Annotated in this window: 56 protein-coding genes and 5 pseudogenes (2 of these 61 cut by a window edge); 27 read left to right on the top strand and 34 right to left on the bottom strand. The window is 63.4% G+C overall.

Annotation, left to right across the window (positions count from 1 at the left end):
- On the top strand, positions 1-613 hold the 3' portion of the coding sequence (locus tag P3T23_RS12115; RefSeq protein WP_429316400.1) for an alpha/beta fold hydrolase. It extends 203 nt beyond the left edge of the window; the window shows 613 of its 816 coding nt (coding positions 204-816); the start codon falls outside the window, past its left edge; the stop codon is at positions 611-613.
- 253 nt (positions 614-866) lie between these two features.
- Positions 867-1,643 carry an enoyl-CoA hydratase/isomerase family protein gene (locus tag P3T23_RS12110; protein ID WP_429316399.1) on the top strand — a complete coding sequence of 259 codons (777 nt, stop codon included), beginning with the start codon at positions 867-869 and terminating at the stop codon, positions 1,641-1,643.
- A gap of 187 nt (positions 1,644-1,830) precedes the next feature.
- Here P3T23_RS12110 and P3T23_RS12105 read toward each other — a convergent pair.
- A pseudogene (locus P3T23_RS12105) lies at positions 1,831-2,388 on the bottom strand (MMPL family transporter); the annotation flags it as partial.
- On the opposite strand from P3T23_RS12105, the gene P3T23_RS12100 reads away from it, so the two are divergent.
- Positions 2,367-2,690 (top strand): hypothetical protein, encoded by a 324-nt coding sequence (locus P3T23_RS12100; RefSeq protein WP_429316398.1) that lies wholly within the window; start codon positions 2,367-2,369, stop codon positions 2,688-2,690. The pseudogene P3T23_RS12105 and the gene P3T23_RS12100 sit on opposite strands and share 22 nt — an antisense overlap.
- Before the next feature lie 174 nt (positions 2,691-2,864).
- Here P3T23_RS12100 and P3T23_RS12095 read toward each other — a convergent pair.
- From P3T23_RS12095 to P3T23_RS12060, 8 genes and pseudogenes are all read right to left on the bottom strand, one after another.
- Positions 2,865-3,110: pseudogene (locus tag P3T23_RS12095) on the bottom strand (ABC transporter permease); the annotation flags it as partial.
- Positions 3,111-3,115: 5 nt separating this feature from the next.
- Complete coding sequence (locus tag P3T23_RS12090; RefSeq protein ID WP_429316397.1) at positions 3,116-3,475, bottom strand: BON domain-containing protein; 360 nt, start codon at positions 3,473-3,475, stop codon at positions 3,116-3,118.
- 67 nt (positions 3,476-3,542) lie between these two features.
- Entirely contained in the window at positions 3,543-4,286 is a 744-nt protein-coding gene (locus P3T23_RS12085) for an SDR family NAD(P)-dependent oxidoreductase (protein ID WP_429316396.1), read from the bottom strand.
- A gap of 21 nt (positions 4,287-4,307) precedes the next feature.
- Entirely contained in the window at positions 4,308-4,805 is a 498-nt protein-coding gene (locus tag P3T23_RS12080; protein WP_429316395.1) for a bacteriohemerythrin, read from the bottom strand.
- 39 nt (positions 4,806-4,844) lie between these two features.
- On the bottom strand, positions 4,845-5,378 hold the full coding sequence (locus P3T23_RS12075) for a cupin domain-containing protein (RefSeq protein WP_429316394.1): 534 nt from the start codon (positions 5,376-5,378) through the stop codon (positions 4,845-4,847).
- Between the two features lie 28 nt (positions 5,379-5,406).
- Positions 5,407-6,522, bottom strand: a complete 1,116-nt coding sequence (locus P3T23_RS12070) for an alcohol dehydrogenase catalytic domain-containing protein (RefSeq protein ID WP_429316393.1) — start codon at positions 6,520-6,522, stop codon at positions 5,407-5,409.
- Positions 6,523-6,635: 113 nt separating this feature from the next.
- On the bottom strand, positions 6,636-7,709 hold the full coding sequence (locus P3T23_RS12065) for a porin (protein ID WP_429316392.1): 1,074 nt from the start codon (positions 7,707-7,709) through the stop codon (positions 6,636-6,638).
- A gap of 107 nt (positions 7,710-7,816) precedes the next feature.
- Positions 7,817-9,175 (bottom strand): purine-cytosine permease family protein, encoded by a 1,359-nt coding sequence (locus P3T23_RS12060; protein ID WP_429316391.1) that lies wholly within the window; start codon positions 9,173-9,175, stop codon positions 7,817-7,819.
- A gap of 460 nt (positions 9,176-9,635) precedes the next feature.
- Between P3T23_RS12060 and P3T23_RS12055 the strand changes: the two genes are divergently transcribed.
- From P3T23_RS12055 to P3T23_RS12040, 4 genes are read left to right on the top strand one after another with little or no spacing between them, the layout of a single operon-like run.
- Entirely contained in the window at positions 9,636-10,985 is a 1,350-nt protein-coding gene (locus P3T23_RS12055; RefSeq protein ID WP_429316390.1) for a Rieske 2Fe-2S domain-containing protein, read from the top strand.
- A 24-nt stretch (positions 10,986-11,009) separates the two neighbouring features.
- Positions 11,010-12,032, top strand: coding sequence for an FAD-binding oxidoreductase (locus P3T23_RS12050; RefSeq protein ID WP_429316389.1), 1,023 nt, complete (start codon positions 11,010-11,012; stop codon positions 12,030-12,032).
- A 30-nt stretch (positions 12,033-12,062) separates the two neighbouring features.
- Positions 12,063-13,388 carry a M20 family metallopeptidase gene (locus P3T23_RS12045; protein WP_429316388.1) on the top strand — a complete coding sequence of 442 codons (1,326 nt, stop codon included), beginning with the start codon at positions 12,063-12,065 and terminating at the stop codon, positions 13,386-13,388.
- A 30-nt stretch (positions 13,389-13,418) separates the two neighbouring features.
- Complete coding sequence (locus tag P3T23_RS12040) at positions 13,419-14,816, top strand: amidase (protein ID WP_429316387.1); 1,398 nt, start codon at positions 13,419-13,421, stop codon at positions 14,814-14,816.
- Between the two features lie 50 nt (positions 14,817-14,866).
- Here the strand turns inward: P3T23_RS12040 and P3T23_RS12035 are convergent, their stop codons facing one another.
- A complete protein-coding gene (locus P3T23_RS12035; protein ID WP_429316386.1) occupies positions 14,867-15,454 on the bottom strand; it encodes a winged helix DNA-binding protein in 588 nt (195 codons plus the stop codon).
- Positions 15,455-16,656: 1,202 nt separating this feature from the next.
- Between P3T23_RS12035 and P3T23_RS12030 the strand changes: the two genes are divergently transcribed.
- Positions 16,657-16,977, top strand: coding sequence for a DUF4148 domain-containing protein (locus P3T23_RS12030; RefSeq protein ID WP_429316385.1), 321 nt, complete (start codon positions 16,657-16,659; stop codon positions 16,975-16,977).
- Positions 16,978-17,166: 189 nt separating this feature from the next.
- The gene (locus P3T23_RS12025; RefSeq protein WP_429316384.1) at positions 17,167-17,442 is read left to right on the top strand and encodes a hypothetical protein; all 276 of its coding nucleotides are present in this window, start codon (positions 17,167-17,169) and stop codon (positions 17,440-17,442) included.
- A gap of 246 nt (positions 17,443-17,688) precedes the next feature.
- On the opposite strand, the gene P3T23_RS12020 is transcribed toward P3T23_RS12025, so the two are convergent.
- The gene (locus P3T23_RS12020; protein WP_429316383.1) at positions 17,689-18,084 is read right to left on the bottom strand and encodes a winged helix-turn-helix transcriptional regulator; all 396 of its coding nucleotides are present in this window, start codon (positions 18,082-18,084) and stop codon (positions 17,689-17,691) included.
- Positions 18,085-18,201: 117 nt separating this feature from the next.
- Between P3T23_RS12020 and P3T23_RS12015 the strand changes: the two genes are divergently transcribed.
- Both P3T23_RS12015 and P3T23_RS12010 read left to right on the top strand, forming a co-directional pair.
- Positions 18,202-18,624 (top strand): nuclear transport factor 2 family protein, encoded by a 423-nt coding sequence (locus P3T23_RS12015; protein ID WP_429316382.1) that lies wholly within the window; start codon positions 18,202-18,204, stop codon positions 18,622-18,624.
- An 11-nt stretch (positions 18,625-18,635) separates the two neighbouring features.
- A complete protein-coding gene (locus tag P3T23_RS12010; RefSeq protein ID WP_429316381.1) occupies positions 18,636-19,244 on the top strand; it encodes an FMN-dependent NADH-azoreductase in 609 nt (202 codons plus the stop codon).
- A gap of 327 nt (positions 19,245-19,571) precedes the next feature.
- Here P3T23_RS12010 and P3T23_RS12005 read toward each other — a convergent pair whose 3' ends face one another.
- Together P3T23_RS12005 and P3T23_RS12000 are read right to left on the bottom strand one after the other, a co-directional pair.
- Positions 19,572-20,090: a DUF1697 domain-containing protein gene (locus tag P3T23_RS12005; protein ID WP_429316380.1), complete on the bottom strand. Its 519-nt coding sequence runs from the start codon at positions 20,088-20,090 to the stop codon at positions 19,572-19,574.
- Positions 20,091-20,278: 188 nt separating this feature from the next.
- A pseudogene (locus P3T23_RS12000) lies at positions 20,279-20,580 on the bottom strand (integrase); the annotation flags it as partial.
- A gap of 276 nt (positions 20,581-20,856) precedes the next feature.
- Between P3T23_RS12000 and P3T23_RS11995 the strand changes: the two are divergent.
- Positions 20,857-21,501 (top strand): DUF1326 domain-containing protein, encoded by a 645-nt coding sequence (locus tag P3T23_RS11995; protein WP_429316379.1) that lies wholly within the window; start codon positions 20,857-20,859, stop codon positions 21,499-21,501.
- Complete coding sequence (locus tag P3T23_RS11990; protein WP_429316378.1) at positions 21,498-22,289, top strand: DUF2182 domain-containing protein; 792 nt, start codon at positions 21,498-21,500, stop codon at positions 22,287-22,289. The genes P3T23_RS11995 and P3T23_RS11990 overlap by 4 nt, the downstream gene beginning before the upstream one ends.
- Before the next feature lie 135 nt (positions 22,290-22,424).
- Here P3T23_RS11990 and P3T23_RS11985 read toward each other — a convergent pair whose 3' ends face one another.
- From P3T23_RS11985 to P3T23_RS11930, 12 genes are all read right to left on the bottom strand, one after another.
- Positions 22,425-22,856, bottom strand: a complete 432-nt coding sequence (locus P3T23_RS11985) for a PaaI family thioesterase (protein WP_429316377.1) — start codon at positions 22,854-22,856, stop codon at positions 22,425-22,427.
- A 70-nt stretch (positions 22,857-22,926) separates the two neighbouring features.
- Entirely contained in the window at positions 22,927-23,706 is a 780-nt protein-coding gene (locus P3T23_RS11980; RefSeq protein WP_429316376.1) for an enoyl-CoA hydratase/isomerase family protein, read from the bottom strand.
- A 7-nt stretch (positions 23,707-23,713) separates the two neighbouring features.
- A complete protein-coding gene (locus P3T23_RS11975; protein WP_429316375.1) occupies positions 23,714-24,376 on the bottom strand; it encodes a 4-carboxy-4-hydroxy-2-oxoadipate aldolase/oxaloacetate decarboxylase in 663 nt (220 codons plus the stop codon).
- Positions 24,373-25,041 carry an RraA family protein gene (locus tag P3T23_RS11970; protein WP_429316374.1) on the bottom strand — a complete coding sequence of 223 codons (669 nt, stop codon included), beginning with the start codon at positions 25,039-25,041 and terminating at the stop codon, positions 24,373-24,375. The genes P3T23_RS11975 and P3T23_RS11970 overlap by 4 nt, the downstream gene beginning before the upstream one ends.
- A gap of 28 nt (positions 25,042-25,069) precedes the next feature.
- Entirely contained in the window at positions 25,070-25,723 is a 654-nt protein-coding gene (locus P3T23_RS11965; protein WP_429316373.1) for an RraA family protein, read from the bottom strand.
- Between the two features lie 42 nt (positions 25,724-25,765).
- A complete protein-coding gene (locus tag P3T23_RS11960) occupies positions 25,766-26,764 on the bottom strand; it encodes a protocatechuate 3,4-dioxygenase (RefSeq protein WP_429316372.1) in 999 nt (332 codons plus the stop codon).
- Between the two features lie 37 nt (positions 26,765-26,801).
- Positions 26,802-28,031, bottom strand: a complete 1,230-nt coding sequence (locus P3T23_RS11955) for a CaiB/BaiF CoA transferase family protein (protein ID WP_429316371.1) — start codon at positions 28,029-28,031, stop codon at positions 26,802-26,804.
- Positions 28,032-28,043: 12 nt separating this feature from the next.
- Positions 28,044-28,481: a Zn-ribbon domain-containing OB-fold protein gene (locus P3T23_RS11950; RefSeq protein WP_429316370.1), complete on the bottom strand. Its 438-nt coding sequence runs from the start codon at positions 28,479-28,481 to the stop codon at positions 28,044-28,046.
- Positions 28,482-28,483: 2 nt separating this feature from the next.
- Positions 28,484-29,647 carry a thiolase domain-containing protein gene (locus P3T23_RS11945; protein ID WP_429316369.1) on the bottom strand — a complete coding sequence of 388 codons (1,164 nt, stop codon included), beginning with the start codon at positions 29,645-29,647 and terminating at the stop codon, positions 28,484-28,486.
- Positions 29,644-30,789: an acyl-CoA dehydrogenase family protein gene (locus P3T23_RS11940; protein ID WP_429316368.1), complete on the bottom strand. Its 1,146-nt coding sequence runs from the start codon at positions 30,787-30,789 to the stop codon at positions 29,644-29,646. Before P3T23_RS11940 ends, P3T23_RS11945 begins: the two co-directional genes overlap by 4 nt.
- Positions 30,790-30,803: 14 nt before the next feature.
- On the bottom strand, positions 30,804-31,985 hold the full coding sequence (locus P3T23_RS11935) for an acyl-CoA dehydrogenase family protein (protein ID WP_429316367.1): 1,182 nt from the start codon (positions 31,983-31,985) through the stop codon (positions 30,804-30,806).
- 19 nt (positions 31,986-32,004) lie between these two features.
- Positions 32,005-34,152: an acetate--CoA ligase family protein gene (locus P3T23_RS11930; RefSeq protein WP_429316366.1), complete on the bottom strand. Its 2,148-nt coding sequence runs from the start codon at positions 34,150-34,152 to the stop codon at positions 32,005-32,007.
- A gap of 379 nt (positions 34,153-34,531) precedes the next feature.
- Here P3T23_RS11930 and P3T23_RS11925 point away from each other — a divergent pair, with 379 nt between their 5' ends.
- The 7 genes from P3T23_RS11925 to P3T23_RS11895 are packed head-to-tail and all read left to right on the top strand — an operon-like array spanning position 34,532 to position 41,114.
- Complete coding sequence (locus P3T23_RS11925) at positions 34,532-35,203, top strand: GntR family transcriptional regulator (RefSeq protein WP_429316365.1); 672 nt, start codon at positions 34,532-34,534, stop codon at positions 35,201-35,203.
- Positions 35,204-35,240: 37 nt separating this feature from the next.
- Positions 35,241-35,618 carry a RidA family protein gene (locus P3T23_RS11920; protein ID WP_429316364.1) on the top strand — a complete coding sequence of 126 codons (378 nt, stop codon included), beginning with the start codon at positions 35,241-35,243 and terminating at the stop codon, positions 35,616-35,618.
- Positions 35,619-35,673: 55 nt separating this feature from the next.
- On the top strand, positions 35,674-36,678 hold the full coding sequence (locus tag P3T23_RS11915; RefSeq protein WP_429316363.1) for an amidohydrolase family protein: 1,005 nt from the start codon (positions 35,674-35,676) through the stop codon (positions 36,676-36,678).
- 2 nt (positions 36,679-36,680) lie between these two features.
- On the top strand, positions 36,681-37,919 hold the full coding sequence (locus P3T23_RS11910) for a Rieske 2Fe-2S domain-containing protein (RefSeq protein ID WP_429316362.1): 1,239 nt from the start codon (positions 36,681-36,683) through the stop codon (positions 37,917-37,919).
- A gap of 27 nt (positions 37,920-37,946) precedes the next feature.
- Complete coding sequence (locus P3T23_RS11905; protein WP_429316361.1) at positions 37,947-38,921, top strand: PDR/VanB family oxidoreductase; 975 nt, start codon at positions 37,947-37,949, stop codon at positions 38,919-38,921.
- A gap of 41 nt (positions 38,922-38,962) precedes the next feature.
- Entirely contained in the window at positions 38,963-39,766 is an 804-nt protein-coding gene (locus P3T23_RS11900; RefSeq protein WP_429316360.1) for a crotonase/enoyl-CoA hydratase family protein, read from the top strand.
- Positions 39,767-39,779: 13 nt separating this feature from the next.
- Positions 39,780-41,114, top strand: coding sequence for a 3-hydroxyacyl-CoA dehydrogenase NAD-binding domain-containing protein (locus P3T23_RS11895; RefSeq protein WP_429316359.1), 1,335 nt, complete (start codon positions 39,780-39,782; stop codon positions 41,112-41,114).
- A gap of 160 nt (positions 41,115-41,274) precedes the next feature.
- Here the strand turns inward: P3T23_RS11895 and P3T23_RS11890 are convergent, their stop codons facing one another.
- From P3T23_RS11890 to P3T23_RS11865, 6 genes and pseudogenes are all read right to left on the bottom strand, one after another.
- Complete coding sequence (locus P3T23_RS11890; protein ID WP_429316358.1) at positions 41,275-42,021, bottom strand: GntR family transcriptional regulator; 747 nt, start codon at positions 42,019-42,021, stop codon at positions 41,275-41,277.
- Positions 42,022-42,225: 204 nt separating this feature from the next.
- The gene (locus P3T23_RS11885) at positions 42,226-43,368 is read right to left on the bottom strand and encodes a porin (protein WP_429316357.1); all 1,143 of its coding nucleotides are present in this window, start codon (positions 43,366-43,368) and stop codon (positions 42,226-42,228) included.
- Positions 43,369-43,436: 68 nt separating this feature from the next.
- Positions 43,437-44,831, bottom strand: coding sequence for a spinster family MFS transporter (locus tag P3T23_RS11880; RefSeq protein WP_429316356.1), 1,395 nt, complete (start codon positions 44,829-44,831; stop codon positions 43,437-43,439).
- Positions 44,832-46,146: 1,315 nt separating this feature from the next.
- Positions 46,147-46,398, bottom strand: coding sequence for a hypothetical protein (locus tag P3T23_RS11875; protein WP_429316355.1), 252 nt, complete (start codon positions 46,396-46,398; stop codon positions 46,147-46,149).
- A 95-nt stretch (positions 46,399-46,493) separates the two neighbouring features.
- Positions 46,494-46,916 carry a universal stress protein gene (locus tag P3T23_RS11870; protein ID WP_429316354.1) on the bottom strand — a complete coding sequence of 141 codons (423 nt, stop codon included), beginning with the start codon at positions 46,914-46,916 and terminating at the stop codon, positions 46,494-46,496.
- Positions 46,917-47,171: 255 nt separating this feature from the next.
- A pseudogene (locus P3T23_RS11865) lies at positions 47,172-47,285 on the bottom strand (IS6 family transposase); the annotation flags it as partial.
- Between the two features lie 350 nt (positions 47,286-47,635).
- On the opposite strand from P3T23_RS11865, the gene P3T23_RS11860 reads away from it, so the two are divergent.
- Positions 47,636-48,235, top strand: a complete 600-nt coding sequence (locus P3T23_RS11860; protein WP_429316668.1) for an isochorismatase family cysteine hydrolase — start codon at positions 47,636-47,638, stop codon at positions 48,233-48,235.
- 2 nt (positions 48,236-48,237) lie between these two features.
- Here the strand turns inward: P3T23_RS11860 and P3T23_RS11855 are convergent.
- The 3 genes and pseudogenes from P3T23_RS11855 to P3T23_RS11845 all read right to left on the bottom strand — a co-directional run.
- Positions 48,238-48,459, bottom strand: a pseudogene (locus P3T23_RS11855) (hypothetical protein); the annotation flags it as partial.
- 128 nt (positions 48,460-48,587) lie between these two features.
- Complete coding sequence (locus tag P3T23_RS11850) at positions 48,588-49,376, bottom strand: enoyl-CoA hydratase/isomerase family protein (RefSeq protein WP_429316353.1); 789 nt, start codon at positions 49,374-49,376, stop codon at positions 48,588-48,590.
- 101 nt (positions 49,377-49,477) lie between these two features.
- Positions 49,478-50,632, bottom strand: coding sequence for a porin (locus tag P3T23_RS11845; protein ID WP_429316352.1), 1,155 nt, complete (start codon positions 50,630-50,632; stop codon positions 49,478-49,480).
- 287 nt (positions 50,633-50,919) lie between these two features.
- Here P3T23_RS11845 and P3T23_RS11840 point away from each other — a divergent pair, with 287 nt between their 5' ends.
- The 6 genes in view from P3T23_RS11840 to P3T23_RS11815 are tightly spaced (at most 45 nt apart) and all read left to right on the top strand, a layout consistent with a single transcriptional unit that may run on beyond the window.
- Positions 50,920-51,366 (top strand): bacteriohemerythrin, encoded by a 447-nt coding sequence (locus P3T23_RS11840; RefSeq protein WP_429316351.1) that lies wholly within the window; start codon positions 50,920-50,922, stop codon positions 51,364-51,366.
- A gap of 40 nt (positions 51,367-51,406) precedes the next feature.
- Complete coding sequence (locus tag P3T23_RS11835; RefSeq protein ID WP_429316350.1) at positions 51,407-52,387, top strand: PDR/VanB family oxidoreductase; 981 nt, start codon at positions 51,407-51,409, stop codon at positions 52,385-52,387.
- A 45-nt stretch (positions 52,388-52,432) separates the two neighbouring features.
- Complete coding sequence (locus P3T23_RS11830; RefSeq protein WP_429316349.1) at positions 52,433-53,734, top strand: Rieske 2Fe-2S domain-containing protein; 1,302 nt, start codon at positions 52,433-52,435, stop codon at positions 53,732-53,734.
- Between the two features lie 25 nt (positions 53,735-53,759).
- A complete protein-coding gene (locus P3T23_RS11825) occupies positions 53,760-55,028 on the top strand; it encodes a Rieske 2Fe-2S domain-containing protein (protein WP_429316348.1) in 1,269 nt (422 codons plus the stop codon).
- Between the two features lie 11 nt (positions 55,029-55,039).
- Positions 55,040-55,867 carry an SDR family NAD(P)-dependent oxidoreductase gene (locus tag P3T23_RS11820; RefSeq protein WP_429316347.1) on the top strand — a complete coding sequence of 276 codons (828 nt, stop codon included), beginning with the start codon at positions 55,040-55,042 and terminating at the stop codon, positions 55,865-55,867.
- An 8-nt stretch (positions 55,868-55,875) separates the two neighbouring features.
- Positions 55,876-56,613, top strand: partial view of an alpha/beta hydrolase fold domain-containing protein gene (locus tag P3T23_RS11815; RefSeq protein WP_429316346.1) — the 5' portion only. The gene runs 207 nt beyond the window's last position; 738 of the gene's 945 nt are visible here — the first part of the coding sequence; it begins with the start codon at positions 55,876-55,878; its stop codon lies beyond the right edge, outside the window.

Below are 56,613 nucleotides of genomic sequence, written 5' to 3'. Positions count from 1 at the left end.
CATTGCGGATGCCTCGATTCCCGCTTTGGCGGCCTGGCTGCCGCAGTTTCTCGATGCGCTCGGTATCGCGGGACCGGTGGGCGTTGCAGGACATGACATTGGCGGGGGCATTGCGCAGCAGGTGCTCGTCGATGGGAAGATAGAGGTCAGCAAGCTCGCGCTCGTCAATGCAGTGATGTTCGATTCGTGGCCGGTGCCCGGCGTTGCCCGGTTCCGCGATCCGGCGGTGGCCGCTGCGACGACGACGGAGGATATCCTTGCTGCCCGTCGCAAGTCAGTCCTCATGGCACTGGCGAGGCCAGCAACGGAAAGCGAAGTGGCCGAGTATCTCGAACCCTGGACGGACCCGCGCGTTGCACGGTCGTGGCTCGCCTTAGCCGGTGCGGCGGACAATCGTTACACGATGGAGTTGTTGCCGCGCCTTCGCGCGTCGCAGACGCCAAAGCTGCTCGTCTGGGGCGAAGACGACAGCTTCCAGCTCGTCGAGCACGCGGAGCGCTTCGCCAAAGAGATCCCGAACACGCAGCTTGTCCGGATTCCCAAGGCGGGCCACATTCCTATGGAAAATGACGCTGTCGCAGTGGCTCGTGCGTTGGCCGGGTTCTTCATCTGACGCAAAGTAACAGGCAGGAACGGTTGTCGCTCGCCGGTCCTTTTGCAGCTCGCGGATGGGGCTCATGCAAGGTTCGGCAAGGTACTTGCCAGCTCGGCGTCTGGTCAATTGCGTGCGTGCTTCGAAAGCGAGCCTGCGAGCCCTCGTGTTACTCCAGGGGGCTTAGTGAGAAGCCCTTCCATAGTATCTAATGAAATCGGCCTGCTGCAGACTGGCGAGGCCAATGCAGTACGTTCGGACATAGGAGAACATCATGCAAACGACTCTGGACAACTATTTCACTGCCTACCGCAGCCTGAAGATGACACGGGATGTGGACGGCGTGCTGGTCGTGCAATTCCATAGCGATGGAGGCCCGCTCACTTTCACGGCGGAGGCCCACACGGACGTTGTCGATGCCTTCTACCGGATTTCTCAGGATCGGGCGAACAAGATCGTCATCCTCACGGGTGCAGGTGGGGACTTCATGACCGGGGTTGACTGGGCGTCTTTCAAGGACGTCTCCGATCCCGACGTCTGGAGCCAGATCCATGACGAAGGCGTTCAGGTCCTGGAAAACATCGCCAATATACGCGTGCCAGTCATCGCGGCCATCGAGGGGCGTGCCCATATCCACTCGGAGTATGTTCTGCTGGCCAACGTCATCGTGGCGGCAGAAGGCGCATCCTTTCACGACATGGGCCACTATGCTGCGGGTGTCGTGCCTGGCGACGGTATCTTTACCACCTGGAGCTATCGCGCGGGAGCGGGGCGGGCGGAAGCTTTCCTGCTCAACGCGCAGCCGATTACGGCGGCTGTCGCACGCGAGTGGGGAGTGGTTGCAGAGGTCGTGCCAGACGGCCAGGCGCTTGGCCGCGCACAGGAATTGGCGAGGCAGTATTTGAAAGCGTCCGAAGTGGCACGCCGCAACACGCGCATACACTTTATTTGGCCCTTGAAGCAACGCATCGTGCAGGAAGTTGGCTATGGGTTGTCGCTCGAAGGCGCCTCCGCAGCCGCACTTGTGAAAGCAATGCAGGCGAAGAGCTGACCGCTACGAGTGGCTCTTCCCGATTTGCGGAAATCCGGAAGAGCGAGTGCGTCGTCGGGCATCGTTGCGGCGCACATGCTCAGGCCCGGGATCGTTTTGAACGGCAAAGCCTCGCCGGATAAGGATGTGATCCAACGACGGTACGGCGGCAACCGCCCGCGCAGGCCAAACATTAACGGGCACCGCCTTATCGCGACAAGCTGCCTCGTTTTCCAGGCGTCCCTTCCAGGGCCTTCGTTGCTCGATCCGCGCGGGGTCTGCCCATCAATACGGGCTGGAACACCACAGCGCTGGTCAACGTGCAGACGAGCGACAGCGCGAGCAGCCGTCCCATGCTCGACGTGCCCGGATGGTGCGACAGCCAAAGGCTCCCGAACGCGGTGGCGGTGGTGGCTGCGCTGAACATCACGGCATGTGTGAGGCTCGACTCCAGCAGTCTTGTCTGCCCGCGGCGCCAGGCCATCACGAAGTAGATCTTGAACGCGACGCCGACGCCAAGCATCAGTGGCAGCGCAATGATGTTGGCGAAATTGAGCGGCATGTTAAGCACGACACTTAGCTCCAGCGTCACAATTGCCGACACCAGCAGCGGAATCACCGTGCGCATCACGTCGCCGAGCCGCCGCAGCGCAAGCCACAACAGGATCGTGATCGACAGCACGGCCCAGCCAGCCGCCTGCAGGAACGCCTTGATGATCGTGTCCGCCGAATGCAGGATCGATATTGGACCGCCTATGGCGCCCGGATGCCTTCAGCCGCCTGGAATGCGGCGACCTGCGTGCGTCGTTGAACATGTTGCAGTTGCATAAAGGCATGAGCCGGCTCACTGCATCGACCCAGGCCGCCGTCGGCAAGACGCTTGCTACCATTGCCGCCTATGCCGAAGATGAAGTGTCATCCGCCCATACCGTGGGAACCCTCGACGAGGCGGTATTGTCGATCGTCAGGTCGACAGACTCCGGCGATCACGAAGCCGCGATCGACCTCGTTGGGATACGCCTTGCCCTGTTTCCCGACGCGCCGCCGCCAGAGGACCGACGGGCTTAGATACTATGCAAGGGCGGCGAAAGCAAGCCCCCTGGAGTAAAACGAGGATTCGCAGACTCGTTTCTCGGGCTCTGTCACGTTGAATTGTTGATGGCGCAAAAGCCCAAACGACGCGGCTTTGCTTAGAAAGCGGACGGATTTTGGGCAAGCTCTGGACTGGCCGCGCCGCGCATGTCAGGCCATCTGGCTGAGCGTCTTGCGAAAGCGCATCAGCGAGAACGCGAACAGCACGCTGCCGATTACCGCGAGCCACAGGAGCGGCCGCCACACGACGCCGATGCCCGCGCCGCGATACAGGATCGCCTGGCCCAGTTCGACGAAGTGCGTGGTCGGCGCGGCGAGCATGATGTTCTGCACGAACAGCGGCATGCTTTCGCGCGGCGTGCTGCCGCCCGAAAGCATCTGCAACGGCAGCAGCACATGTTTCACTGCCCAACCGGCCGCACCATCAGTTGGTTGTTCACCGACGTCACGCCCGGCACGTCCTGCGCCGTGCGCAGCGCAAGGGCCACCTGCGACTGCTCCGGCACCCATCCCTGCAGCGTGACTACGCCATCGCGCGCGCGCACGGCAATCCCCGAGGCTGCCAGACCTTTCGTGCGGGTGAGCGCGCGCCGCACATTCTTTTGCAGTTGCCGGTTCGCGGCCCGCGCCGCGCTCGCGCCCGGAGCAGCGCTCGCGATCGGGGTCGAAGCCGCTTCGCTGCCGCCCTGTGCATGCGCATTAAGTGCCATCAGCGTGACGAGTGCGATACCGATATACCGTGCTACCTGAATCGATTGCATGTTTCCTTCTCCTCTTGTCTCTTGAAACAAATGTCAACCAGTTGCCGCCAGGCTCCGACGCGACGGGTCACGTCGTCATACCGCCATCGACAGACAGTGTGGTGCCCGTCACATACGCCGCCTTCCCGGAAAGCAGCCAGACCACCGCGTCGGCCACCTCGTGTGGCTGGCCGATCCGGCGCATCGGAATCAGGTCGTCGAGCAAATGGACGTCGCCGTTGGTCGATCTCATGTAGTTCGGCGTCTCGGTCGCGCCTGGACACACCGCGTTGATGCGGATGTTGCGGTCGGCGTACTCCTTCGCGACGGCGCGGGTCAGCCCGACCACCGCGTGCTTGCTCGCAACGTAGTGGGCGATCCCGTTCATGCCGCGCAATCCGAAGATCGACGCGTTGTTGACGATCGCGCCGCCCCCGTTGCGCAGCATCGCCTCCACCTGATACTTGACAGCGTAATAGACACCCTTGAAGTTCAGGTCGATAACCCACTCCGATTCTTCGACGGATGTCTGGTCGATCGGCTTGAAGTCGGCATGGCCGCCAGCGTTGTTGAACGCGAAATCGAACCGGCCGAAGCGCGACTCGATGAAGGCCACGAGCGCCTGGTTGTCCTCGCGACGCGATACGTCCGCGGGCCGGATCTCGGCCCGGCCACCCGCGCGCACAATTTCCTCGCGCACGGCGAGGAGCTTGTCCTCGCCCCTGCCAGCGAGCACGACAAGCGCGCCCTCGCGCGCCAGCGCAAGCGCCGCTGCGCGCCCCATGCCGGAGCCGCCCCCCGTCACTAGCCCCACCTTGTCTTTCATCATCATGTTTTGCTCCTCGAAAATCCGCTAGACCGCCGCTTCCACGTGCAGATCGCGCCGCAACACCACCGGCGCGCCGCCGTGCATCTTCTTGTTGATCCAGGCCGACAACGCGGAGTCCATGTAGTCGGCGTGGCCAGGAAACCAGTCGGCCAACGCCTGCGCGAGACGCTTCACATCCTGCAGGCCGACTTCGCCCACCGCCGCGAGTGCGTTCACCTTCTGCACTGCGTCGATCACTCGCTGATGCTCATCGAGATGACAATCCGCGGCCGGAAAGTCCGTCTTCTCCATCCATTCGCGCTCAATCGCGAAGTGGGACAGCAGATGCGCCTCCACGGCCTGCAGGCAACCGAGCGCCGTATGCTGCGTGCAGTTGGCGAGCACCGATACCACTTCGACAAACTCCTCATGCGCTGCGTCGATTGGCGCATGGCCAAGCAACATCGCGTCGCTCCATTCCAGCGTTTCGGCGCGTCGTGCCGCGGGCGGTCCGTCCTGCGGACGATCCGGATGCTGACTCATTGTTTGCTCTCCCACTTCGGTTTGCTCACACTGACCGCCTTATTCCGCGGCACCTATCAACACCGCCACCATGACCGCCGGCACGGTGCCGCGATTGCGCCACGCATGTCGTGTTCCGTTCTGCACTACAATGTCGCCCGCTTTCAGATGGCGAATCTCGCCATCGTCGAGTTCGAGCCACAACTCGCCCGACACAACGATGTCGTAGTCGACTGTCGTCGTGCGATGCATGCCCGAGCCGTCCGGTTCGAATGCCTGCGCGAGACCAGGCAGATGGGCCTCGTACTCCCGCCCGGCGGCAACCGGGTCGAACTCTGCGGAGTCGAGCGCGCTATCGGGCGGGAACTGCACGACCAGCAGGCGCGTGCCATGCGGATCGGGGACAACCGACTGGATGTGGACTACCGGGTCGCTGCCATCATGCGGCAGCGGCGCGACGCCTCGCAGCGTCGCCCATGCCAGCGTGGTCTGAAAGCCGGGTACCTCCGCATAGTTGTGGGTGTTGTCGACCGGGCCGTCGGAGAGAAATACCGATTTCCCGTTTTTTTCGCCTGTCACGACGCGTCTTACCATGATGTTCTCCTGAATGACTCGTGGTTATTCACTGGACGACGACGACGTTGACGAAGCCGCCAGCCCGTTTTTCCGCATCTGCGAGCGCCTCGTTGGCCTCTTCGAGCGCATAACGGCGATGTTCGAATATGCCCAGGTCGAGCGTGCCGGCCGCAGCCATCGCGGCGAGATCCTGGCCCTCGGCGACCGAGAACCAGAGCGACCCGACGATGCTCACCTGCGCGCACATCATCTCGTGCAGGTTGAGCGGCAACGGATCGGTCATGGCGCCGATCTCGACGAGCCTTCCGCCGCGCCGCAGCGCCGCGATGCTGTCGAGCGTCACCTGATGCGGCGCCCCCGGCGCGATCGCGTCGACGACCGCATCCACGCCCACGCCGCCGGTTTGCTCGCGCGCCCAGTCGGCGAGCGAACCCTTGCCGTACGCAAACGTGCTGATGCGCTGCGGATCGAGCGCACGCACACGAGCGAGCAATGCTTCATTGCGGGCGACGCAGAGAATGCGCGTCGCCCCCATCGCGCGGGCGATCTGCACGGCACCGAGGCCCAGCGTGCCGCTTGCGCCAACGATCAGCACGGTCCTGCCCGCACCGACGCCGGCCTTGCGTAGACCCGAGTAGGCGGTGCCGAGGTAGCCGAAACGCGACGCCTGCTCGAAGCTCACCTGCTCCGGCAGCTTGACGAGTCCGTCGGCGGGTGCCGTTGCGAATTCGCTGAAGCCGCCGTACGGGTATTGCCGATACACCTGCTTCGATTGCGGGCCAAAGCCGAAGTAACCCTGGAACGTAAACGCGACGCAGTTGATCGGCTCGCCGATCCGGCAAGCGTGACACGATCCGCACGAACGGCCCGGATTGATGTAGACCCGGTCGCCCGGGGCGATGCCGGTCACAGCGCTACCCACGTCCGTGACCACGCCGGCGGCGTCGAGCCCGTAGATTGCGGGTAGGTCCGGCACCGTGAGGTACGCGCGTTCGCCGTAATTGCTCATCACGTTGCGCAGGTTCGGCACGACGCCGGAGGCCTTCACGTCGACGAGCACATCGGTTGATCGCATGAGTTCGGGGCGCGGAATCGTGTCCGGCACGAAGCGGCCACCCGGCTCGTGAACGCGCATCGCGCGCATGGTGTGGGTCGTGTTCATCGTTGTGTCTCCTGTACAGATTGGTGAGTCATGACTGGCACGCGCCAGTGGCGAAACGAGGTGCGGCCATTCCCGGCAGGCCAGACGCAACACCTGCACGGTTCGTCGTGTCGTTAAAACACGTGGAGAATGCCGAGGTCCACCGCAGTCTGGCGGCCGCCCGATGCCGCTCCGGGAACGAGCGATATCCATGCAGGTCCGCCGGAGGCCTGCTGGAACGCGAGTCCCGAATAGATGCTTGTGCGTTTGGACAGCGAATAGGTCAGCGACAGCGTTTCCTGATTCGCCTTTTGGCCCTTCAGGACGTCGTTGCCCTTCATGAACTGGTACGCGAGATTCGCGTGCATGAACTGCGAAAACGTCCAGGTCACGTCGGTCTCGTACACTGAGACACGCGCCCCGTTCTCCGTGTTTTGCGTGTTCGTGTACATCGCGGCCAGCTCGGCTGGGCCCACGACCCACGAAGCGGCTAGCCCCATGTTCCGGATGCCGTCATTGCCGTTGTTCAGCTCGGGATATTTGACGTAGGTGTACGCACCGTTCAGTGCTACTGTGCCAATGTGATAGTTGATCCCGAAGCTCTGCGCGCTATTCTGGCCGAACGAGCCGGCCTGCCCGCCAAAGCTGTACTGGGCTCCGACCGACAAGCCGGCAATGGTGGGGCTCATGTACTTGACGGAGTTCTCGATCGGCGCGCCAAGCGTGCGGTCGAAGTCGAAGGAGTTATTGCCAGGCGGCCCAGGAATATTCAGCCCTGAAAACGAGCCCTGTCGCAGGCTCATCGAATTGACGAAGGGAAACGCGGGGCCCCAGTGATCGACGACGAGCGAATAGAACATGAAGTCGATCTGATTGCCTGCCGTCAGCGTGCCCCAGCGCTCGTCACGGAGACCCACGTAAGCCTCGTGGCCAAATAGCCCGTTGACGGATTCGCCGTTGTTCAGGCTGAACATACCCTCCAGCTTGAATATCGCCTTCAACCCGCCGCCCAGATCTTCCGTTCCGCGCAGGCCAAACAGGTCTGGTGCAGCGGTATCCGGGTCGGCCAGCCAGTTGCTGTGGCCGCCCACATTCGATACGTACATCACCCCGGTGTCGATAATTCCATAGAGTTCCACGCTGCTTTGCGCATGTGCCACCCCCGACATCAACAGTGTACTTAGTACTGCAAATTTCACTCTGCTCACCAAACTCTCCTCATGTCCACTTCTTTTGATCAATGAATTTGCTCTATTCGACGTGGTGTTCCCGACCTGCTCCCGACACCCCATCGCTACCTTGATCGGTGCGCGTCCTATACGCGTGCGGCCGCAAGCGCGCGTCTCGCATAGGTGGACAGAACCAGATATGTCAAGGCCGACACCACAAACGTCAGCGGCGCCGAAAAGGACTGGACTGTCGCCGAAGCGCCCATCGCGGCGATGCCGGCGGCCACGCCAGCGAACCATGCGAGCAGTCCGCCCACATTGAACGTCGGCACATTGGCAAGCGCGGAATCGACCGCCTCGTCGGCCCGTTCATACGACCGGCTCGACAGAATATGCGCCAGCGCCACGGCTACCCAAGCGACGACGAATACGCCCTGATAAGCCAGCGCCTGCAGCAATTTCGAAAACAGGCCGGACAGCATCAGCGAATAGACCACGGCTGCGACGACCAGGGTCCAGACGAATTTCGGGAAGTTCAATCCGAGCGTTCGCTGGAAGAACGCATGCGTGTTGATCGTCGCAAGATAGTAGTTAGCGGTATTGATCCGGGTCTGGGTCACCAGCAGGAATCCGAATCCCCAAATGCCCATCAGCTTGAGCAGCGCGAGCACGACAGATACCTCCGAGGGCGCGCCGCTGCCGGGGATCGTGCTGACCAGATAAATGCCGATCACGCCATTGACGATGAACGTCATCGTCCAGAACGGCAGGCCAAAGTTAACTACTCCGTGATAGCGCGCGTCTTTCTCCTTGCCGAATCGTGCGAAGTCGAAGGCGGCCATCATGAAGACCCACACACCCATGTAGTAGACGAAACAGTTCCACCATCCGCCAGGCGAAACCGCCCCGGTCGGCGGGCCGAAATGGAGCCAGGCGTCGCTGTACCCATATGTCCGGGTCGTCATTACCACGGCTGCAATCAGGCCGGCGACGTAGAACGGCAGCAGCACGCCGTTCAACTTGTCGAGCCAGTTCTGCACGCTGCCGAAAACCAGCGGCGCGCTGAACAGGACAACCAGAAGCGCCGCCACCGGATAGGAGATGACCGGAAACAGGTGATTGATGGCAACGGCGATCACCGAACTCTCGAACACGGCGTAGTAGATGACGGTTGCAGCGAGGATTAACGTCGCCAGTGCCGCCCCAGCGTCGCCGAAAAGCATGCGCGAGAAGAGGGACACCGAAAGGCCGGTCTTGATCGCATGGCGCGTCAGGACGAAGTTCACCACCGCATAGACGACCACGGAGAGGACCATGCCGATGATGGCATTGCCGGTTCCATAGTAGAGCGCAAGCGTCGCGCCGATGATCAGGTACACCATTGCACTGCAAAGGCCCCACCACGCCATCGTCAGGGCGAACTTCGGCATGCGCGCATCCTTGCCGATGCGCGCCGTCGATAGATCTACACCCTCCGTTACTGCTGTTTCCATCGCTCCTGGCATGACACTCTCCTTACGGTTGATTGAATTTTCCCGAAACCCGGATGCACAGCCTGTCTGACTCATTCACCTGCCGCTGCGGTTAGTTCTACTCTCGTCTGCGTGCCTCGCCGCCTCCTGCATAGCCGCGCATGGCTCGATCGAACCTCGCGCAGCGGCTCGGTAAAAACCCTGATCAACTCCCTCCCGCCACCCAACATTGCCGAGCCGTCTACGGCCGCCCAGCGCCTTCTGGCGCGATTGACCCGTCTATTTACATATCAATCATCAATCAATATCTAATCGATAGACGCGCAAAGATTGATTGAAAATAAATTGACTGTCAATTAAAGGTTTCGTAGTCTTCGCTCACAGCGTCGGATCAGACTTGCCCATCCGGTCGAGGGCGATCCGGCTGTACAGAACAAGCGCTCGTGAGGGCTCACGAAGCGCGTACCAGGTCGCCTAACCCAGGAGATACCCTATGAGCGATACGCCAATCGTCCGCCGACGCAGCAGCGGCTCCCGACTGAACGAAATCAGCGACGCGCGCGTCAACGACGCGAAGGTTCAAAGTCAGTACCAGCCGTACAAGGATGCGGCGTGGGGTTTCGTCAACCACTGGTACCCCGCCCTGTTCAGCAACGAACTGCCGGAAGACGCCGTCGAGGGCATCCAGATCTGCGGGATTCCCATCGTGCTCCGTCGGGTCGACGGCAAGGTCTACGCGCTCAAGGATCAGTGCGTTCACCGTGGGGTGCGCATGTCGGCCAAGCCGATGTGTCTCACCAAGGACACCATCAGTTGCTGGTATCACGGCTTCACGTTCGAGCTGGAAACCGGCAAGCTGGCCACCATCGCGGGTAACCCCGATGACAAGCTCATCGGCACGACCGGCGTAACGACCTATCCGGTCGAGGAAGTCGCCGGCATGATCTTCGTCTTCGTGCGCGAAGACGACTTCCCGGACGAAGACGTGCCGCCGCTCGCCCACGATCTGCCGATCCGTTTCCCGGAAAACGACGAGCGCTTTCCGCATCCGCTGTGGCCTTCGGCGCCGAGCCTGCTCGACAAGGACATCGTGGCCCGCGGAATGCACCGCACCGGCTATGCCAACTGGCGCATCGCCTGCGAAAACGGCTTCGACAACGCGCACATCCTCGTCCACAAGGACAACGCGATCATTCATGCCAAGGACTGGGTACTGCCGCTCGGCATCGTGCCGACGTCGGACGACTGCATCGCCGCGGTCGAAGACGAGAACGGGCCGAAGGGACTCGTGCAATGGCTGTTCACCGAGAAGTGGAATCCGATCCTCGAGAACGCCAAGGTCGACCTCAAGGTCGAGAACGTGAACGCGCGCCCCTATCGAACGTCGGTGTTCATGCCGGGCGTGCTCATGGTCGAGAACTGGCCGGAAGAGCATGTCGTCCAGTTCGAGTGGTACGTGCCGATCACCGACGACACCTACGAGTACTGGGAGATCCTTGCGCGCGTGTGCCCGACCGAGAAGGAGCGCAAGGAATTCAATTACCGCTACGAGCATCTGTTCAAGCCTTTGTGTCTCCACGGCTTCAACAACTGCGACCTGTATGCGCGCGAAGCGATGCAGGACTTCTACGCCGACGGCACGGGATGGGATAACGAGCAGCTGATGGCAACCGACGTCTCGCCCATCACGTGGCGCAAGATCGCGTCGCGCTGGAATCGGGGCATCGCCAGGCCCGGGCGCGGCGTGGATGGCGCAATCAAGGCTTCGAGCCTTCGCATGAAGAAGACCGCTGAAGGCAAGCAGCCCGCCTACTTCGTCGACAAGATCGAAGAAGATCACTAATCAATGCAGTACTGAGGTATCCGTATGTCTTCCGTTAGAAATGTCACGTTTAAGTTCCGCGACGGGAAAGCGACATCGGTTGCCGTGCAGCAGAGCGAGAGCGTGCTCGATGCCGCTCTCGCGGCCGGTATCCCGGTCCTCCACCAGTGCCGTTCGGGCTCGTGCTCGAGTTGCACGGCGCGCCTGGTGGAGGGTCGGGCCGGCATGCGCGCCGGCTCCAGTTCGACGCTGCTGCGCAGTGAATTCGAAGCCGGCGACCGCCTGTTGTGCCTGACCGAACCCGAAACCGATTGCACGTTCGCGCTCAATTACGAAAGCGACGCCGCATCTGTCAGCGCAGTCAAGGCACACGCGTTCGTCGATAGCGTGGAAAAAGTCGCGCCGAATGTGATGCGCGTCACCCTCGAACTGGCCGAAGGCGCATGGCTCGATTTCCGCCCCGGCCAGTTCATCCAGGTACGCGTGCCCGGCACCGACGTCACACGCAGCTACTCGCCGTCCAGCACCGCAGCCGAGCTGCCTAAGATCGAACTGCTCGTGCGCCTTCTGGAAGACGGTGTCATGTCATCCTGGCTCGAGCATCGTGCGAAACCGGACGACGTACTGGAAATCGAGGGGCCGTTCGGCAACTTCTTCCTGCGCGAGAAAGTGCCGGCCCCGCACATCATGATCGCCGGCGGGACCGGGCTCGCCCCCATCCTGTCGATGATCGACACGATCCGCCGCAAGCCGGGCCGCAGACCACCCGTGCTGCTCAGCTTCGGCTGCGCGACCCCCGAGCAGCTGTTTTGCCTGGATGACATCGCGTTGCGCAGGCACTGGTTGCCTCAACTCGCCACGCGAATTTCGGTCGACCAGGGGGCGAACGGCGAATTGCTGAGCGGCAACCCGGTCGACGCCATCCGCAGCGATGACGTGACGCACGCGGACGCCGTCGCCTATCTGTGCGGCCCGCCCCGCATGATCGAAGCGGCCACGCGCAGGCTCACCGAATTCGGGCTGCGCCCTGAAAACATCTACGCCGAACAGTTCGCGCCGTCGAACTGATCGCGTACCGCAAGCACCCGGAGGTAACCCGTGCTGTCAACAACACCTTTGCCCTTTTCTCCCGAGCAGCAGGCGTGGTATGAGCGTGCCTGCGCGAAACTCAATCCCCGGCGCCTTCAACAGCTGCTGTTCGACCTCACGGATATTCACAGCCCGACCGGCGCCGCCCGCGACGCGAGCCAGTTCATGGCGCGCCACCTCGAGAGCGCGGGGCTGAACGCGAGCTACCGCCGGATGAACGATCGGACCGGCAACGTTGTCGCCGAAAAGCGAGGCAGCGGCGGCGGTGCAGCGCTGATGCTGTACTCGCCGATCGATACGCATCTCGAAGGCGACGAAAGCGATCGGCCGTGGGTCGGACAGCCCGATTACGTGGACCTTCAGACCAAGGCCCGCATGCAGGGCGACTGGGTCTTCGGGCTCGGCGCGTCCAATCCGAAAGGCATGATCGCCACGCTCACCGAGGTCGCGACGGCCTTGATCGAGGCCGACGTGCCGCTGACCGGCGACCTGATCGTCGCGATGGCGGACGGCGGCATGCCCGTCGATCTGGCAGCGCGCGACCAGGCGGGCATGTCCGCCGGCGTCACCCATCTGCTGAGCCGCGGCGTGGCTCCCGATTTCGCGATCGTCATGAAGCCCTGGAACTGGGTCTATCACGAAGAACCCGGAATGGGCTGGTTCAAGCTGAAGGTCAAGGGAACCCTGGGCTACGCCGGCGTGCCGCGCGGCACGCCGGGTTTTCGCAGTTCGGTCGTGCCGGCGGCGCACGTCATTCTCGAACTCGAGCAATGGCTGATTGACTACGCCGAGCGCAACACGTCCGGCGTCGTCAAGCCACACGGCTGGATCTCTGGCGTGCAGGCCGGATGGCCTGAGCGGCCGGCATTTCCGTCCGCCGTCACTGAGATCTTCTTCGATGTGCGCATCAACCCGCGCACGAGCCCCGGCGAGGTCAAGGCCCAGTTCGCGCAGTTCGTCGCCGAACTGCAGGCGCGCCACCCCGATTTCGATCTCGACTGGGAGATGTACGGTTCCGTTCCGGGCGGCACCACATCGCCGTCCAACTGGATCGTGCAGTCGGCGCGGCGCGGCTGGGAGCACGTCGAAAAACGGCTGCACCCCACGCCCGACTATCTGGGGGGGCAAACCGACGGCGCCGCACTGCGCCGCTTCGGCATCCCGACTGCGCGGATCGGTTGGCCCTGGCCAGCCGAAGGCTCGCCCGAACCGCTGGCTGAAGGCCTCGGTGGCATGGGCGCGACCTATATCCCCGACCTCATGCCTTGCGCCGGGAAGATCATGTATGCGGTGATCGACACGCTGACGCGCACACGCCCGGAACTCGGTCTCTAAAGGGGCATTCAGCCCGGACTCTACTCGACCATGTCAAATTCAGACCTGCATTATCTGGACGCCGGCGCGCTTGCGCGCCTGATTCGCGCGCGCGAAATTTCGCCGGTTGAGATAACAAGCGCGATCCTCGACCGCATCGCGCGTCTCGACCCGTCGCTTCACAGCTACGCGCTGGTCATGCGGGATCAGGCAATGGCCCAGGCAAAGGCTGCCGAGCAACAGCTGCTTGCCGACGGCCCGAGCGGCCCGCTGCTTGGCGTTCCCATCGCCGTCAAGGACCTGTACTGGGTAGCGGGCTCGCCAACGGCAGCCGGCACGACCATACACAGGGATTTTGTTCCGACTGAGGATGCGACCGCCGTCCGGCGGCTTCGCGAAGCGGGCGCAATCGTGCTCGGCAAACTCCAGCTGACCGAGGGCGCGTTCGCGACTCATCATCCGGCGATCGCCTCGCCGGTCAATCCATGGCACGCCGACCATTGGGCGGGTGCATCATCGAGCGGCTCCGGTGTCGCGACCGCAGCCGGCCTCTGTTACGGATCGCTCGGCACCGACACGGGAGGTTCGATCCGCTTTCCGTCTGCGGCGAACGGCCTCACGGGCATCAAGCCCACCTGGGGACGCGTAAGCCGGCACGGCGTGTTCGAGCTGGGCGCAAGTCTGGATCATGCCGGTCCGATGGCGCGTAGCGCCGCCGATGCGGCGCTGCTGCTGGGCATCATTGCCGGGCATGATCCGTTGGACCCGACTTCGTTGCCGGAAGCGCGGCTGTCGCTCCCCGATGCCGCTCACGATCTGCGTGGCCTGAGGATCGGCATCGACTACGCCTGGAACACCGAGGGCACCGACGATGTGATCGTCCAGGCACTGGACCGGGCGGTCAATACGCTCAAGGAACTGGGCGCCGAAATCCGCGAGGTCAGCTTTCCCGACGTCCGCGCCGTGGTCGACGAATGGCAGGTCAACTGCGGCGCGGAAGTCGCCGTAGCGCACGCAGATACGTTCCCGCGGCTGGCATCCGAATACGGACCGGCATTGACCCGCCTGATCGAGATCGGACGCGAAACCAGCGCGATGCGCTACCAGGAGGTGCTGCTCAATCGCGCCGCGTTTCGTGGGAAAGTGAACAAGCTGATGAGCGAGATCGATCTCCTGATCGCACCCGTTCAACCCTTCGCCGCACCGACTCACGATCAGCTCAGCGCGCTCGCACAAGATCCGGACCTCAACGCGCGACTAATCCAGTTCACGGCGCCGTTCAACTCGACCGGTCACCCGAGCATGGCGCTACCGTGCGGATTCACGTCTGCCGGTTTGCCCATCGGTTTCCAGTTTGTCGCGCCGCACGGCGGCGAGGCGCTCCTCTGCCGGGCAGGCATCGCCTTTCAGCGTGTCACGAACTGGCACTGCGCGCACCCGTCACTCTGAACACCGGCCATGCGCGGGAGCGGAGGACTTGCCCTTGCCGAACACGAGGGTCAGTCCTCCGCACTCTTGCGCGTCTTGCGAGGCGTCTTGGGCTTCGCGGGCAGTTCGTGGGTCTGCGGCGTGATCGTCGCGGAGTCGCGCGCCGCCTCTTCATAGATGCCGGTCAGGAGCGACATGAAGCGCGCGCCCTTCTCGAACTTGTCCTGGACGTCGCTGATTTCCTCGAGCCGCTTGATCAGTATTTCCTGCCTCACCTTGTAGTATTCGTCTGTGAGCTTCACTCCCAGTTCGCTCGCGACATAGGAATACGTCTTGCTGTTGTTGTCTTTCTGTTTTTCGATCAGGCCTGCGGCTTCCAGCTTTCTCAGGCTGTATTGAATGTTCGGAATGTCATCCCGATTCATCAGTCGTGCAATCGTGGCGCTATTCTTGGGTCGATCCTGCATGCGGATCACGTGCAGGATCACATGCTCCTGGTACTTGACGTCAACATCGGCGGCGATGGTAATCATGCCCGTCGTCAGCACGAAGCGCGAAAACGCCTCGTAAAAGCGTATTAACGACCACTCGAATTCTGTTGCCTGATATTCCATGTCCGTCTTTGCGAGGTGCCACCCGCGATAGAATTTTGGTTCCATTCCCTGACTCGAATAAAAAACGTTCACCACCGTGCCGGCCGACTTTTCGTTACCACGCGCCGTCCGATCGACGGCATCCGCTCGCCCCGGGAGACGCGCTAACCCGACGTCGGCACCCCTTGCAGTACCGCACACCGCGCCAGGATCGCCCGGAGTCAATGGAACCCGGTCTAGCGATCTCCCATTGATCATCCACTGATGGACTATCGATAGTTTAACAATCATTTTGGAGGCGGGCGCGGTTTCAGGCCTCGCGCAGAGACCAGGTCGGGTGAAATGGGAATTGGGTCTCCCTTTTGTCGGTCAACAGTTAGCGTGTGAACAGGGCGCACTCATCGCCTCACAAACTCGACGATCAAAGGACAGGTCCAGCCAGATTTGACCTCGTTCTCTCAGCTTCCCTTCTGGGAACATCCGCACCGACGACCCGTCCGTGGACCTCGTCCCACGAATGTCCGGTCCACTTCGATGGCGTCGAAAAAGTCGCTGTTCCGCTCACTGCCACAGACCGGCCACTCGCAGAGGGCAACGACGAATGGCCGCTACCGATTTCGACGAATGCGTACTCACGTTAAGGGTTACCAGCGGTCCTCACCTAGCCTCACTCCGGCTTGCCGACTTTTTTCGGCCGACACCGGTTGCCGGAGGCGGTGCTGAAGATGACAGGCCTTTAGACTGGAGCGCGTTAATGCGCAACCGACGGCAGTTGGCGGATCAGTGTCTAGACGCAGTCCGGCACCGCGCTGTGTTGCAGACCGATCGCAGCGCTTGTCGGTTGTGCGTGTTTAAAGGGCGCTCTGCAATGCCTGTAGGGCGGGTCAGTGTCCGCATTGGATGGGCTGTACGGCCGGCCGAACGACGCAGTCACCGGCGCAGCGAACGGCTCATGATGGCAGGCGACTGGGCAAACGCCTGGTCTCCTCTGTGCAATGGATGGGGTCGCCATGCGCCCAGCGACCCGGCTCTGGCAAGCTGTCCATGTACCGCCTACCCGCCCACCCGCCCACCCGCCACCAGGGCAGCCTGACAAACGCCCCGCCGTCGGGGCTGTACTGACCTGCCATCACCATTGGCAGGTTTTTGCTAACAGTGAATTCGAAAATTAGGTATTTACCCTGATCTCCACTCTCTCTAGACTGTATTCAACGGCTGCAGACAAACGTGTTTGTAGCTCCGCAGAAAACAATCTGGAGGTAGTCATCATGAAGTCGCTCATCAAAGCTGTTGCTGTTGCCCTCGTTCTCGCCGCTCCGGTCGCTTCGTTCGCGCAGTCGAACCAACCCGTGACGCGTGCACAGGTGCGTGCCGAACTCGTGCAACTGGAAAAGGCCGGTTACAACCCGTCTGCAGCTGACGATGCAACCTACCCGGCGCAGCTTCAGGCTGCGGAGGCTCGCGTAGCTGCGCAAAACGGCACGGCGCAAGCTGCAACCAGTGACGTCGGTGGGGTCACCGACGGCGCGTCACAGTCGGGTCGTCCTGAAGTCGCTGCGGGCGCGAAGTCGATTTACTTCGGTCGCTAAACCGTCAGGCTGGAGGGGCTGCTGGCGGTCCACCCGGCCTCGAGGCATTGCAATGCGGACGCGCTGAACGTCGGCGCGCCCGCTCGTATCAAACTGCGTTGCCATCGGGATCACATCAACTGGCGGGCAGGTGTCACATCCGTCTCTCCGCCCCTCGGACGCTGACGGCCAGATCTGAGCAGGCAGTTCTTGCTGTTGCCGCAACGCAGTGTAGAAATGGTCACGGTCTGGCATTGCGGTATCGACGTTCTGTCTCCGGCGCAAGGCAACCCTGATGTTCGTCACAGCCTTACAGGAATGGAGCCAACCATGGTCGAGACGATTGTCGGTGTCGCTATTGGACTCCCGGTTTTGGTCGTTGCCGTTGTTTTCGCTGCCGGACTCTATCGACAGGAACATCTGCGCAATCGCGTGATCAGGTCGATAAGCGATCGTTTGTACGATTTCTCTCGATCCAGGGATTGACGATGCGTCGGGCGGCCGTTGGCAGGTCCGCGCGACGTGCCTCGCCAAAGCCCTGCGGCCCGATCGCGCAGACTCTCTTCGCACCTGGCTACGTCATGGGATCGATCGGAGAGGGAGGCGTACCTCGTGCCTCTATCGCGTTGCCTGCCTGCAAACACAAATCTTCCCGAAAGTGAGCGGCGACGATCTGTACGCCGACCGGGACTGAACGTGAATACGACGACTGGGCTGCTGCAATGCCAGACGCTATCTCGCGTCGCATTTACGTTGTGCATCCCTGACTTGCTCCCAGTTTTCCCTGGCCCAATCGAACAGTCCTTGGGTAGGGGCCAGTAGGCTCTTTCCGAGGTCCGTCATCTCATACTCGACGCGGGGCGGCACCTCGGGAAACAACTCACGAATTACCAGACCGTCACGTTCGAGATTCTTCAGGGTCGAAGAGAGCATTCGTTGCGAAATCCCCGGAACCGCGCGTTCGAGTACAGAAAATCGAGCGCGCCCGCCGAGAAGGTCGAGCGAAAGCACGACGAAGATCGTCCACTTGTCGCCGACCTTCGTCAACAGTTCCCGAACCGCCATTGGGTCCGAGCTTCTGCAGATCGCCGCGGGGTCCAGTTGGTTGGCTTTGCTCGGCCTCTTCATAACTTACCTCAATGTTAGTGACTGAATTTAAAGTGCCTTCTTCCTTGAGGCAAGCTTCAGATTTATATTTAACTCTCATTTTGTAAGCGACCTACCGAAGCGCTCAAGGAGTTGGGAATGCCGAAGCCGAAATACGCTGCCTACGAGGCCGCTGACCCGTACTTCAATCTGGTTCGAGGGGCGCTAGGTGACCTCGTCGATGGCGAGCACTTCTTCGACATCGTCGCCGACGATGTCATCTACGAGGTTCTTTACGACCTGGGTTGGCCTCGCGTAATCGAAGGGCGAACCGACCTGATGGCTGCATTCAGGGGCTATGTCGACAACATCGCACTTCAATTCGCCGACAAGTTGATTACCCACAGGACAGACGACGGCTGTGTCATTGAATACGAGGTCCACGGGACCATCCTCGCGACGGGCGTGAAATACAACAATCAGTTCTGCTCAATCATCAAGATTGAAAACCGAAAGATCACACACTGGAGAGACTACATGGACTCCCTTGCGGCCTGGAACGCGTTGACTGCGAAGAAATAGGAGTTAACGATATGAAGCAAATTCTGATGATTGAGGTAAGCCCGAGGGGGAAGGACTCGGCGAGTCGAGCGGTCGCCGATACGCTCGCCGCACGGCTTACCGCCCTTCATTCGTCGGCAAAGCTCGTACGCCGCGACCTGGCCGCCGAGCATCTCCCTCATCTGGACGAAATCACGCTCCCCGCTATCTCGACGAAGAACCCGGCCGAGGCCGAAAGGCTGAAGGATGCGGCCCGCCAGTCGGATAAACTAACCGACGAGCTTCTTGAATCCGACCTTCTGGTTATCGCAACGCCGATGTGGAATTTCGGCATTCCCTCCGCCCTCAAAGCATGGATCGATTTGGTCGTTCGGCCGGGCAGAACCTTCCAATACTCGGATGGCGGCGTCCTCGGTCTGGCAAAAGGCAAGAAAGCCATTCTGGTTCTGGCTTCAGGGGGCGTCTTTACCGAAGGCCCATGGCGCTCGTGGGATTTTGTCGAGCCTTACATTCGCCAAATCCTTGGCTTCATTGGCATTGTGGATGTGCAGACCGTTCGAGCTGAGGGGATGAACATACCCCTCCTGGCTGCTAACGCAGTGCGAAAGGCGAACAACGCTGTCTTGGAGCTGGCTCTATAGGCACTCTTTCCCATCAACTGGACGATATGCACAAACGAGTGATGAGTTAGCCATCAGGTCATCATTTTCGTTTTTGTCGCTTCACGCATCGGTGAGTGCTCCCAACTTACCTCGTTCGCAGAGCGCTCCCAGTCAATGGGCCGTCGGTCCGCACCGGACGACAAGCTCAGTTCATAGGCTTGTAGGCAAAGCAGACGTCCGAGTGTCCGAACTACGCCGCGACCGAATGACACGTCATGGCCGGTCTCTACCTGACGCAGTCGCCTCAGTTCGGACCCATTTCAGCCAGCCGGTGCAAGTTTTCGGGCGACCGCCTGCGCATGAAGCCTATGCCCTGGCACACTTGATGACCGTATCGAGCGTGCGAGTGGTGATGTCCTTCCCGAACGAGCGTTCGAGCAGGCTCATGAACACGGGGCCTTTCTTCGGGTCAGGCAAGTAGGCGCTGAAGACCTCCGTGGCATTGGCCTTGACGATGCTTGCGCCGTCGCGCTCTATGGGCAGCTTCACGTCTGGCGACACTGGGCTGCGGAGAAAGGTGACAACCCGCTTGGCCGAAGGCGCAAGGCTGAACTCGGCGAAGGGGTCCGAGTCGATGAGGTCCTGGAGATAGCGGGCCCGCCGGACGAAGGTGTCGAAGCTGTGGCCTAGTTCAGATTGCATCGCCTTCTCGGCGCGTCGCTCCACGCTGGCCAGTGACAACGATCGCGCGTTGAACACGACGTTCCCGCTGGAGAGCAAGGTTTTCACTTCGGAGAAACCCGCCGCCTCGAAGCAGCGCTTGAGTTCGGACATCCGGGCGTTCATCGGGCTGACGCCGCGAAGAAAGGCAACGTATCGGGACATGGCTATCTCGTAGTAGCTGGCGAACCGCCACGCATCTTGCGGTCAACGGCAAATGCAGGGTGACGTTCCACCGCACGGGCTGGTTAATGATAGACGAGCGCCGGCTAGCGGTTCAGCACACCGTGCCGTTGACAAGACGCGTGCAGGAGGTCACGCGCGTCCGCTTCTGGCCCGACAGCGACCGATTACCGTCCAGCCTCCGTGATTTCGAACTGAACCGGCCGTTGCGTCTCCTGCTGCATCACCGTTGCCCGTGACGCAACGCGCTGACCGAGGCGGATATCACGCACTCCCAGCCTGGTCAGATCGCACGCTCTCAACTTGCTGTCGATGGCCAGGTTGAACATCGCAAGATCGCGTGTCTCGCTGCCAGTTGCAGACGAATCCGGATCGCCCAGATCTCTTTCAGTTTCAGCGGCGGCTTCTGTCCTGTGAACTTGCCTTTATTCCAAGGCTCACGTGCCGTGCTGACAACGGTAGTCGCTTCCATGACGATCTCCTTTCAAGTGAAGGGAGTGCCAGTCTGCGCCGACCACCGGGGGCGAAAACCGGACCCGTAGTTGCATGATGACATTCTCAAGGTCGATGGCAGGTTTGGGATCAGGCAGCGGCCGTTCTGATCGCAGGATGCTCCGTCAAAACATCATATGTAACGCCCATCACAATCGCCTGCGCGCCCAGTCAACCCAAACTTTGACTTCCCTCCCCCCTGCCATACACTAGATTCGAAGCACGCTACTCGTCGCTGAGCACAAGGAGAACAACCATGACTCCCTGGGAAATCCAAGGCACCGAACTGATCAACTGCAATTGTTCATACGGTTGCCCGTGCCAATTCAACGCACTGCCGAACAACGGCTTCTGCGAAGCGATGGGCGCCATCTCGATCAGCAACGGTTACTACGGCGACGTGCGACTCGACGACCTCAATATCGCGGTCGTGTTTCAGTGGCCGGGACCGATCCACGAAGGCAAGGGCAAGTGCCAGCCGATCGTCGACGAACGGGCCAGCCCGGAGCAACGCGAAGCCATTCTGAAAATCATGACGGGGCAGGACACCGAGCCGTTCGCCACGATGTTCTCCGTATTCGCATCGACGCTCGAGCAGGCATTCGATCCGATCTTTACGAAGATCGACTTCGACGTCGATGTCGATGCCAGACGAGGTCGGATTCATGTCGAGGGCGTATTCGACGTCGTCGGCGAACCGATCCGTAATCCGGTGACGGGCGACGAGCATCGCGTTCGAATCGACTTGCCGCATGGCTTCGAATACGAGCTTGCCGAAATCGGCTCCGCCACCAGCCGCTCGCAAGGAAACATCGCACTGGATCTCAAGGGGACTTACGCGCAGTTCGCGCGACTGCACTTGAATAACAAAGGACCGATCCGGCATCGCGCTGCCGCATGAGCAGCGTTGAAAACATCCTCGGACGTGAGCGCGTCATCACCGCGCTCGGCATCGTCGCAGTCGTCGCGTTGTCGTGGGCCTACTTGTGGACGGGCGCCGGAATCGGCATGTCCGCACTCGAGATGACGGCCGTCGCGCTGTTCCCGCATCGACTGGCAGACGGCGGCGGGGGAATGGATCCGTCGCTGCCGACCGTGATCCTCATGTGGTGGGTGATGATGATCGCGATGATGACGCCCAGCGCGGCGCCGCTCGTCCTGTTGTATCGACGCGTATTGCGGTATCACGACTCGGTCGAGGCCAGGACGGTCACTCCGTCAATGTTTCTTCTGGCCGGCTATCTGACGGCATGGCTGGCATTCTCGATCTGCGCGGCATCGCTGCAGAAGGTGCTGCAACCGACCGGCCTCATTTCGGAAATGATGTTGTGGTCGAAGAGCGCGCTCCTTTCCGCGATCGTTCTGGCCGCGGCGGGCGTCTACCAGTTCTCGCCGCTCAAGCACGCCTGCCTGACGCAGTGCCGTTCACCAGTGAATTTCCTTACCGCGCACTGGCGTCCAGGCGTCGCAGGCAGCTTCCTGCTCGGGATGCGTCACGGCATTTACTGCGTGGGCTGCTGTTGGCTGCTGATGGCGTTGTTGTTTGTCGGCGGCATCATGAATCTCGTCTGGATCGCCGCGCTGTCGCTAATCGTTTTCATGGAAAAAATCCTGCCCGGCGGTGAGCGCGTCGGCCGCGTGCTGGGCGTCGTGCTGATCGCCTGGGCAGGCGTCACCCTGCTGGTGTGATCGGCTTTTCTCTTCCCACACGGTCATTCAAATGACCGAGCTGCTGGATCTCTTAATAGAGGTGTGTCCCGTACGGGTCCGGCGTCAGTCAGACACGGCGCACAGCACGTCTTGCACGATCGAACAATGTCGCCGTCACCTCGCCTCGCCCCTCGCGACGATCATGCAGACCGCCGACGCCATCGCCACTAGCCTGTCGTCCTGCCACAGCTCCCCGTTCACGTTGCACACGCCACGCCCCCTGCGCACGAGCGTCGACCTGCCGAGCAACGTGCCGGGCTTCGCAGGCCGCAGGAACGAAGTGTTCAGGCTGAGCGTCGCGCAGTGCTCGCCTTCGCCCAACGTGGATGTAACCAGCAGTGCAGTCACGTCATCCAGCATCGCGGACAGGATGCCACCCTGCACATGTCCTGCCGGGTTCATGAACGCCGATGCGCCCACGTACTCGGATTCGAGCGTGTTATCCCCTAGCGATACGATCTTGCCCCCGAGCGTCGCCGTGATGGCGGGCAGCGCTCCGTCCGCGCCGAAGAACTTCTCCTGTAGCTGGCTGTCGTCGATTTTCATCTGCTCTCCTCCGTTCGTATCAGAGCCGCCTGGGGTGCGAATCCGCAACGGCCTTTGTCTTTCATTAAGCCTATTCGCCGCGAAACAGCGGCTTGCGCTTCTCCTTCCACGCAAGCGCGCCTTCGAGCAGATCCTGAGAAGCGTCCGCCTGCGCAACGTCCCGCTGAAACTCAAATTCGTCGAGCGTGCCGCTCGCGATCCGGTTCAGGTGCTTTTTCATGCCGAGCAGCGCGAGCGGCGCCATGCCGGCCAACTCGCCGCTCAACCGTTCCATTTCGTCACGCAACGCCTCGGGCGCCACGACCGTGTCGAGGAAGCCGCACGCATGCATCTGCACGGCATCGAACGTCACTGCCGTCAGCAGCAGCTTCTTGGCGACGTTCAGCCCGAGCCGCGACACGTAGCGCTGCAGCCCGCCGCGGTAGAACAGCAGGCCAAGCCGCGCGGCCGGGACGAACATCTGGCTCGTCTCGACGCCCAGACGGAAGTCGCATGCGAGCGCAAGATCGGTTCCTCCGCCGTATACGCCGCCGTTGATCGCGGCGATCGTCACCGGGCGCGCGTTCTCCAGTTCGTTCGCGAGCCCTTCAAAGTTCGCACCCGCATTGCCGTCCGCTACGCTGCCGATGTTGAATCCGGCACAGAAATGCCGGCCTTCGGCAAGCAAGCGCAGCACGAGCACCTCGCGCCGCGTGTTCACGTCGCGAATAAAGCTGCGCAGCGTATCGAGGTCTTCCGGCTCGAGCCGATTCGCCATGTCGGGGCGGCGCAGCGTGATCGTCGCGATCGGGCCGGCGACGGTGAGTTCCGGCGCAAGGCCGGACGAATGGGCAGCGGGCTTCGAGGTCATCGTCGGCTCAGTGAAAGTTGTAGATCTGCATGGTCGTCTCTCCAGCCTCGATGCGCTTGCAGATCGCGGCCTCGTCGGCCTCGCGCCTCGCGGCCCTCTCGACCACTTCCGCGGCGCGCGCGCGCGGGATCGCGACCAAGCCGTCGCGGTCCCCGACGATCAGGTCGCCCGCGCCGACGGTCACGTTGCCGATCATGACCGGCTCGTTGATCCAGCCGATCGCGCCGTAGTCCTTGCCGGTGCCGCGGATCGACTGGCCGCGCGAGAACACCGGGAAGCCGATCTCCTCGAGCAGGTCCGCGTCCCGCACCCCGCCGTCAATCACGAGACCGCCGAGGCCGCGCACCTTCGCCGCGGTCGTCATGATCTCGCCCCAGTAGCCATGCTCGTAGACGCCGTTCGTGTAGACCACCAGCACGTCGCCCGGCTGCGCGAGCGCCAGCGCGCGGTGAAGCCACAGGTTGTCGCCGCCGGGCGAATGCACGGTAAACGCGGTGCCGCATATTCTGAAGCCCGGCGCGACCGGCTTGATCGCGGACGGCAGCGCGCCGGTCTTGCCGCCCGCCTCGTGCAGCGTCGCCGCGGGCAGCTTGCGCGCGGCCTCGACCACGCTTGCCTCTACACGCTCGATCTGGGTGCGGACCGTGGTTGCCGAATCGTGTTCCTTCATGCTTGTTTCCCCCGCGTCTGCAGCTGGTGGTACTTGAACTGCTTGCGCGCCTCGTCGAGACGCATGCCGCCGCGACAGGCATCGCGGATTGCTTCTTCCGCGCTGTGGATGGTCTCGGCCGCATCGAGCACTGCGTCTTCGTGTTCGCGCGGAATCACGACCACGCCGTCGGCATCGCCACGCAGGATGTCGCCGGGCTGCACGCGCGCCTCGCCAATGTTGACGGGAATGTTGCTGGCCTCGACCTGCACGCGATCCTTGCCCGTGCGCATCCAGTGGTCACGGCTGAACACCGGGTAGCCGAGCTTCAGGCACAGGGCGACATCGCGGCACACGCCGTTGATCACCGTGCCGCCCAGGCCGCGGCGGTGTGCGATCTCGGTCAGGATATCGCCCCAGACGGTCGCGTCTTCGCGGCCGCCGTTGTCGAGCACGACGACTGCCCCGGGCGGCACATCGTCGATGTAGTCACCCACCGTGCCGGGCGGGTTCGCGGCTGGCCCGTACTTGAGCGTCCAGGCGCGGCCCGCGAGGCGGAAGTCCGTGCTGCGCGCCTTGATTCTGTAGCACTGCCCGTTGATGCCGAGCTTGTCGAGCGCATCCGAGAGCGTGGCCGTATCGAGCTTGCCAGCGCGTTCGACGTTGCGGTTGTCGTTCGTCGTCACTATGTGTGTCCTTGAATTACAGATGCGCTCACTTGAGCATGTGTTCGTAGTTGCCGCCCATCACCTTGCCGACCGGCGTCCCGGAGAGGATCGCCTTGGCCATCGCGGCTTCCTTCGCGACGATCGTCTCGGCGGCCTCGAGCACGCGCTCGATGTCTCCTGCGCGGATGAAGATCACGGCGCTGTTGTCGGCCACGACATAGTCGCCAGCTTCCACGCTCACCTCTCCGATTTGCACCGGTACGTTAGTGCCCTTCTCGACCACGCGGCCACGCGCGGTCCGCGCCGTGGTCGCACGGCTGAACACCGGCAGTTCGTAGGCGACGGCTTCGTCGATATCGCGCACCGGCCCATCGGCCACCACGCCCGCGACTTCGCGCACCTTCGCCGCGAGCGAGAGCAGGCCGCCCCAGCAGCCGGCTTCGACACCGCTGCGTTGTTCGACCACGATCACGTTCTCACCGTCGGCCTGTTCGATCGCGGTGCAGCCGAGATGAACCGGCGGTCCCGGCGGCGCTTCCCCAGTGCCAAGCTTGACGGTGATCACCCGGCCGGCGATCCGTCCCGTGCCCGAGCGCTGCGGCAGGCCGCTCACAACGCCGGGGAGTTTGAGTTTGTCGAGTGCGTCCGACACGGCGCAGCAATCCAGCCGGTGCAGCCGCTGTACGTTTTGGTCAGCCATGATGGTTGTCTTCCATAGATTTCCCTGTGGTATGAAGCAGGGTCAGGCAAGCGTGCGCCATGCGGCGAAACACAGTCCGGTGCCAGTCAGCGCGGGGCTGCGGTAGCCCGGCGTGTACGAAACCCATTCGAGATCGAGCGACTTGACCGCCTCGACCGCGATGATCCAGTTGCGGATCTCCGAGCTGCCGGCCTGCAACTGCTTAGGATCGAGCGCGGCGAGCCAGGCACTATCCTTGCGGCGAATCGCGTCGATGATGCCGTTGTCGAGCTCCTCGTCGACCACGAAGTGCGACAGGCCACCCGACGCCAGCACGCCGACGCGCAAGTCTTCCGGATAGGCCTCGATCAGCTCGCGCAGCGCCGCACCGAGCTGGATGCAGCGACGCGGCGTCGCCTGGTTCGGCGGATCGAAGGTGTTCACGATCACGGGAATGACCGGCAGATCGAGCCCCTGCAGGTAGCGGCGGTGGATGAACGAGAACGCGTGGCCTTCGAACTGGCCGCGCTCCAGACCATCCATCGCTGCAATATCGAAGTCACGGTCGCAGAGCTCGCGTATCATCCAGCGCGCCATTGCGGCGTCGACGGGATAGTGCACGTCGGCGTCGGGTTCCTGACGCATGGTGCGTGCGCGCGCATACCAGCTATCGTTCGGGCTCGTCTCGCGCTTCGCGTTGCGAATCGTCTCGCCGTAGTAGATTGCGAAGGTCGGGTTGTTGGTAGTGCGGAAGAGCTCGGTCTGGTCGTCGCCGACGACGATCAGCACGTCGAGCTTCGCCGCGCGGATGCGCTCGCGCAGTTCGTCCATTGCCGCCTCGGCCTCGTCGTAGCGCTCGCCCATCTTTTCTACCGTGACCATCGACTCGGCCTCGGCCGGCGCGCGTTTGAGCAATTCTTCATAAGTAACGTGATCGCCCGCCCTGTCGAAGTAGTGCGGATTCTTCGGGTCGACCGCGCGGAATCCGTGTTGCCAATCCTCGCGCTGGGACACAAGCATGATGCTGTGCGACGAACCAAATGCGGCTACCAAACGTGCCATTTCGTCTCCTTCCGTTCTCTCGTCAGTTGCTTCGCGTTCAAACCACGAACGCCGCGCGCCATTGTTCGATCTGCTCGCCTGAAAAGCCGAGCTCCTGCAGGATTTCCTGGGTGTGTTCGCCCTGCTCGGGTGCCAGACGCGGCGACGCCTCGCGCGGGTAGCGCGACAGCCGGAACGGCTGGCCGACGAAGGCAACGTCGCCTTTACCCGGCAGCTCGACCGGCCACGCAATGCCAAGGTGCTTGACCTGCGGATCCTCGAACACTTCGTCGATACCGTAGATCGGGCCGCACGGCACGCCCGCCTTGAGCAGGATCTGCGTCCATTCCTTCGTGGTGCGGGTCTTGAATACCTCGCTCACCGCACGGTTCACGCCGTCGCGGTTCGCTACGCGGGCGGGATCGGAGTCAAAGCCCGGCGCGCGCGCCAGATGCTCGAGGCCGAGCGCCTCGCACAGCCGCGTCCACATCGTCTGGCCGATGGCGGCGAGGTTCAGGTAGCCGTCCCGGGTCGGGAATACGCCGGTCGGCACCGTGAGCGGATGCTCGTTGCCCACCTGTTGCGGTACCTTCCTGTCCACGAGCCATTGCGCTGCCTGGAAGTCGAGCATCGCGAGCTGCGCCTCGAGCAGCGAGGTTTGCACCCACTGCCCCTCGCCCGACGCTTCGCGCTCAAGCAGCGCGGTCAGGATCGCCATCGCGCAGAAGTGGCCCGCGCACAGGTCCGCGATGGGAATACCGACGCGCATCGGGCCTTCGCCCGGCTTTCCGGTGACGCTCATGAGACCGCCCATGCCCTGCGCGATCGAGTCGAAGCCGGGCCACTTCGCGTACGGGCCGTCCTGGCCGAAACCCGAAATGCTCGCGTACACGAGGCGCGGGTTGATCGCGCGCAGCGCGTCGGGGCCGATGCCGAGACGGTCCTTCACGTCGGGACGGAAGTTCTCGATGAATACGTCGGCACGACGGACCAGCTCATGAAGGATCTCGCGACCGGCAGGATCCTTCATGTTCAGCGTGAGGCTTTCCTTGTTGCGGTGCAGGTTTTCATAATCGGCGCGATTGTGGTCGCGCCCGCCGATCATGTCGTCGCCGCCCGGCGCGCCGGGTGGGATCTCGATCTTGATCACGCGCGCGCCCATGTCGGCGAACAGGCGCATCGCGGTCGGGCCCGCGCGCACGCGTGACGCGTCGATGATCGTGAAGCGCGAAAGTGCGCCCTTACGCGTGGTGCCCGCAATCTGGGTGTCGTTGAATTCGACGCTCATGCACACTCTCCCTCAGGCCGGAGTGAACATCGGAACCGGATAGCCGCCATCGCTCCGCTTGAAGACGAGCTGCACGCGATGACCGATCGCGAGCGTGGCAGGATCGCAGTCGACCAGATTGGTGAGCATCGTCACGCCCTCATCGAGCGTCACGTAGGCGAGCGTGTAGCGCGCCTCGTCCTTGCCCATCGTGCTGCACGAGTAAATCGTGCCCTTGCCGGCCGATTCGATCCATTCGGTGTTCGCGCTCAAGCAGTGCGGGCAGATGTCACGCGGGTAGTAGTGCGTCTCGCCGCAGTCCTGGCAGCGTTTGACGAGCAGGCGGCCTTCCGTCGCTGCCTCCCAGAACGGCAGCGCCTCGGGCAGCGCGCGCGGTGCGGGGATGCGGCGCGGACCGGCGGGCCTCGCAGCCTTGTCCAGTGCTGCAAAGGTCTGATTAGTGGTACTCATCGTTACTCCCGTTCGAGAATGAGCGTAGCGGCCGTATGGCGCGACGCGAGCGCGCCGCCGATCCCGTTCGCGAGTGCAAGATCGCAGTTTTTAACCTGCACGGCGGGATGCGCCTCGCCGCGCAGCTGGCGCACCGCCTCGATCACTTTCGTGACGCCGCCGCGGTTCGCCGGATGGTTATTGCACAGCCCGCCGCCGTCGGTGTTGAACGGCAGCTTGCCGACGCCCGAGATCAGGCCGCCGTCCTGTACGAACTTGCCGCCCTCGCCCTTCTTGCAGAAGCCGAGATCTTCGAGCTGGATGAGCACGGTGATCGTGAAGCTGTCATAGAGCGACGCGTACTTGATGTCAGCCGGTGTCACGCCAGCCTCGGCAAACGCCGCCGCGCCCGACCACTTCGCGGCCGACCAGGTCAGGTCGATCTTGCCGCCCGACGCGTGCTTCGGTGCCTCGCCCGAGCCGCGCACCTTGACGAGCGGGCGCTTGAGCTGCTTCGCGATCTCGGGACGCGCGACGATCAGCGCGCCGCCGCCGTCGCTCATCACGCAACAGTCGAGGCGATGCAGCGGATCGGCGACCATCGGCGAATTGACCACGTCCTCGACGGTCACGACGTTGCGCAGCATCGCGTGCGGGTTGTGCTGCGCGTGATGCGAGGCCGCGACCTTGATCCACGCGAGCTGCTCGCTCGTGGTCCCGTATTCGTACATGTGCCGCTTCGCGACCATCCCGTACAGGTTCTGCGTAGCCGGGCCGAACGGCAACTCGAACTGCACGTCGGGCGCATCCGGGTCCGGCGCCTTCAGCGCGAGCGCCGCACCTGCCGCGCGCGGACGGCCTGCCAGCGTGATCAGCGCGACGTTACAGCGGCCGGCTGCGATCGCTTCGGCCGCGTGTGCGACGTGGAGGATCGGCGCGGATCCGCCGCACTCGGTCGAATCGACGTGGCGCAGCTTCAGTCCGAGGTACTCGGCGATCGTGGTCGTGCCCAGGCCCGGCGCGTCGCCCGCGCAGAAGTAGCCGTCGATGTCGTCCTTCGTGAGGCCCGCGTCGTCGAGTGCGCCCTTCGCCACGTCGGCATGCAGGCGCGCGACGGAGAGGTCGTCGGCCTTGCGTGTCGGGTGCTCGTAGGCCCCCACGATGCAGGCTTGTCCGTGCAGGCTCATGCGGCCTCCTTGTCGAGGCGCTGCGCCGTGAAGCGTTGCAGGTGCCAGGTGGCGTCGCCGTAGCTCATGTTGATCGCAAACATGCGCTTCGCGTAGTGGCCCGCGCGGCATTCCTCAGTCATGCCCATCGCGCCGTGCAACTGGATCGCCCATTCACCCGCGCTACGGCATGCATCGCCGATGAAAGCCTTCACGGCCGAGACGAAGCGGCCGCGGCGCTGCGCGTCGTCCTCGTCGACCGCCATCGCGGCCGCGCACGCCATCGACTTGCTCTGCTCGAGTGCAATCAGCATGTCGGCGATGCGGTGTTGCAGCGCCTGGAACTTCGCCAGCGGCGCCCCGAACTGCGTGCGCGTCTTGAGATGCTCGGCGGTCAACTCCAGCAGCGCGCCCAGCGCGCCCACCGATTCCGCGCACAGCGCGGCGTTCGCGCGGTCGAGCGCTGCTTCGACCAGCTCCCGGGCTTCACCGGCCTGGCCGACCAGGTCGCCCTTGCTCACGGTCACGTTGTTGAACGTGACGTGTGCGGCTTCGCGTGCGTCGATCGTCCCGAAGTTCCGAACCGTGATGCCTGGCGCCTTCGCGTCGACCAGGAACAGGGACAAGCCATGTGTGTCGCCGCGCCCGCCCGAGGTGCGCGCCACAACCACGAACGCGTCGGCAATCGCGCCGTCGAATACGAGCGTCTTGGTGCCGTCGATGCTCCAGCCGTCGCCGGTCTCTTTCGCGGGCACCGCGAGACGCGCAATATCGTAGCGCGCGTCAGCTTCGCCCACGGCGAACGCGAGAACTTTCTCGCCAGTCGCGGCCGCTTCGAGCCACTGCGCACGCTGCTGAGCGCTGCCGGCCCTGCCGATCAGCGCGGCGGCCGGCAGGCCGCTCGCCAGCCAGCCCGCTCCGCCGAGCGCGCGGCCGAGTTGTTGCGCGACGAGCATCGTCTCAACCGCGCCGTAGCCGCTGCCACCATGGTCCGGATCGACCGTGAGGCCGGTCACGCCGAGCTCGGCGAGGCCCATGCGGCGCCGCGCAGCAAGCGCTGCATCCTCGGCATTGCCGCGCTGATGCGCGGGATATTCGCCGTCGCAGAAGCGGCGTACCGCATCGTGCAGCGCGACGTGATCTTCAGTCAGAGAGAAATCCATGTTCGTGTCCCGCCTCAAGCATTAAAGAACGCGCGGCTGATCAGATTGCGCTGCACTTCGTTAGTCCCGCCGTAGATCGACAGCTTGCGTGCGTCGAAGTAATTCGCTGCGACTGCAATCACGTCCTCGGGGCTCGGCGGCTCGTGGCCGGCCTGGTCCAGCAGCGCGGCCTCGTCGAACGGCACGCCGTGCGGCCCGGCAATTTCCGTGAGCAGCGTGTAGATCGCCTGGCGCAGCTCGGTGCCGCGCACCTTGAGCATCGAGGCCTCGACGGCGGGCACACGGCTCTGCTGGTTCTCGCTGAGCATGCGCAGGCCGGTGAATTCGAGCGCCATCAGTTCGATCTCGAAGCGGCTCACACGCGCCTCGAAAAGAGGATCGCCCGCCAGGCCCTGATGCTTGCCGAGCGCCTTGACACGCGCGAGCTGCTGCTTGCACGAGCCGATCCCGGCGATGCCGGTGCGTTCGTGACCAAGCAGATACTTGCCGTAAGACCAGCCCTTGTTGAGCTCGCCCACGAGGTTCTCGACCGGTACGCGCACATTGTCGAGATAGACCTCGTTGAGGTCAGTGCCGCCTTCGAGCATGCGGATCGGACGCAACTCGACGCCCGGCGACTTCATGTCGATGAGCAGGAACGAAATGCCTTCCTGCGGCTTCGCGTCCGGATCCGTACGCACGAGGGCGAACATCATCTCGCACCAGTGCGCGTACGAGGTCCAGACCTTGTGGCCATTGACCACGAAATGATCGCCGTCGCGCACGGCCGTCGTGCGCACGCTCGCGAGGTCCGAGCCAGCGCCGGGTTCCGAGAAGCCCTGCGCCCACCAGGTTTCGCTGCGACGGATCGCAGGCAGGTAGCGTTCCTTCTGCTCAGGCGTGCCGAACGCGTTGAGCACCGGACCGAGCATGTTGATGCCGCTCGCGATGATCCGTGGCGCGCCGCCAACCAGTGTTTCTTCATCGAAGATGTAGCGCTGCAGCGGCGTCCAGCCGGGACCGCCCGCTTCCTTCGGCCATGACGGCGTGATCCATCCGCGCTCGAAGAGCAACGTGTACCACCCGACGTAGTCGGCGCGTTCCAGGCGCAGGCCGAGCTCGGCCTTGCGCTTGAGCGCGGGCGACAGGTTCGCTTTGACGAACGCGCGCACCTCGGCGCGGAACGCCTCATCCTCTGCGGAGAATTCGAGTCTCATTGGCTTGTTCTCCTGAGGGTCAGTGCCCGGAACCTTGAGCGCCGCAGACAACCAGCGCGTCGAGCGCGAGCACCCGGTCCGGATAGGCGACGAGCGGGTTCACGTCGATCTCGGTGATCTGCGGGTTCGCGCGCATCTGCGCGCCGATCGCGGCCACGGCTTTCGCGATCGCGGCCACATCCACACCGGCCGCGCCGCGCACGCCGTCGAGCAGCGCCGCAGCCTTCAGGCGCTGCAGTTCGACCACGATGTCCGCCTCGGCCATGTCGGCCGGAATCAGGCGCACGTCCTTGAGCGCCTCGATCCAGATACCGCCGAGGCCGACCAGGACGACCGGTCCCCACTCGGCGTCACGCTTCGCGCCGACCACGAGTTCGAGGCCGCGCGGGCCCATCGCCTCGACGAGCACGCCGTCGAGCTTGAACCCGGGGTGGTGCGAAGCCACGCTCGTGTGCAGCTTGTCCCAGCCCGCCAGCAGCGCGCTCGCATCCGCGAGACCCACCACCACGCCGCCGACGTCGCTCTTGTGCGGCAGCGCGCTCGCCTGTGCCTTGAGCACGACCGGGTAGCCGATTTCGTCGGCAATCGCGAGCGCGTCGTCGAGCGTCGTCGCGAGGCGCCCCTGCGGGATCGGCAGGCCGGCGGCAGCGAGCCATTGTTTGCCCTGATATTCCGCGAAGATGCCGTTGGCGGGCACGGGGCCGGGCAGCGGGATCGCTGCCGGCAGAGCCTTGTGCGCGCGCTTCGCGCGCTGCAGCGATTCGCCGCAGGCAGCCACGCGGGCGCAGGCGCGCAACGCGCGATCCGGCGAGCGGAAGAACGGCACGCCGCTCGCGGCGATCGCCTCGACGAAGAACGGCTCGAGCGCGTTGTTGTCGCCCATCACCGCGAGCACCGCGGGCTTGGTGGCACGCGCGAGTGCAGGCACGAGATGATCGGCCTTGTCGCGCTGCGCAATCGGCGGGCCGCCCATGATCGACAGCACGAGGCTGCCGATGTTCGGATCGGCGAGCACGGTGTCGATGAGCTCACCGATCAGGCTTGGGTTGCGCACGCCGATCGTCGTGTAGTCGAGCGGGTTGTCGGCCACCGCGAAGTCGGGCAGCAGCTCCGTCAGCTTCTGGATGGTCGGCTCGCTCAGGCGCGGCAGCGTGAGGCCGATGTCTTCCGCGAAGTCCAGCGTGATGTTCTTCACCGCACCCGACGCCGTCATCACGGCAGTACCCTCCGCGGGCGGCACCGGGAAGCGCGCGAGGATCGTCGTGGTGTCGAACAGCTCGTCGAGCGAATCGACCACCACCACGCCTTCGCGTGCGAGCAGCACGCTCGCGCTTGCATGGTCGCCTGCCAGCGCACCGGTATGCGATTGCGCCGCTTCGCGCGCCCGCGCGCTCTTGCCCGGTATCAACATGACGATCGGCTTGCCGGCCGCGCGTGCCTCGCGCGCCAGCTTGATGAAGGTCTGCGGGCGGCGGATCTGTTCGGCGTAGACCGCGATTGCGCTCGTCTGCGGGTCGGCGACGAACCAGGCCAGGTAGTCTTCGATGCCGAGTACGGCCTCGTTGCCGGTGGACACGGCCGCCGTGATCGGCTGCCCGCGGCCCATGAACGCGTCGCGCAGGTTTGCGGCCATCGCGCCGCTTTGCGCCACGACGCCGACTCCCTTGCGGCCTGCGCACGGGTACGGCGCGACCGCTTCAAAAGTGACCGGCACGCCGGCCTCGAAGTTGGTGAAGCCCATGCAATTGGGGCCGATCAGCGCCATGCCGGTCGCGTTCGCGGCTTCGGTCAAGGCCTGCTGTTTGGCACGGCCCTCCTCGCCCGCTTCGGCATAGCCCGAAGCGAAGATCACGGCCGCGCCGGTCCGGCGCGCGCCGAGCGTGCGCACCGCATCCAGCACGCCCGCTTCGGGAATCGCGAGCACGGCGAGATCGATGCCTTCAGGCAGCGCGTCGACGCTGTTGACGCACGGGCGGCCGTTGATTTCCTGGCTGCTGCGCGAAACCAGATGGATCTCGCCCGCGTAGCCGAAGCGCTCAAGGTTTTGCAGCACGAAATTGCCGAACGCTCTTGGATCGGCGGAAGCGCCGACGATCGCAATCGATCCCGGCTTGAGCACGCGCTCGACGGACAGCACGCCGGCGGCGTCGGAGAGTGACTTACTCATCAGGTGATGCCTCTTCTTGATTGAGACCCCGGTTGTGGCACATCAGGATCGTTTCGGATTCTCGGCATTCTGGCATACCAAAGCAGCATTCTCAATACACCACAGCCATAAAAGTGGGGTTAGCGTTTCCCCCTAGTCTACCCCCAACGAAGGCGACCAATCAGGCTACCTGCTTGATTTAAATCTACTTTATCCCGAAGACCCGAGGCCTTATCGGACTCACACCGAGGCATAACAAAAATTCAATGTTGAATACCACAACAACGTATTGGTATATTTAAGGCATCAGAACCCAACCGTGTCTACCATGAAAACTGTAGTCGACCTGTCCGTCGAGCTCGAAGGCGCAGCATTCGATATGCCGGAAGCGGCGCCCCGCATGCGGGCAAGCCTCGCGAACGACATTCGCGCGACGCTGCTGACCGAGATCGAGACAGGCAAGCTCGCGCCGGGCACACCGATCGACGAACGCGTGCTCGCGGCGCGCTTCAACGTATCGCGCACCCCAGTCCGCGAGGCGCTCCAGCATCTCGCCGCGCGTGATCTGGTGGCGATCTCACCGCGCCAAGGTATCACCGTCGCTCGCCTGTCGATCGCCAAGGTGCGCTCGATGCTCGAGTACATCGGCGAGCTGGAGGCGCTCTGCGCGCGCTTTTGCGCACGCCGTGCGCGCGATGAACTGCGCGAAGCGCTCGACAGCGCGCTGATGGCCTGCCAGCAGGCCGCCGTCGAGGGCGACGCGATGGAGTACGCGCGCGCCAATGGGGTGTTCCACAACACGATCTACGACGGCAGCCGCAACGAGTGCCTCGCTGACCAGATCCGTGCCGCGCGCCGCCAGTCGGAGCGCTACCGCGTGGCGGACTTCCGCAATCGCAGCCAGATCAGCCGCTCCCTGCAGGAGCACTTCGAGATCGCCCGCGCAATCCAGGCGGGCGACGAGGCGAAGGCCGGTGAGGCGATGCTGCGTCACGTGCCGGCCGGCACGACCGGCTTCTCGGAGTTCCTGGCGGCGGTGCCGCGCCACTTTTTCGATTTCGGCGTGGACTGAGTAGCCGAGTCACCTTTACAAGCCATACGGAAAAACCATGCCCCGTTCCATCGACGTCCCTGGCCTCGCGCACAACGCCCCAATCCCGGTCGGCGCGCGCGTCGCCCACGTGCTGTGCTCGTCGGCCATCGCCGGCAAGGATCCGGCGACCGGCCGCCTCGCGGCCGAACCCGCCGATCAGGCACGGCTCGCGTTCAACAACCTCAAGCGTTTTCTCGACGCAGGCGGCGCGACGCTCGCGGACGTGGTGAAGCTCACCGTGTACGTGAAAGACGACTCGGTGCGCGAACACATCAACGCCCACTGGCTCGCGTTCTGGCCGGACCCGGCACAACGGCCAGCACGCCATATCGTCGTGCACGACCTGCAGCACGGCATGGCGCTGCAACTCGAAACGCTCGCCGTCGTCGCCTGAGCGTCCCCGGCAGATCAATCCAACGTACCGCTCTCACTTTCACAAGGATTCCAACGTGATCATCGATTCCCACGCCCACCTCGTCATGCCGCCCGAAAGCTTCCGCTACATGGCGGAGCTGATTGGCGGCCGCGCCAACCCGTCGACCAAACCGAACGTGCCGGACGCCTCGGTACGCAAGATGGCCGAAGAGCTTGTGCGCAGCATGGACACGGTCGGCACCGACGTGCAGTTCATCTCGCCGCGCCCGTATCTGCAGATGCATTCGGTCAAGCCCGCGCGCGTAACCGAACTCTGGTCGCGCCATTGCAACGACCTGATCGCGCGCTTCGTCGAGATGTTCCCGGACCGCTTCCGCGGCGTGGCGGGTCTGCCGCAATTCATGAACGAATCGCCTGAAATACGTGCAGTCGCGGAACTGAAGCGCTGCGTGAACGAGCTTGGTTTCGTCGGCTGCCTGCTGAACCCGGACCCGACCGAATCGGAAGGCCCGACGCCGCCGGGCCTGGGCGACCCGTTCTGGTATCCGCTCTACGACGCGATGACCGCGCTCGACGTCCCCGCGCTGATCCACTCGGCGGGCAGCTGCAGTCCGCGCGAGTCGTACACGCTGAAGTTCATCAACGAAGAGAACATCGCGGTCATCTCGCTGCTGGAATCGGAGGTGTTCCAGAAGTATCCGAACCTGAAGATCGTGGTCGGTCACGGCGGCGGCGCGATCCCCTATCAGATGGGCCGCTTCCGCTCGTGGGCGGTGCGCCGCAACCATCCGCAAACCTTCGACGAGCAGTTGAAGAAGCTCTACTTCGACACCTGCAACTACTCGAAGGAATCGATCGAGCTGCTGCTCAAGGTGGCCGGCACCGACAACGTGCTCTTCGGCACCGAGAAGCCGGGCACCGGCAGCGCGCGCGACCCCATCTCGGGCCGTGACTACGACGACATGAAGCCCGTGATCGAAAGTATCGAGTGGCTCACCGACGAACAGCGCAAGAACGTCTTCGAGTGCAACTGCACCCGTGTGTACACACGCGCGTTCCGCAACTACAAGGGGGCGTAATCATGGCCATGACCGCCGAAGAGAACGAACTGCTCACACGCGTCGAAAACGGCGCGCCGATGGGCGAGATGATCCGCCAGCATTACTGGATTCCGGCCGTGCCCTCGGTGAAGCTGGAGGCGGACGGCGCGCCCGTGCTGGTACGCCTGCTCGGCTCGAACTATGTGGCGTTTCGCACCAACGACGGCCGCGCCGGGCTGATCGACGAACTCTGCCCGCACCGCAAGACCTCGATGATGATGGCGCGCAACGAGCACAACGGCCTGCGCTGCATCTTCCATGGCTGGAAGGTGGACGTCGAGGGCAAGGTTGTCGAGACGCCGAACCAGGTGGGCGACCAGGCGCAGTTCTGCAAGCGCGTGAAGACCAGCCAGTACGGCGTCGAAGAACGCGGCGGCATTGTCTGGGTCTGGCTCGGCAAGGGCGACACGCCGCCGCGATTCCCCGACCTGCCCTTCACGCAACTGCCCGCAGACCAGCGCTCGGTCACGAGCGTCGAAGTGCCGACCAACTGGGTGCAAGGCGTGGAAGCCTCGATGGACTCGTCGCACGTCGGCGTGCTGCACGAATCGACCACGCAGATCACCGCGGGCGGCGGTAACGAACGCCTGCACATGACCAGGGCGCTCGCGCCGCGCCTCGAATTCGAGGAACGCCCTTACGGCTACCGCTACGCCGCGTTGCGCGACCTGCCCGATGACAAGGTCTACGCGCGCGTGAACAACTTCGTCATGCCGTGGTACGGCATCATCTGCGCGCCGGACGCGAACGGCCCGAGCACGATGTTCTTCTCCACGCCGGTCGACGATGTCACGCACCGCGCGTGGTTCGTCCACTTCAACCCGACGCGCAAGCTCGGCATGACGGTCATGTCGGCCACGCCGGACGTCTGGAATTTCCCGCCGCTGCCGCCTGGCACGCGCGAGAACAGCTTCGGCCAGAACCGCGAGCTCATGAAGCGCGGCCACGCGACCGGTTTCCACCAGCATCTCGGCACCGAAGACTTCGCAATGTTCCTCGGCCAGGGCCCGATTGCGGACCGCACCACCGAACAGCTCTGCTCAGCGGACGGGGCAGTGCTGCGCGTGCGCGCGCTGCTGCTCAAATCGGCGCGCGAGTTCATGGCAGGCAAGACGCCGACGCTCGCCGACAGCCCCGAGCTCGACTACTCGCGCGCGATTTCGATCGGCGGCGTGTTGCCGACCGGCGCCGACTGGCGCGTCCTTACCGAAACCGCGTAACACGGAATGACTTCGATGCTTGCCCCCTTGCTGCTCACGCTGCGCGTCTCTGCAATCGGCGCTCCGACCGCGCTGATCAAGTCGTTCACGCTCGAAGCGGCGGACGGCGCGCGGCTGCCTGGCTACGAGCCGGGCGCACACCTCCAGGTCGAAATCCCGTCCTCCGCAGGCGGCGTGCCGCAATGGCGCTCCTATTCGCTGATCAACCTGGACCCGTCTGTCGATCCGCGCGCCGGCGTGGGGGCATACCGGCTCGGCGTCCGGCGAGAGGATGAAGGCCGCGGCGGCTCGCGCCACATGCACGCACTGGAAGTCGGCGACACGCTCAACGTGCGCGCGCCCGCCAGCCACTTCCCGCTCGCCGGGCCGCCGCGCGTGTTGCTCATCGCAGGCGGCATCGGCGTCACGCCGATAGCTTCGATGGCCGCTGAGCTCGCCGCGCAGCAACGCGACTTCGAACTGCATTTCAGCGGCCGCACGCGCGACGCGCTGCCGTTCGTCGAGGAACTGCGCGCACTCGCGGGCGAGCGACTCATGCTGCACACCGACGACGACCCCGCCACGCGCCTCGAGATCGATGCGCTGCTCGACCATGCGCAAGTGAACCAGCCGATCTACGTGTGTGGCCCGGCGGGGATGATCGACGCGGTGCTTGCGAGCGCCCGCAAGCGCGGCTGGCATGAGTGCGACCTGCACTATGAGCTGTTCGCCGAGGCCGCGCCGCAGGAAGGCGACACCGCATTCGAGGTCGAACTCAAATCGTCGGGCAAGCGGCTCACCGTGCCGGCCGGCAAGTCGTTGCTCGATACCCTCCTCGAAAACGGCACCGACGTCATGTACGACTGCCGCGCCGGCTACTGCGGGCTGTGCTCCACCCGCGTGTGCAGCGGCGAGATCGATCATCGCGACACCTACCTGTCCGACGCCGACAAGACGGGCGGCAAGGTCATGCAGGTCTGCGTGTCGCGCAGCAAGCGCGGCCACCTCGTACTCGACCTGTAGCGCGCCGCCACGACCCACGCATTTATCAATCGGAACCCAGAATGAGCGAAAACCTCGTTACCTATGAACTTGACGGCCCCGTCGCGCTGATCGGCCTGAACCGTCCCGACAAGCGCAATGCCATCAACGAGGACGTGATCGTGCAACTGCGCGATGCCGTCGTGCGCGCGGGCGAAGAAGCCGACGTCGCTGTGCTGTTCGGACACGGCGGCAACTTCAGCGCGGGTCTCGACCTGCGCGAAGCACTCGCGCGCGCCACCGGCCAGACCACACCGCCGCGCAAGCGCCGCCGCCACTCGTGGCATGAAGTGTTCGATGTCATCGCGCGCGGCCCGATTCCGTTCGTCGCGGCGCTGCACGGCGCCGTAGTCGGCGGCGGACTCGAACTCGCGACCGCCGCACACGTGCGCGTTGGCGACGCCACGGCGTTCTTCGGCCTGCCCGAAGGCCAACGCGGCATCTTCGTGGGCGGGGGCGGCACGGTGCGAATCCAGCGCGTGATCGGCTACACCGTCATGGCCGACCTGATGCTGACAGGCCGCCTGCTCTCGGCCGAGGAAGGCTTGCGCGAACACGTGATCACCTACCTCACGCCGGCCGGCGAAGCACTCGCGAAGGCGAAGGAACTGGCCGCCAGCATCGCGCAGAACGCCCCCGACACGAACTGGCGCATCACCAACCTGCTGCCGCGCGTGAACGACCTCTCGCACGAGGACGGTCTGTTCCTCGAATACATGAGCTCGAACATGGCGCGTTCGCCGGAGACCGCGAAGCGCCTGCAGGAATTCGTGGACGGCAAGGCGAAGCCGCTCGAACGTCCCGACCAGCACAAGACCACGGCATGAGGCGCAACGAACCATGAATGCAGCAATCAAACTGAGTCCGCAAGAAGCGGCCGTGCGCGAGCAGGCGCTCGCGCACGTGAAGGCGGCGGAAAAAACCGCCGCGCAGATCCCCGTTGGCGACGCCACGCCGCGCCCGATTGGGCAGGCAGCCGTGATCGGCGCCGGCACGATGGGCGGCGGCATCGCGATGGCGCTCGCGGCGGCCGGCATTCCCGTCACGCTGATCGATGCGAACGAAGAAGGGCTCGCGCGCGGCCTCGCCCGCATTCGCGACAATTACGAAAGCAGCGTCAAGCGTGGCAAGCTCGAACCCGCCGTGCGCGACGAACGCCTTGCCCGCATCACGGGCTCGCTCGCGATCGCCGACGTGAAGCGCGCCGATATCGTGATCGAGGCGGTATTCGAGGATCTCGCGCTCAAGCAAGCGATCTTCCGGGAACTGGACCAGCACGCGAAGCCGGGCGCCGTCCTCGCCACCAACACCTCGGGCCTCGACATCGACGAAATCGCGGCGATCACGAAGCACCCTGCCGATGTCGTCGGCGCGCACTTCTTCAGCCCAGCGCACGTGATGCGCCTGCTCGAAGTCGTACGCGCGGCGCAGACCGCCGACGACGTCGTCGCCACGCTGATGGACCTCGGCCGCCGCATGGGTAAAGTGTCGGTCCTCGCGCGCATCTATCCGGGCTTCATCGGCAACGCGCTCTTTCGCAGCTACAACCGCGAGGCGCACTTCCTCGTCGAAGACGGCGCGCTGCCGCATCAGGTGGACGCGGCGCTCACGGACTTTGGCTACGCGATGGGCATCTTCGCGGTGCACGACATGGCGGGCAACGATGTCGGCTACCAGACCCGCAAGGCGCAGATGGCGACGCGTCCGACTGACCGCCGCTGGAACGACCTGATCATGAAGCTCGTGGAGTTGGGCCGCCTCGGCCAGAAAAGCGGCAAGGGATGGTACCGCTACGAGCCGGGCAGCCGTGAACCGTTGCGCGATCCCGAACTGGAGCGGTTCATCGTGGAGGAGTCGGGCCGCCTCGGCATCACCCGCCGCCCCATTACGGCCGAGGAAATCGTCAAGCGCTGCGTCTACGGGATGATCAACGAAGGCGCGAAGCTGCTCGAACAGGGCATCGCACTGCGCGCGAGCGACATCGACGTCGTCTACGTGACGGGCTATGGCTTCCCCGCGCATCGCGGCGGGCCGATGTACTACGCCGACCAGATCGGCGTTGCGAACGTCTATCGCGACGTGCAGCGGTTTTACGAAGAGTATGGCTACTGGTGGAAGCCAGCGCCGCTGCTCGCAAAGCTCGCGGCCGAAAACGGCCGTTTCGCCGATCTCTGAGCGCCTCGCGCATGCCCCGGCGCAGTAGTGCGCGCGGGGCTGCGCGCCTGGATGGGCCTCCCCCGCTCTACCGGAACACTCGACTCGCATCGGGCGTCTGCCCATGGAAAAAGGCCACGGCAATGCCGCGGCCTGGATCGGACTCAAGCTACCCGCTTGATCAGTCGCTGTCCTGCCCGCTATCTTCCCGGTCCGCCTCTGCCATCGTCGCTTCGCGCGGCATGGAGACCGGCGAATCGTTGAAAAACTCGGCCGGCAGGGTGGCGAGAAATTCGGAAAACCCGGCATCGCCGCCCGGCGAATGCTGCGCCATGACGGCCTCGGCGGTTGCCTCGTCGCCCGAGAGCAGCGCCTGCGCGAGCTTCTGGTGGTCGGCAATCACCTTCTCGCGCCGGCTGGGCGCGAGAAACGGCTTGGGCCGGTAACGCGAGATCAGGCGACGGATCGAGCGGATCTGATCGGCCAGATAGTCGTTATGACATGCCTGGCAAATCACCTCGTGGAATTCCGCGTTGGTGCGGGCGAAACGGCGTGCGTCGCTCTGGTTCAGCGCCTCGACGCCTTCGTCTATGGTGCGTTGCAGTTCGACGCGCTGCTCATCGCTCATGCGCCGTGCGGCAAGCCGTGCCGAGACTGCCTCGAGCTCGTTGAGAAGCTCGAGCATGTCGCGCAACTGCGGCACCGTCATCTTCGTCACGAACACGCCCTGACGCGGCACGATCTGCACGTACTGCTGCGCGGCCAGCTGCTGCAGCGCTTCGCGAATCGGCGTGCGCGACACGTTGAAGCGCGCAGCAAGCGCACGCTCGTCGAGCACCGCGCCGGGAACGAGCGCACCTTTCTCGATTTCGGTTTCCAGGAGCGACTTTATTTCGGCCGAGCGGCTCTGTTTGGGGGGCTGACTCATCGAATGGCAGGAAATAGGGTTTCGGAAGGCCGCCTGACAGCAGGAGGCCTTCGGCAGCATCAAAATCCATATGATACCGCGTAGGTATACCAAACGCTCACCCTCTTACCCCAATCAACAAGCGGTGGCGGCCGCTGCCCGCGCGGCGGCCACAGAACGGCACCAGGACGCGCTCCCGACCCGTGCCGGAGATGGGTAAGCCGTTCAGAACGCGTGACGTATACCGAGCTGCACGGCCACCTGGTTGGCCGTCGTGGAGGCGAGGTTGCCGAACAGCGAGCCGCCCGGCCCCGGCACCGAATACGGCGTCGAGATGAGGAAGTTGTCCGCGAACTGTTGGCCCGCGAACGCGTGCTGCCAGGTACCGAACAGGTAGACGTCGGTACGCTTCGAGAGACGGTAATCGAGACCGGCGCTGTAGAGGTTGTACTTGCCGAGCTTGTGCTGGTCGACGTAGGTGAAACCGCCGCCCACCGTGAGGAAGGGCGAGAATTGATAGCTCGCCCCCACCTCGTACGCATCGACCACGACGACGCCGCGCGGGCTCTGCGAAGCATTCGTGTAGGTGTACACGCCGTTCAGCGAGATCGCATCGGTCACTTTCACCATACCGCCGAGCGCGACCGTATAGATCGACTGCGCATCGAGCGCGACCTGAGCCATCGTGCCGACGCCGCGCGCCGCGTTGCCGCCGTCGGTCTTGGTGATCACCGCAGCCATCGAGTAAGGCGCGTTGAAGGAACCGGTCTGACTGTATTTGATGCCCGCGCTGATCACGCGCGGCGTGCCGGTCGGGGTGCCTGCGAAACCGCCTGGTATGTTGCTGAAGCCATACATCACGCCCGCGCCGAAGCCGTGCCAGTTCGGTGTTTCATAACGCACCATGTTGCTGACCGGCTCACCGGCGAGACGGTCGATGTCGTAGGCGCCGTGGAACGCATATGAGGGCGCAAACTGCGCGACGTTGGTGTAGTACGAGACATAGTCGTAGATGAAATCGTAGTCGTAACCAGCGAGCAACGTACCGAACGTATCGCTCGACAGCCCGACGTAGGCGCGGCGTCCGAACAGCGCGCCGCCATGGCCTGCTGTGCCGGTGTTGAGCGAGAAACCGTTCTCCAGCGTGAAGACCGTCTTCAGACCGCCGCCGAGATCCTCGGTGCCGTGGATGCCCCAGCGCGATGCCTGGTTGATGCCGTCGTCGAGCCTCCAGAGCGAGTGCCCGGCCGCATTGCTCACATACGTGATGCCGTTGTCGATGATCCCATACAGGCTCACGCTGCTTTGCGCCTGCGCCGTTCCCGCCAATGCGGCGGCCATGACACCCAGGACAAACTTTTTCTTCACTTGACGATCTCCTTGTATTGCGGGCTATCCCGCCCGCTTCATTGCCAGTTACCTGTGTTGGCTTCGAACTACTTGCTGCGAGCCACGTGGCGCGAGGCGAGCAAGTAGTGCACCGACGACCAGACGAGCACCACGCTCACGGCGAGCATCGCGTAGCGGATGCCATAAGCGGAGGCGTCATGGCAGGCCGCCGCGAACGGACCCTGCAGCGCCGCTGCCGGACCGTGAGCGCCATGCGCACCATTGGCGGCGCATACCAGGTGGAATTTGCCCTGCGTGAAAAGGAGGTCGGCGAAGCGGTCGCTCAGGAAGCCGATCATGGTCGGCCCGAGGCCCTGGCCAACCAGGTTCATCAGCAGGAAAACGAAGGCCGACGCAGTGGCACGCATCCGAGGCTCGACGATGCTGTGCACGATCGCGAAAGTCGGACCGTTCCACATGCTGAGCGCGATCGTGGCGACGAACAGGAGCGCCACGGCGACCGGCCACTGGTTCAACGTGAACGCAATCACGATAAGGGGGAAACCGATCGCCGTGCCGAGTGCAGGCACCCAGGCATACCAGCGGCGGTCTCTGGCACTCGCCCAATCGGCCGACACGCCGCCAACCGCATTGCCGACAATGCCGCCGACGCCGATCACGAGGCCGAAGATCAGGCCGGCCTGCGCATAGCCCAGACCGTAGACGCGCGTCAGATAGACCGGAATGAACAGGTTGATACCGTACTGGGCGAACGCGCCGATCACGGTGCCGAGCAGCATCTGCACGAACGCGCGGCTTTTCATGAGCACCCTGAGAACTTCGCGCAGCGATGGCACTGTCGCCGCGGTGAGCGCACCGCCTTCCTCGGCGGCTCCGCGCTTCGGCTCGCGCAGCGTGACCCAGGCGAGCAGGCCGAAAATCAGACCCGGCAGGCCAACCACGAAGAACGCCGGACGCCAGCCCATGTGCTGCACGATCCAGCCACCGCCGAGCGCGCCGGCAAGCACGCCGATGGGTGGGCCGAACGCGTAGATAGCGAGCGCGCTCGCGCGGCGGCGCGGGCCAAACTCGTCGGAAATTAACGAGTGCGCGGTGGGCGTGCTGCCCGCCTCGCCGATGCCGACACCGAGACGGTAGAGCAAAAGTTGCCAGTACGAGCCGGCCGTGCCGCACAGCGCCGTCATGACCGACCACGCGGCAATCGACAGCGCGATCAGCGCAACGCGGTTGAAACGCTCCGCAAGGCGCGCGATCGGCAGCCCGAGCAAGGAATAGAATATCGAGAACGCCAGCCCGCCAAGAAGGCCGAGCTGCAGGTCGCTCAGGTTCATCTCCAGCTTTACCGCCTGCCCGACCACCGCGATCATGATGCGGTCGATGAAGCTCGACGCGTAGATGAGAACCAGAATCAGCAGGAACCAGCTGCGATACCAGCCGTCGCCCGACCTGGCTCCCAAGTTCTGGGCCGTCAGTTCCTTCATTTGTATCGTCTCCAGTATGTCTGCACACGCGGCGGGCCGCTCTGTATGCCACGAAGTACTTTGTGGGATTTTTTATCGATTCTCTAGCATAATTTTTGACGGCGCAAGAACAAATCGCGGCAGGCGGATCATCGTTTTCACCTAAGGTCATACCTCAGACGAAACACTGGGCTGCTCGACCGCATTGCGCTACGCCTCGACGGCCTTGTCCGTTTGCATGAGCGGCGCGGCATGCGCTTCATGTCAATGCCGCCCAGCGTGCCCGGTGCGATCACATCGCCCGTGGCGAAGTCGACCGCCGGGTTCGCCATCGGGCTTCGTGGTCAGATTGCCCCAACGGCACGAGTCGAGGCAGCCGGGACAAACGTCCCGATGGCTAGCAGGAAAAGGCGCCCGGACAAGGGTTTCCGGGCGAGGTTACCGCGGAGCGCGGTAACGGACGCATACCTGCGCGATCTCGTCGAGATGATGGCTGAGCGAGGGTTGTCGCTTGCTCACACGCGAGAAAGAACCCCTCGATTGGGCCATGACGCAGAACGGCCCATGCGTCACTCTCGAGGCGCTCGGGAAGCGTGAGCCGGACCAAGCGCAGCTTGAAGCTGCCAGACGTGCCTGCCAAGCCGCTCTCGAAGGATTTCGTGCTGCGAAGGCCGATCACGACATTCAAATGACCGAAATAAATCTGAACCGTGTACAAAAGGTCATGAGCCGGCAAAAGCACACTGGAACGGCTCACAATCAGCACGGGTGAATGGATCTTTGCTGCATCGCTTTCGAAGCGGCAACATTTCGAGTGGACACGATCCGCGAAGAAGCCAACTACCGTGAGCCGCACCTTAGGACAACTGCCTGTTTCGCCGGCGCTGTCATTCCGGTCGCGATTGCTATAGGGCCGGCGACGCGACCGAGCCGGGTGCGAAGGAAGACCGCTTGCCAGCCCTGCTTGATCTGCCAGAGCCGACCTTACTAGCTTACGCACGTGAAACTCGGTTTCCAGCGCAAGCATCGACTGGATCTTCTCGGCGACCACTATTCAACAGAATGAAGGTCGTTTACGGCATCTGGCTGTGCTCACGGAAGTCCTCAAAGGGCGAGAGCCCCAGACCTGATGGTTACCGAAGGTCCGGTTCCTGGTGCGGATTCAACCGGTCGAATGTCCACACGAACGCGCGGGCCGATGGCCGCAGATGGGCCGGCTTCTGCCCGATGACGCCGCACGCAAACTGCCGGGCGTCTAACCTCATGTGACGTAGTGGCAGGCCCCCTGGTTCCACGACAGTTGGATACGGCCGGGAGGTCGTGGCCGCAGCGACCTTTATGCGTGCCTCGTCACGAACTTTTTCGTCGCGTGATAGCCGTGCCTTGTTGCACCGGCAACGGCATGGCCGGCCGTCTTCGCACCGCGGCCGACCGCGTGCGTGGCATCGCGCACAGCATGCCCGGTCTTCTTTCCGGCCGTCTTGACATCGTTCTTGAACTCGTGGGCACCTGTAGCCAGGCTCGCATGCGCCAGCGGGCTGAGCACGGCCAGCAGGAACACAATGATCGAATTTCTCGTCTTCTTCATTACTCTGATTCTCCCATACACGAGATGCCACTTTACGCTTCGGCCAGAACCTGTTGGATAGCTTGCTCGAAGGCTTCGAGGTATGCCGGGCAGGCCTATCTGACCGTAGTGAAGACAATGACAGGGACAGTCGCTCTCTGGATGATGCCGGATGCAACGGATCCCACAATAGCCGACGACACGGCACCCCGCCCTTTGGCACCTAGCGCGATGACATCCGCCCCCACTTCCGACGCAAACCGCGTCACCTCAATTGCCGCATCGCCGTGCATCCAGTGCAGATGTACCTCCGACGCGACTGGTACTAGCACAGCATTGGCGGCTTTGAACGCCCGATCCGCTTCCTGCCTGTTTTCCTCCTGGAATTCAGCCGTATGCAGACCCGTTCTGCCCACTACGGGCGATACATGTACGATATGTACGACCAGTGGGGGCAGCAGGAAGGGGCGCTCGACCAGCCGTAGGGCCGCTGACGTGCTCTGGGGAGAGCCATCCACTGCAAGTACGATCATGGTCATGGTGCGTTCCTTTTAAGTGAAATGAAACACAAGGCCTACCTTGGAGTCTAGTCCAGTTCGCGAGGCTCCTACGCTCCTTACGACTTTCGGCATTCGCATTGCCTCAGCCTGTCGGTCGTCGCGGATCCGGGCTCGCCGCTTCTTAAGCGATCGCCTTTCGAAATAACGATGAGCAGCCCGACATGACAAAATCCGCTCAAGCTGACTGGGCCCGCGAGCATGACGGCCACCACAGAAAAACGGTTCCTTGATGAAGTAAAGATACTTCCGCGAACCCTTCGCCTTGATATAGGTTTCCTCAAACCGCCAACTCTTGCCGACCGGGTGCTTGTGCTTGCGAAACGTCTTTTTCAGCAGCGGCACAAGTTCGCAAGCGGGCCTGACTTCCGAAAAAGCTTGCCCTTCCTTTTTCGTTTCTTGGATCAGCCGGCGCCATCGAACGCTGGCAAGCCTGCTTCTCTGTTTATACACTCGCCGACTGCGTCGAATCGAGAGTTCAGACCATTGTCGCATTCGGTATGAAAAGAAGCTGGGGCGGTGCAACCAGACGCTCGAATGACTCGTCGCCGGCTGAATCGCTCAGCGCCACCATGCATCGTTTCTTGAAACTTCACTTCATGGTGGTCGTGGTAGAGTCGAGCAACTTTCTTTATCGCGTAGACCTTATGTCGCCACGCATTGAATCCGGACCCGTCGAGCCGGCAGATCATCAACAGGGCATGGGACGCGCCGCCGCGGCGCAAAGCGTGAACATGCAGCCAGCGATCGTTCCAGCGCAAACCGCTCTGGTGGTCATGCATTATCAGACTGACATCCTGGGGTTATTTCCATCGGTCGCGCCCACGTTGCTCGCCAATACGCGCAAGCTGTGTGACGCTGCGCGGGCCAAAAGTGTCAGCGTCTATTTCGCCAAGATCCACTTTAGTCCTGGCTATCCGGAAGTTAGTCCGTTGAACAGGAACGGGCAGGGAATCAAGCAACTTGGTCTTTTCGTCGACGACAAGATAGCGCCGGAACTCGGCCAGCAGGCCACTGAACCGCTCATCATCGCGCATCGTGCCAGCGTGTTCTATGGTACCGAGCTGCAAGCGCGGCTTTCCGCGCAGGGTATCGATACGCTGCTCATGGTCGGCATTGCGTCGACCGGTGTCGTGCTGTCGTCGGTTGCGTACGCGAGCGATGCGGACTTCCGCATATTCACAGTCAAGGATTGCTGCTACGACCCGGATCAGGTCGTGCACGATCATCTTTTTTCAACGGCGTTCGATTCGCGCACGACGGTGCTCTCGCTCGCTGACGCCTTGTTGTCGCTTGCCTAGCATTGCACAAGTGGCGGATGGTGGCGAAAGTCGTACAGCACCGGGCCGGAATCAGTCTGCACGAGCGTGCGCGTGACGCTGCTATTTGCGTTGCCGACGTCATCGAAATGCGTGAGCGTGCTCGCGGTGAAGCGATCGAAAATTTCCTTGTCGAGCATCCCCACAAAATCGCGGTCGACGCGCACGAATTGCAACTTACCCGAGGGCGTGACGAGCGGACCGGACAGGCACGCAATCGAGCAAGCGAAATGCATTGGCTCGTTCGGCCAGGACATCACGAGGCCGGGAGCGCCCCGTCATACGAGGGGCGGTTGCTCAAAGTTTGCACGCTATCTGCAATTCAGGCCTCGGCTTAGCGGCCGAAGAAGGTAACGGGTTCAGGTTCCACGCCCAGCTTCATTGCCTCGACGCGCGCCGTGCGTCCGCGCCGCGCGTCTTCCGTATTGTGCAGGGGCATCGTGAGGTCGAGCACAACCTGGTCGGCGCCCGGCACGCCGCCCGCCGACCAGGCTTTCAGCAGCGCACGAATGGCCCCATACGAGCGCGTGGGGCCGTGGGAAAGCCGTATCGCCAGATCCAATGCAGTTCTTTCCACATCGGCTTCGGGGACCACGAACGCGGCGATACCCAACTCGCCAGCGGTGGTGCCTGACATCTCCTCGCTTAGCATGACGTAGCGTGCCGCGCGCGCCGGTCCCGCACGTTCCGCGATCCGTTGCACGCCTCCGCAGACGGGTGCAGTGCCGACTGACGGCTCGATGCAGCGGAACGATGCGTTATCCGCAGCCACGATGAAGTCACACGCGAGGGTGAGTTCGAACGCGCCGCCCCAAGCCCGGCCGCGCACAGCACAAACGGTCGGAATCTGCAGCGCCTCGATCTTGCGATATGAATGATGCATGTCGCTGATGAACGTGCGCCAGGCGTTGAATTCCTTGTCGATGAAGTCGAGGATGTCGCCACCCTGACTGAAGTTCGGGCCTTCTGCCCGGATGAGGAGGGCGCGGATTTCCGATTCGCTGGCCTCCTTGATGGCCTCGCTCAGGCGTTCGGAGAACTCGGTGGCGATGAGATTGAGCGGCGGGTTCCCGAGCACGATGTGGCCAACAGAATCATGACGCTCGAAACGGACGGATTTCATTTGGGATTTCCTTTTGTGTGTGACGTGGGTGAAAGGGTTCATTGCCCGGATTCGGTGTCGTTCCAAACACGGCGCCCGCCAGGCGAGCGATCGTTACCCGCTCAGAATTGATGGCGCATACCCACCATGACACCGGTTTGATCCACGCCGGGCAATGGCGACGAGGCGGGCGGGATCACGCCGCCGTCAATCGTGAACGCGGCATTGCGCTGGTTGAACACATGCCCTGCGGTGACGTATACGGAAGTGCGTTTGGACAACAGGTACATCGCGCGCGCTGCGATTAGGGAGGCTCCCGCGGAACTCCCACCGTTCACCGATATATGGCCGAACTGGGCATCGAGGACTACTTGTGGAAGGGGGACATAGGTTCCGCCAAGCCACCAGTAGTTACTGACCGCGTCGGAAAGAGTCGGCGTCTGCACTCCGTGATTGATCCGATGGAGGAATCCCGCACCGATCGTCGAGAAACCGAACTTGACGTAGCCGTCGATGACGGCGCGCGTGTCGGTTTGCGAGCTGCTGGGCAGCGGCGAGCCGGTGCCTCCGCCGCCGTAGTTGCGATCGAAGGCCGCCGCGACGCCCCACGTCGCCGCGTCATACTTCACCATTGCAGACATCGACTTGCAGGCTCGCCAGTCCGTTGGCGACTGGCCGGCGCACCCTCCGGCCTCCGCCGGATCCACCGCGTCACGCCCGAGCGAATATGTCGCGCCTACGGTCAGACCGGATGTCGTGAACGAATACGCGATCGCGTTGTCGAGTCGCGGCTGGGCCAGGTATGGATCCAGATCGCCGGCCGCATAAATGTTCGGCCCCAGCGTGTCGCCCGTCATAGCCCAATAGATCTGCGAATATTGCCGGCCGAGGGTCAGCGTCCCCCACTTTCCCGAAGAAAGCCCGACATAGGCCTGTCTGCCGAACAGACGGCCACCCTGGTTCAGCGTGCCCTGCGACGGTGCGAAACCTGACTCCAGTACGAAGACGGCGCTGAGGCCGCCCCCCAGGTCCTCTTTGCCGCGCAGCCCCCACCTCGACGGTATCGATCCCGTGAGCGTCGGCACGCGCACGACGCTGGACTTTTTAGCGCCCACGTTATTCACCCACTCGACGCCCGTATCGATGATCCCGTACAGGGTGACAGAGCTCTGTGCGTGCGATGCGCCCGATGCGCACGCCGCAAGCAACGCGAGTCCCCAACAGATCGCCTTGCGCAACGGAAACGCGCGGCCGGACAACTTCGACGTCGAACTCATAGATCTCCTCCGATAGGGCTAGTGATTAGAATCTTCCGTGGAAGATGCCACAATCATCTTCCACGTCAATTGATTTCAAACTTCGGAGTTTCCCTGAGTCCGACTCATTTTCCGCGTACCGACACCGAATATTTCACGGCATTTCAGGCATTTCGTACCGTGTACGGCAATTCATCACACTTTTACACGATCAGCGTTTTCCCTACCTCGACATCATTGTCTTGGTTATATATCTTCCATGGAAGCTCATTGATCAACAAATTTGACTGACTGAACCTGCGTCGAAAATGAATACATCGGAAAAAAGCTTCGTCTGGGACGATGACTACGCACTCGGGCATCTGTCGATGGACGACACGCATCGCGAGTTTGTCGAGTGTGTCGACGCACTGCTCACGACGACGGACGACAACCTCGCAGCCGCGCTCGAAGCCTTTGCCGGGCACGCACTCCGCCACTTCGGCGAGGAGGACGACGCGATGCGCGAGACAGCCTATGGGTCGGCCGGCTGTCATATCGACGAGCATGCGGCCGTGCTCCGGTCGCTTGACGAGGTGCGCACCGCGCTGGCCGAAGGCCGGCCCCAGGTCGTTCGCTCGTTTGCCCGCGCGCTGACGGACTGGTTTCCCGAGCACGTGCGCGTCATGGACCAGGGTCTCGCGCGCTGGCTCATTCAGCGGCAACTGGGTGCAGTCCCGGTCGTCATTCGGCGTCGTCTGCACAGTGCCGCCTGACACGCTCCTCTTCTATCAGGATGTCACCATGGAAACGTCAATGCCCCCTATCAGCGCCACGTTGCAAGTCAGCGTCTCCGTGAGGACGTGGCTGACCGACGATATCGTCGGCTATGAATTCACGCCGGTGTCGGATACGCCGTTGCCTGACTTCGAAGCCGGCGCGCATATCGACGTGCATCTGCCCGGCGGCCTGGTACGCCAATACTCGCTGTACGACCTGCCGACAAAACGCCCGTGCTACCGCATCGGCGTGCTGCGCGATCCGCAATCCCGCGGCGGATCCGTGGCGCTTCACGACAGCGTGAATGCGGGCGATACGCTCACGATCAGCGTCCCGCGCAATCACTTCGCACTGCACAGCGGTCCTGACCGGTCGATCCTGTTCGCGGGCGGCATCGGCATCACGCCGATCATCTGTATGGCCCAGCAGTTGGCGCGAGAGAGCCGCCCGTTCGACATGCACTACTGCGGCCGTTCCCTTTCGCGCATGGCGCTTGTCGACCGTGCGCAACAGATCTCGCTCGGAGACGACGCGCAGGTGCACGTGCATACCGACGACGGTCCGCCGGGGCAGCAGCTGAACGCGCGAGCCGCCATCGGTGCGCCGTCGGCCGACAGGCACCTGTACGTCTGCGGGCCAACGGGCTTCATGGATCACATCCTGCAAACCGCACGCGAACTCGGCTGGGATGAAGCGCATCTGCACCGCGAATATTTCGCGGGCCCGCCGATCGAGCCGTCGGACGAAGGCGGTCCGTTAGAAATCGAAATTCACAGCAGCGGCGAAGTCATCGAGGTGGCTGCCGATCAAAGCGTCGCGCATGCGCTTCTGGACGCCGGCTTCGACCTGCCGCTGTCGTGCGAGCAGGGGGTCTGCGGCACCTGCATGACCAGGGTGCTTGCAGGCGTGCCCGACCATCGGGACCTTTACCTGACCGACGACGAGCGCACGCGCAACGATTGCTTCATGCCGTGCTGTTCGCGCGCGAAGACGTCGCGATTGGTGCTCGACCTCTGAGCCCACCCTTCACTCTCCGCCGACATCCGCAACCAGGGGATTCAAATGTTGACCAAGCAGGATAATGAACTGATGTGCCGTACCGGTGTGGGCACCGCGATGGGCAATGCGATGCGCCGCTTCTGGCTGCCCGTGATCCAGTCGTCGGACATGCCGCAGCCGAACGCCGACCCGAAAACGATCCAGCTGCTCGGGCAACGGTTCGTGGTCTGGCGCGACCAGCAAGGCCGGCCCGGACTCTACGACGAGGGCTGCCTGCATCGGGGCGCGTCGATGCAGCTGGCCCGCGCGGACGGCGACGGTCTGCGCTGCATCTACCACGGCTGGAAATTCGCGGTGGACGGGGCGGTGCTCGAGACGCCGAACGTCGCCGACCCGAAATTCAAGGACCGCATCAAGGCGCGGACCTATCCGGTGCGCGAGGCGGGTGGCCTGATCTGGGCCTATCTGGGTCCGCAGGGCAAGGAACCGCCGTTCCCGCACCGGGCATTCATGGACCAGCCGGATTCCCATCGCATCAACGTGTGCGCGATCGTCAACTGCAACTTCGTCCAGGTGATCGAGGGGCTCGTCGACTCGTCGCATCTGACCGTGCTTCACAGCTCCGCGCTGGCCCAGACCAATCACTCCGATCTGGACTACGCGGGAAAGATCACGCACATGCAATTCGATGCTGCCCCGGCGATCGAGGCGGAAGAGACGGACTTCGGCTTTCACTACGTGGCGATCCGCCAGAGCGGCGAGAGCCGTATCGCTCGCGTCACGTCGTTCATCGCGCCGTGCTTCATCGCCAATGCGAACGGCGACGTGTGGCTTGCCGCGGTTCCGATCGACGACGAGCGCTGCTACTTCTTTCACGTATGGTGGGATGCCGGGAAGCCCGTCGGCGAAGAGCCGCTGCGCAGCGCGCAGCTCACGTTCGTCGGCCTCGACGAGCCGACGCTCCGCAAATACGGAATGACGCTCGACACATGCGACTCGCCGACGGCCATGTCGTTCGTCAACGGCTACCGCCAGGATCGCCAGTTGCAACGCAACGGCCACTTCACCGGGTTCGACAGCATCACGCAGGAAGACGCCGCGTGCAGCATTTCGAGCGGCCCGATCCGTGACCGGTCGCAGGAAATGCTGACGAGCGCGGACCTCGCGATCAGCCGCCTGCAGCGCACCCTGCTCGCCTGTGCCCGCGCCGAACGGGATCAGCAGGACATCCCGGCGCTGCACGCGGACACGGGCGGTGCAGTCGGTATATCCGGCGAGATTGGCCAGGACGAGGACTGGAGACAGCTGGTTCCGCACCATCGGATCGTTTCGTCCGCCGGCGCCCGCACCCAGCGCAACCGATAACCCAGCTTGAGACAGGAGTTCCGATATGTTGAGCCAAAAAGACAATGAAATGATTTGCCACGTCGGCCCGGGTACGCCTGGCGGCGCGCTGATGCGACGTTTCTGGCACCCGGTGTGCACGTCAGCGCAATTGCCGCATCCAGACTGCGCGCCGTTGCGCGTTCGTCTGCTCGGCGAGAACTATGTCGCGTTCCGGGATACCGACGGGAACGTCGGCTTCCTGGAGGAGCTGTGCATGCACCGCGGCGCGTCGCTCGCGCTTGGCCGCGTCGAGGAAGGCGGCATTCGCTGTCTGTATCACGGCTGGAAGTTCAGCGCGTCGGGCGACGTGATGGAAACGCCGAACCATGCGGATCCCAGGTACGCCGCACGGCTGAAGGCGCCGTCGTTTCCCGCGCGCGAGGCCGGCGGCATCGTATGGGCGTACGTCGGGCCGAAGGAACTGCTGCCGGCGTTCTCGCGTTACGCGTTCATGGACGCGGAACCGAGCCACCGCGTCGTGCTGCGCATCAACGTCTCGTGCAACTATCTGCAACTCGTCGAAGGCGGCGAGGACAGCTCGCACGTCGGCGTGCTGCACACCAACATGGCACGCCCCGGCTGGAAAGAGAACGAGTTCACGCCCAACCCCGACGTGGTCAATCCCGCCGCGCTGGCCTCCAACGACCTGGAACCGGCGCTGAAAATCGAAGATACGGCGTTCGGCTTCCACTACGTCGCGCTGCGCAAGACGACCGACGCGAAGGTCCGCAACGCCCGCGTGGTCCCGTTCATCGTGCCGTACGGCCGCATCATCCCTGCCCCGGCGTTCCAGTTCACGGTCCTCGAGGTGCCCGAAGACGATACGCACACGAGCACTTACATCGTCGTCCACGGCGACGTGCCGGTGACCGAAGAGAAAATCATCGAGTTACTCGGCCTGAACGACCCCAGGTACTATGACCGCAAGAATTGCACTTTCACGGCCAGCTGGGCGGATTCGTTCGGCCAGAACCGCGAGCTGATGAAGGAGAACTGGACCGGACTGCGCGGCGTCGAGGTGGAGGACGCGACGATCGGGCTGTCCCAAGGCCCCCTCTACGATCGTTCGCGCGAGCATCTGGTGCCCGCGGACCAGGCCGTCGTGCGCGTGCGCCGTGTGCTGCTGGACTCGATCAAGCGCGTCATGGAGAACCAGCAGCCGCCGGCGCTCGGCCTCGATCTGCGCGGCGTGAGCGCCTGCGACCGGCAACTCGAGGAAGGAACGGCCTGGCAGGATTTGCTGCCGGCGCATCGCAAAGCCATCGAAGCCTGAGGAGAATAGTCATGACGATCAATCAAACTCGCAGCGACACCCCGGACTACCTGTCTCTGTTGCGGCTCGACGGCCGGGGTTTCGTGGTGCTCGGCGCCGGTCAAGGTATCGGCGAGCAGACCGTCCATGCGCTTGCCCAGGCCGGCGCTCGCGTGCTCTGCGTCGACCGCGACGAGCAACTCGCCCACAACATCGCCGCAGCCGTGGACGGGATTCCGTGCGTGGCGGACGCGACGTCGCGCGAGGACATGCAGCGCGTGTTCGACACGGCGCGCAAGCACTTCGGCCGCATCCACGGCGTGGTCGACATCATCGGCGTCGCGGGCATCAAGCCGCTGGCCGCCGTCGACGATGCGTCGTGGGACCAGCAATTCGACATCGTCGTGCGCCATGCGTATCTCGCGATTCAGATCGGCGGCGAGATGATGAAGGCCGATGGCGGCGGCACATTTGCGTTCGTCGGCTCGCTCGCCGGCGATCGCGCGGTGCCGAACGAGGTCGCCTATGCGGCGTCGAAGGCGGCGCTGCATCACCTCGTGCGCACCGCAGGCGCCGAGTATGCTCCGTACAACGTGCGCATCAACGCGGTGTCGCCGGGTTTCGTCCGCACACCGCGACTGAATCAGCGTCTGGATGAAGCGACGTGGACGAGAGTCGGCAGCGCGATCCCGATTGGTCGGGCGGCCACGCCAGCGGAAATCGCGGGCCACCTGCTGTTTCTGGCATCCGACCTGAGCGCCCATATGGCCGGTGAAATCGTCACCGTCGATGGCGGCCTCAGCGTACTGGCCGCGATTCCCCCCATCACGTTCGCGCCCTCGGCAACCCCGACTCCTTGAGATTCACGATGTCTTCTTCCTCTCAAAGCCAGATCCACCCGTCGCTTCGTGCGATCGCCGCGGCGGCCGCGGCGCAACCGGGCATGGCCCAGGTGAGCCCCGCAGAAGCGCGCGCCGGCATCGCCGCGCGCACGGCCGCACGGGCACCCGGCCCTCGCATCGACAAGGTTTTCGATCTCGCCGTTCCAGGCCCTGGCGGCGACATCCCGGTGCGCGTCTATCATCCCGAAGGCGCTGCCGGGGTGACGATGGCGTTTCACGGCGGCGGATGGCTGATGGGCAATCTCGACAGCCTCGACGCGGTGTGCCGGCATCTGGCCAACGATTCCGGGCTGGCCGTGGTCAGCGTCGACTACCGGCTCGCCCCCGAGCATCCGTTCCCCGCGGCGCTGGAAGACGTGTGGGCGGCGACCCGCTGGGTCGCCGGGCACGGTCATGAGCATGGGCTTCCGTCGTCGCGACTGACAGTGTTCGGCGAATCGGCCGGCGGCAATCTCGCCGCCGTCGTGTGCCTGCTCGCGCGCGAACACGCGGCGCCGCACATCCTCGCGCAGGCGCTGGTCTATCCCGCGACGGACGCTCGACAGCAACGCGCATCGATGTCGGCTTACGCGGAAGGCTTCATGCAGCGCACGGCCGACGTCGCGTACGCGTTTCGCACGTATGCGCTCGATCACGGCGTGTCGCCGACGACGTGGAAACTCTCGCCGTTCCTCGCGGACGACCATTCGCGCCTGCCGCCGGCT

The organism is Paraburkholderia sp. GAS448 (assembly GCF_050435685.1).
GTDB lineage: Bacteria > Pseudomonadota > Gammaproteobacteria > Burkholderiales > Burkholderiaceae > Paraburkholderia.
Note: the sequence above shows the minus strand (reverse complement) of the source record. Positions and strands in the feature narration are given on the sequence as shown.

Coding starts and splice junctions, on each gene's coding strand:
- P3T23_RS12110 (WP_429316399.1), top strand. CDS start 867: ATGCAAACGACTCTGGACAACTATTTCACTGCCTACCGCAGCCTGAAG.
- P3T23_RS12090 (WP_429316397.1), bottom strand. CDS start 3,475: ATGCAATCGATTCAGGTAGCACGGTATATCGGTATCGCACTCGTCACG.
- P3T23_RS12085 (WP_429316396.1), bottom strand. CDS start 4,286: ATGATGATGAAAGACAAGGTGGGGCTAGTGACGGGGGGCGGCTCCGGC.
- P3T23_RS12080 (WP_429316395.1), bottom strand. CDS start 4,805: ATGAGTCAGCATCCGGATCGTCCGCAGGACGGACCGCCCGCGGCACGA.
- P3T23_RS12075 (WP_429316394.1), bottom strand. CDS start 5,378: ATGGTAAGACGCGTCGTGACAGGCGAAAAAAACGGGAAATCGGTATTT.
- P3T23_RS12070 (WP_429316393.1), bottom strand. CDS start 6,522: ATGAACACGACCCACACCATGCGCGCGATGCGCGTTCACGAGCCGGGT.
- P3T23_RS12060 (WP_429316391.1), bottom strand. CDS start 9,175: ATGCCAGGAGCGATGGAAACAGCAGTAACGGAGGGTGTAGATCTATCG.
- P3T23_RS12055 (WP_429316390.1), top strand. CDS start 9,636: ATGAGCGATACGCCAATCGTCCGCCGACGCAGCAGCGGCTCCCGACTG.
- P3T23_RS12050 (WP_429316389.1), top strand. CDS start 11,010: ATGTCTTCCGTTAGAAATGTCACGTTTAAGTTCCGCGACGGGAAAGCG.
- P3T23_RS12040 (WP_429316387.1), top strand. CDS start 13,419: ATGTCAAATTCAGACCTGCATTATCTGGACGCCGGCGCGCTTGCGCGC.
- P3T23_RS12035 (WP_429316386.1), bottom strand. CDS start 15,454: ATGGAACCAAAATTCTATCGCGGGTGGCACCTCGCAAAGACGGACATG.
- P3T23_RS12030 (WP_429316385.1), top strand. CDS start 16,657: ATGAAGTCGCTCATCAAAGCTGTTGCTGTTGCCCTCGTTCTCGCCGCT.
- P3T23_RS12020 (WP_429316383.1), bottom strand. CDS start 18,084: ATGAAGAGGCCGAGCAAAGCCAACCAACTGGACCCCGCGGCGATCTGC.
- P3T23_RS12015 (WP_429316382.1), top strand. CDS start 18,202: ATGCCGAAGCCGAAATACGCTGCCTACGAGGCCGCTGACCCGTACTTC.
- P3T23_RS12010 (WP_429316381.1), top strand. CDS start 18,636: ATGAAGCAAATTCTGATGATTGAGGTAAGCCCGAGGGGGAAGGACTCG.
- P3T23_RS12005 (WP_429316380.1), bottom strand. CDS start 20,090: ATGTCCCGATACGTTGCCTTTCTTCGCGGCGTCAGCCCGATGAACGCC.
- P3T23_RS11995 (WP_429316379.1), top strand. CDS start 20,857: ATGACTCCCTGGGAAATCCAAGGCACCGAACTGATCAACTGCAATTGT.
- P3T23_RS11990 (WP_429316378.1), top strand. CDS start 21,498: ATGAGCAGCGTTGAAAACATCCTCGGACGTGAGCGCGTCATCACCGCG.
- P3T23_RS11985 (WP_429316377.1), bottom strand. CDS start 22,856: ATGAAAATCGACGACAGCCAGCTACAGGAGAAGTTCTTCGGCGCGGAC.
- P3T23_RS11980 (WP_429316376.1), bottom strand. CDS start 23,706: ATGACCTCGAAGCCCGCTGCCCATTCGTCCGGCCTTGCGCCGGAACTC.
- P3T23_RS11975 (WP_429316375.1), bottom strand. CDS start 24,376: ATGAAGGAACACGATTCGGCAACCACGGTCCGCACCCAGATCGAGCGT.
- P3T23_RS11965 (WP_429316373.1), bottom strand. CDS start 25,723: ATGGCTGACCAAAACGTACAGCGGCTGCACCGGCTGGATTGCTGCGCC.
- P3T23_RS11960 (WP_429316372.1), bottom strand. CDS start 26,764: ATGGCACGTTTGGTAGCCGCATTTGGTTCGTCGCACAGCATCATGCTT.
- P3T23_RS11955 (WP_429316371.1), bottom strand. CDS start 28,031: ATGAGCGTCGAATTCAACGACACCCAGATTGCGGGCACCACGCGTAAG.
- P3T23_RS11950 (WP_429316370.1), bottom strand. CDS start 28,481: ATGAGTACCACTAATCAGACCTTTGCAGCACTGGACAAGGCTGCGAGG.
- P3T23_RS11945 (WP_429316369.1), bottom strand. CDS start 29,647: ATGAGCCTGCACGGACAAGCCTGCATCGTGGGGGCCTACGAGCACCCG.
- P3T23_RS11940 (WP_429316368.1), bottom strand. CDS start 30,789: ATGGATTTCTCTCTGACTGAAGATCACGTCGCGCTGCACGATGCGGTA.
- P3T23_RS11935 (WP_429316367.1), bottom strand. CDS start 31,985: ATGAGACTCGAATTCTCCGCAGAGGATGAGGCGTTCCGCGCCGAGGTG.
- P3T23_RS11930 (WP_429316366.1), bottom strand. CDS start 34,152: ATGAGTAAGTCACTCTCCGACGCCGCCGGCGTGCTGTCCGTCGAGCGC.
- P3T23_RS11925 (WP_429316365.1), top strand. CDS start 34,532: ATGCGGGCAAGCCTCGCGAACGACATTCGCGCGACGCTGCTGACCGAG.
- P3T23_RS11920 (WP_429316364.1), top strand. CDS start 35,241: ATGCCCCGTTCCATCGACGTCCCTGGCCTCGCGCACAACGCCCCAATC.
- P3T23_RS11910 (WP_429316362.1), top strand. CDS start 36,681: ATGGCCATGACCGCCGAAGAGAACGAACTGCTCACACGCGTCGAAAAC.
- P3T23_RS11900 (WP_429316360.1), top strand. CDS start 38,963: ATGAGCGAAAACCTCGTTACCTATGAACTTGACGGCCCCGTCGCGCTG.
- P3T23_RS11895 (WP_429316359.1), top strand. CDS start 39,780: ATGAATGCAGCAATCAAACTGAGTCCGCAAGAAGCGGCCGTGCGCGAG.
- P3T23_RS11890 (WP_429316358.1), bottom strand. CDS start 42,021: ATGAGTCAGCCCCCCAAACAGAGCCGCTCGGCCGAAATAAAGTCGCTC.
- P3T23_RS11880 (WP_429316356.1), bottom strand. CDS start 44,831: ATGAAGGAACTGACGGCCCAGAACTTGGGAGCCAGGTCGGGCGACGGC.
- P3T23_RS11875 (WP_429316355.1), bottom strand. CDS start 46,398: ATGAAGAAGACGAGAAATTCGATCATTGTGTTCCTGCTGGCCGTGCTC.
- P3T23_RS11870 (WP_429316354.1), bottom strand. CDS start 46,916: ATGACCATGATCGTACTTGCAGTGGATGGCTCTCCCCAGAGCACGTCA.
- P3T23_RS11860 (WP_429316668.1), top strand. CDS start 47,636: ATGGGACGCGCCGCCGCGGCGCAAAGCGTGAACATGCAGCCAGCGATC.
- P3T23_RS11850 (WP_429316353.1), bottom strand. CDS start 49,376: ATGAAATCCGTCCGTTTCGAGCGTCATGATTCTGTTGGCCACATCGTG.
- P3T23_RS11845 (WP_429316352.1), bottom strand. CDS start 50,632: ATGAGTTCGACGTCGAAGTTGTCCGGCCGCGCGTTTCCGTTGCGCAAG.
- P3T23_RS11840 (WP_429316351.1), top strand. CDS start 50,920: ATGAATACATCGGAAAAAAGCTTCGTCTGGGACGATGACTACGCACTC.
- P3T23_RS11835 (WP_429316350.1), top strand. CDS start 51,407: ATGCCCCCTATCAGCGCCACGTTGCAAGTCAGCGTCTCCGTGAGGACG.
- P3T23_RS11830 (WP_429316349.1), top strand. CDS start 52,433: ATGTTGACCAAGCAGGATAATGAACTGATGTGCCGTACCGGTGTGGGC.
- P3T23_RS11825 (WP_429316348.1), top strand. CDS start 53,760: ATGTTGAGCCAAAAAGACAATGAAATGATTTGCCACGTCGGCCCGGGT.
- P3T23_RS11820 (WP_429316347.1), top strand. CDS start 55,040: ATGACGATCAATCAAACTCGCAGCGACACCCCGGACTACCTGTCTCTG.